This is a genomic window from Candidatus Stoquefichus sp. SB1 (assembly GCF_001244545.1).
Taxonomy (GTDB): domain Bacteria; phylum Bacillota_I; class Bacilli_A; order Erysipelotrichales; family Coprobacillaceae; genus Stoquefichus.
The window spans coordinates 173,015-225,075 of sequence record NZ_LN852692.1 but is presented as its reverse complement, the minus strand read 5'-3'; the positions used below and the strand labels follow the sequence as shown (position 1 = coordinate 225,075).

At 30.9% G+C, this 52,061-nt stretch carries 58 protein-coding genes, 1 pseudogene and 1 other annotated feature (1 of these 60 cut by a window edge); of the genes and pseudogenes, 4 read left to right on the top strand and 55 right to left on the bottom strand.

All coding sequences use genetic code 11. The features are described 5' to 3' along the window. The 15 genes and pseudogenes from BN1865_RS01130 to BN1865_RS01065 form a co-directional block, all read right to left on the bottom strand. Positions 1-262, bottom strand: a pseudogene (locus tag BN1865_RS01130) (UDP-glucose 6-dehydrogenase); the annotation flags it as partial. A gap of 413 nt (positions 263-675) precedes the next feature. Continuing rightward, a complete protein-coding gene (locus BN1865_RS19055; RefSeq protein WP_050635424.1) occupies positions 676-927 on the bottom strand; it encodes an IS1/IS1595 family N-terminal zinc-binding domain-containing protein in 252 nt (83 codons plus the stop codon). Positions 928-1,117: 190 nt separating this feature from the next. Further along, positions 1,118-1,927, bottom strand: coding sequence for a glycosyltransferase (locus BN1865_RS01120; protein ID WP_050635423.1), 810 nt, complete (start codon positions 1,925-1,927; stop codon positions 1,118-1,120). Next, positions 1,921-2,085 (bottom strand): hypothetical protein, encoded by a 165-nt coding sequence (locus BN1865_RS18255; protein WP_157844066.1) that lies wholly within the window; start codon positions 2,083-2,085, stop codon positions 1,921-1,923. Before BN1865_RS18255 ends, BN1865_RS01120 begins: the two co-directional genes overlap by 7 nt. A 30-nt stretch (positions 2,086-2,115) precedes the next feature. Next, complete coding sequence (wecB, locus tag BN1865_RS01115; protein WP_304438547.1) at positions 2,116-3,192, bottom strand: non-hydrolyzing UDP-N-acetylglucosamine 2-epimerase; 1,077 nt, start codon at positions 3,190-3,192, stop codon at positions 2,116-2,118. A gap of 140 nt (positions 3,193-3,332) precedes the next feature. After that, positions 3,333-4,550 carry a hypothetical protein gene (locus BN1865_RS01110; protein WP_050635421.1) on the bottom strand — a complete coding sequence of 406 codons (1,218 nt, stop codon included), beginning with the start codon at positions 4,548-4,550 and terminating at the stop codon, positions 3,333-3,335. Beyond that, positions 4,544-5,671, bottom strand: coding sequence for a glycosyltransferase (locus BN1865_RS01105; protein ID WP_050635420.1), 1,128 nt, complete (start codon positions 5,669-5,671; stop codon positions 4,544-4,546). Before BN1865_RS01105 ends, BN1865_RS01110 begins: the two co-directional genes overlap by 7 nt. A 33-nt stretch (positions 5,672-5,704) precedes the next feature. After that, positions 5,705-6,868: a glycosyltransferase family 4 protein gene (locus BN1865_RS01100; RefSeq protein WP_050635419.1), complete on the bottom strand. Its 1,164-nt coding sequence runs from the start codon at positions 6,866-6,868 to the stop codon at positions 5,705-5,707. A 5-nt stretch (positions 6,869-6,873) separates the two neighbouring features. Next, positions 6,874-8,016 carry an ATP-grasp domain-containing protein gene (locus BN1865_RS01095; RefSeq protein ID WP_050635418.1) on the bottom strand — a complete coding sequence of 381 codons (1,143 nt, stop codon included), beginning with the start codon at positions 8,014-8,016 and terminating at the stop codon, positions 6,874-6,876. Between the two features lies 1 nt (position 8,017). Beyond that, complete coding sequence (locus tag BN1865_RS01090; protein WP_050635417.1) at positions 8,018-8,641, bottom strand: sugar transferase; 624 nt, start codon at positions 8,639-8,641, stop codon at positions 8,018-8,020. Between the two features lie 13 nt (positions 8,642-8,654). Continuing rightward, positions 8,655-9,653 (bottom strand): NAD-dependent epimerase/dehydratase family protein, encoded by a 999-nt coding sequence (locus tag BN1865_RS01085; RefSeq protein ID WP_050635416.1) that lies wholly within the window; start codon positions 9,651-9,653, stop codon positions 8,655-8,657. Continuing rightward, positions 9,644-10,852, bottom strand: a complete 1,209-nt coding sequence (locus BN1865_RS01080) for a DegT/DnrJ/EryC1/StrS family aminotransferase (RefSeq protein WP_050635415.1) — start codon at positions 10,850-10,852, stop codon at positions 9,644-9,646. The genes BN1865_RS01085 and BN1865_RS01080 overlap by 10 nt, the downstream gene beginning before the upstream one ends. 150 nt (positions 10,853-11,002) lie before the next feature. After that, positions 11,003-11,515, bottom strand: a complete 513-nt coding sequence (locus tag BN1865_RS01075) for a hypothetical protein (RefSeq protein WP_050635414.1) — start codon at positions 11,513-11,515, stop codon at positions 11,003-11,005. 324 nt (positions 11,516-11,839) lie between these two features. Then, on the bottom strand, positions 11,840-12,910 hold the full coding sequence (locus tag BN1865_RS01070; RefSeq protein ID WP_050635413.1) for a tyrosine-type recombinase/integrase: 1,071 nt from the start codon (positions 12,908-12,910) through the stop codon (positions 11,840-11,842). Between the two features lie 87 nt (positions 12,911-12,997). Next, positions 12,998-13,906: an AEC family transporter gene (locus BN1865_RS01065; RefSeq protein WP_050635412.1), complete on the bottom strand. Its 909-nt coding sequence runs from the start codon at positions 13,904-13,906 to the stop codon at positions 12,998-13,000. Between the two features lie 130 nt (positions 13,907-14,036). Here BN1865_RS01065 and BN1865_RS01060 point away from each other — a divergent pair, with 130 nt between their 5' ends. Beyond that, positions 14,037-14,807 carry a Cof-type HAD-IIB family hydrolase gene (locus BN1865_RS01060; RefSeq protein ID WP_050635411.1) on the top strand — a complete coding sequence of 257 codons (771 nt, stop codon included), beginning with the start codon at positions 14,037-14,039 and terminating at the stop codon, positions 14,805-14,807. A 479-nt stretch (positions 14,808-15,286) separates the two neighbouring features. Here BN1865_RS01060 and BN1865_RS18895 read toward each other — a convergent pair whose 3' ends face one another. Then, positions 15,287-15,418: a hypothetical protein gene (locus BN1865_RS18895; RefSeq protein ID WP_255351744.1), complete on the bottom strand. Its 132-nt coding sequence runs from the start codon at positions 15,416-15,418 to the stop codon at positions 15,287-15,289. A 546-nt stretch (positions 15,419-15,964) separates the two neighbouring features. On the opposite strand from BN1865_RS18895, the gene BN1865_RS18530 reads away from it, so the two are divergent. Continuing rightward, complete coding sequence (locus BN1865_RS18530) at positions 15,965-17,050, top strand: reverse transcriptase/maturase family protein (RefSeq protein ID WP_198527216.1); 1,086 nt, start codon at positions 15,965-15,967, stop codon at positions 17,048-17,050. Beyond that, positions 16,992-17,705, top strand: coding sequence for a group II intron reverse transcriptase/maturase (locus tag BN1865_RS19050; RefSeq protein WP_445082200.1), 714 nt, complete (start codon positions 16,992-16,994; stop codon positions 17,703-17,705). Before BN1865_RS18530 ends, BN1865_RS19050 begins: the two co-directional genes overlap by 59 nt. Before the next feature lie 75 nt (positions 17,706-17,780). Here BN1865_RS19050 and BN1865_RS18890 read toward each other — a convergent pair whose 3' ends face one another. The 12 genes from BN1865_RS18890 to BN1865_RS01000 form a co-directional block, all read right to left on the bottom strand. Beyond that, a complete protein-coding gene (locus BN1865_RS18890) occupies positions 17,781-17,906 on the bottom strand; it encodes a hypothetical protein (protein WP_255351743.1) in 126 nt (41 codons plus the stop codon). Between the two features lie 39 nt (positions 17,907-17,945). Then, entirely contained in the window at positions 17,946-18,830 is an 885-nt protein-coding gene (locus BN1865_RS01050; protein WP_050635410.1) for a hypothetical protein, read from the bottom strand. A gap of 511 nt (positions 18,831-19,341) precedes the next feature. Next, positions 19,342-20,526, bottom strand: a complete 1,185-nt coding sequence (gene larC / locus BN1865_RS01045) for a nickel pincer cofactor biosynthesis protein LarC (RefSeq protein WP_050635409.1) — start codon at positions 20,524-20,526, stop codon at positions 19,342-19,344. Next, positions 20,526-21,272, bottom strand: a complete 747-nt coding sequence (gene larB / locus BN1865_RS01040; RefSeq protein ID WP_050635408.1) for a nickel pincer cofactor biosynthesis protein LarB — start codon at positions 21,270-21,272, stop codon at positions 20,526-20,528. Before larB ends, larC begins: the two co-directional genes overlap by 1 nt. Beyond that, the gene (gene larE, locus BN1865_RS01035; RefSeq protein WP_050635407.1) at positions 21,256-22,038 is read right to left on the bottom strand and encodes an ATP-dependent sacrificial sulfur transferase LarE; all 783 of its coding nucleotides are present in this window, start codon (positions 22,036-22,038) and stop codon (positions 21,256-21,258) included. The genes larB and larE overlap by 17 nt, the downstream gene beginning before the upstream one ends. Before the next feature lie 9 nt (positions 22,039-22,047). Further along, entirely contained in the window at positions 22,048-22,989 is a 942-nt protein-coding gene (locus BN1865_RS01030) for an ABC transporter substrate-binding protein (RefSeq protein WP_050635406.1), read from the bottom strand. A 15-nt stretch (positions 22,990-23,004) separates the two neighbouring features. Further along, a complete protein-coding gene (locus BN1865_RS01025; protein WP_050635405.1) occupies positions 23,005-23,772 on the bottom strand; it encodes an ABC transporter ATP-binding protein in 768 nt (255 codons plus the stop codon). 17 nt (positions 23,773-23,789) lie between these two features. Then, positions 23,790-24,815 carry a FecCD family ABC transporter permease gene (locus BN1865_RS01020; protein WP_050635404.1) on the bottom strand — a complete coding sequence of 342 codons (1,026 nt, stop codon included), beginning with the start codon at positions 24,813-24,815 and terminating at the stop codon, positions 23,790-23,792. A 92-nt stretch (positions 24,816-24,907) separates the two neighbouring features. Continuing rightward, positions 24,908-25,306, bottom strand: coding sequence for a DUF3842 family protein (locus BN1865_RS01015; protein ID WP_050635403.1), 399 nt, complete (start codon positions 25,304-25,306; stop codon positions 24,908-24,910). Positions 25,307-25,444: 138 nt separating this feature from the next. Continuing rightward, complete coding sequence (locus tag BN1865_RS01010) at positions 25,445-26,569, bottom strand: aldo/keto reductase (RefSeq protein WP_050635402.1); 1,125 nt, start codon at positions 26,567-26,569, stop codon at positions 25,445-25,447. 209 nt (positions 26,570-26,778) lie between these two features. Next, positions 26,779-28,434: a DAK2 domain-containing protein gene (locus BN1865_RS01005; RefSeq protein ID WP_050635401.1), complete on the bottom strand. Its 1,656-nt coding sequence runs from the start codon at positions 28,432-28,434 to the stop codon at positions 26,779-26,781. Between the two features lie 12 nt (positions 28,435-28,446). Then, positions 28,447-28,803 carry an Asp23/Gls24 family envelope stress response protein gene (locus tag BN1865_RS01000; RefSeq protein WP_028042319.1) on the bottom strand — a complete coding sequence of 119 codons (357 nt, stop codon included), beginning with the start codon at positions 28,801-28,803 and terminating at the stop codon, positions 28,447-28,449. Between the two features lie 303 nt (positions 28,804-29,106). On the opposite strand from BN1865_RS01000, the gene rpmB reads away from it, so the two are divergent. After that, the gene (gene rpmB, locus BN1865_RS00995) at positions 29,107-29,292 is read left to right on the top strand and encodes a 50S ribosomal protein L28 (protein ID WP_028042320.1); all 186 of its coding nucleotides are present in this window, start codon (positions 29,107-29,109) and stop codon (positions 29,290-29,292) included. Between the two features lie 97 nt (positions 29,293-29,389). On the opposite strand, the gene BN1865_RS00990 is transcribed toward rpmB, so the two are convergent. From BN1865_RS00990 to topA, 27 genes are all read right to left on the bottom strand, one after another. After that, positions 29,390-30,106: a hypothetical protein gene (locus BN1865_RS00990; protein WP_050635400.1), complete on the bottom strand. Its 717-nt coding sequence runs from the start codon at positions 30,104-30,106 to the stop codon at positions 29,390-29,392. 64 nt (positions 30,107-30,170) lie between these two features. After that, positions 30,171-31,244: a C45 family autoproteolytic acyltransferase/hydolase gene (locus BN1865_RS00985; RefSeq protein ID WP_050635399.1), complete on the bottom strand. Its 1,074-nt coding sequence runs from the start codon at positions 31,242-31,244 to the stop codon at positions 30,171-30,173. Positions 31,245-31,368: 124 nt separating this feature from the next. Then, positions 31,369-32,493, bottom strand: a complete 1,125-nt coding sequence (gene dnaJ, locus BN1865_RS00980) for a molecular chaperone DnaJ (protein ID WP_050635398.1) — start codon at positions 32,491-32,493, stop codon at positions 31,369-31,371. 49 nt (positions 32,494-32,542) lie between these two features. Continuing rightward, the gene (gene dnaK, locus BN1865_RS00975; RefSeq protein WP_050635397.1) at positions 32,543-34,363 is read right to left on the bottom strand and encodes a molecular chaperone DnaK; all 1,821 of its coding nucleotides are present in this window, start codon (positions 34,361-34,363) and stop codon (positions 32,543-32,545) included. A gap of 20 nt (positions 34,364-34,383) precedes the next feature. After that, positions 34,384-34,944: a nucleotide exchange factor GrpE gene (gene grpE / locus BN1865_RS00970; protein ID WP_050635435.1), complete on the bottom strand. Its 561-nt coding sequence runs from the start codon at positions 34,942-34,944 to the stop codon at positions 34,384-34,386. Further along, positions 34,937-35,977 (bottom strand): heat-inducible transcriptional repressor HrcA, encoded by a 1,041-nt coding sequence (hrcA, locus tag BN1865_RS00965; protein ID WP_050635396.1) that lies wholly within the window; start codon positions 35,975-35,977, stop codon positions 34,937-34,939. The genes grpE and hrcA overlap by 8 nt, the downstream gene beginning before the upstream one ends. A gap of 115 nt (positions 35,978-36,092) precedes the next feature. After that, the gene (locus tag BN1865_RS00960) at positions 36,093-36,497 is read right to left on the bottom strand and encodes a hypothetical protein (RefSeq protein ID WP_050635395.1); all 405 of its coding nucleotides are present in this window, start codon (positions 36,495-36,497) and stop codon (positions 36,093-36,095) included. 24 nt (positions 36,498-36,521) lie between these two features. Then, a complete protein-coding gene (locus BN1865_RS00955; protein WP_050635394.1) occupies positions 36,522-36,752 on the bottom strand; it encodes a hypothetical protein in 231 nt (76 codons plus the stop codon). 539 nt (positions 36,753-37,291) lie between these two features. Next, positions 37,292-37,540, bottom strand: coding sequence for a hypothetical protein (locus BN1865_RS00945; protein ID WP_050635392.1), 249 nt, complete (start codon positions 37,538-37,540; stop codon positions 37,292-37,294). 29 nt (positions 37,541-37,569) lie between these two features. Next, positions 37,570-37,746, bottom strand: coding sequence for a hypothetical protein (locus tag BN1865_RS18250; RefSeq protein ID WP_157844065.1), 177 nt, complete (start codon positions 37,744-37,746; stop codon positions 37,570-37,572). 390 nt (positions 37,747-38,136) lie between these two features. Then, positions 38,137-38,271 (bottom strand): hypothetical protein, encoded by a 135-nt coding sequence (locus tag BN1865_RS18885; protein ID WP_255351742.1) that lies wholly within the window; start codon positions 38,269-38,271, stop codon positions 38,137-38,139. 75 nt (positions 38,272-38,346) lie between these two features. Then, entirely contained in the window at positions 38,347-38,955 is a 609-nt protein-coding gene (locus BN1865_RS00940) for a hypothetical protein (protein ID WP_050635391.1), read from the bottom strand. A gap of 54 nt (positions 38,956-39,009) precedes the next feature. Then, positions 39,010-40,095, bottom strand: a complete 1,086-nt coding sequence (hemW, locus tag BN1865_RS00935; RefSeq protein ID WP_050635390.1) for a radical SAM family heme chaperone HemW — start codon at positions 40,093-40,095, stop codon at positions 39,010-39,012. Next, a complete protein-coding gene (locus BN1865_RS00930) occupies positions 40,095-41,300 on the bottom strand; it encodes an L-serine ammonia-lyase, iron-sulfur-dependent, subunit alpha (RefSeq protein ID WP_050635389.1) in 1,206 nt (401 codons plus the stop codon). The genes hemW and BN1865_RS00930 overlap by 1 nt, the downstream gene beginning before the upstream one ends. Beyond that, on the bottom strand, positions 41,288-42,265 hold the full coding sequence (gene holA / locus BN1865_RS00925; RefSeq protein WP_050635388.1) for a DNA polymerase III subunit delta: 978 nt from the start codon (positions 42,263-42,265) through the stop codon (positions 41,288-41,290). Before holA ends, BN1865_RS00930 begins: the two co-directional genes overlap by 13 nt. A 33-nt stretch (positions 42,266-42,298) precedes the next feature. Next, a complete protein-coding gene (locus tag BN1865_RS00920) occupies positions 42,299-44,287 on the bottom strand; it encodes a ComEC/Rec2 family competence protein (RefSeq protein WP_050635387.1) in 1,989 nt (662 codons plus the stop codon). Continuing rightward, positions 44,278-44,751, bottom strand: a complete 474-nt coding sequence (locus BN1865_RS00915; protein ID WP_050635386.1) for a ComEA family DNA-binding protein — start codon at positions 44,749-44,751, stop codon at positions 44,278-44,280. Before BN1865_RS00915 ends, BN1865_RS00920 begins: the two co-directional genes overlap by 10 nt. 32 nt (positions 44,752-44,783) lie before the next feature. After that, entirely contained in the window at positions 44,784-45,776 is a 993-nt protein-coding gene (ruvB, locus tag BN1865_RS00910) for a Holliday junction branch migration DNA helicase RuvB (RefSeq protein WP_050635385.1), read from the bottom strand. A 10-nt stretch (positions 45,777-45,786) separates the two neighbouring features. Continuing rightward, entirely contained in the window at positions 45,787-46,353 is a 567-nt protein-coding gene (gene ruvA, locus BN1865_RS00905; RefSeq protein ID WP_050635384.1) for a Holliday junction branch migration protein RuvA, read from the bottom strand. A gap of 85 nt (positions 46,354-46,438) precedes the next feature. Beyond that, positions 46,439-47,122 (bottom strand): DUF554 domain-containing protein, encoded by a 684-nt coding sequence (locus tag BN1865_RS00900; RefSeq protein ID WP_050635383.1) that lies wholly within the window; start codon positions 47,120-47,122, stop codon positions 46,439-46,441. Positions 47,123-47,138: 16 nt separating this feature from the next. After that, a complete protein-coding gene (gene obgE / locus BN1865_RS00895; protein WP_050635382.1) occupies positions 47,139-48,425 on the bottom strand; it encodes a GTPase ObgE in 1,287 nt (428 codons plus the stop codon). Positions 48,426-48,482: 57 nt separating this feature from the next. Continuing rightward, positions 48,483-48,770 carry a 50S ribosomal protein L27 gene (gene rpmA, locus BN1865_RS00890; RefSeq protein ID WP_082189869.1) on the bottom strand — a complete coding sequence of 96 codons (288 nt, stop codon included), beginning with the start codon at positions 48,768-48,770 and terminating at the stop codon, positions 48,483-48,485. 4 nt (positions 48,771-48,774) lie between these two features. Next, entirely contained in the window at positions 48,775-49,098 is a 324-nt protein-coding gene (locus BN1865_RS00885; protein ID WP_050635381.1) for a ribosomal-processing cysteine protease Prp, read from the bottom strand. After that, on the bottom strand, positions 49,098-49,460 hold the full coding sequence (rplU, locus tag BN1865_RS00880; RefSeq protein WP_050635380.1) for a 50S ribosomal protein L21: 363 nt from the start codon (positions 49,458-49,460) through the stop codon (positions 49,098-49,100). The genes BN1865_RS00885 and rplU overlap by 1 nt, the downstream gene beginning before the upstream one ends. Positions 49,461-49,479: 19 nt before the next feature. After that, positions 49,480-49,548: a sequence feature (ribosomal protein L21 leader region), on the bottom strand. Positions 49,549-49,635: 87 nt separating this feature from the next. Next, positions 49,636-50,541, bottom strand: a complete 906-nt coding sequence (gene xerC / locus BN1865_RS00875) for a tyrosine recombinase XerC (protein ID WP_050635379.1) — start codon at positions 50,539-50,541, stop codon at positions 49,636-49,638. Next, positions 50,534-51,826, bottom strand: coding sequence for a methylenetetrahydrofolate--tRNA-(uracil(54)-C(5))-methyltransferase (FADH(2)-oxidizing) TrmFO (gene trmFO / locus BN1865_RS00870; protein WP_050635433.1), 1,293 nt, complete (start codon positions 51,824-51,826; stop codon positions 50,534-50,536). Before trmFO ends, xerC begins: the two co-directional genes overlap by 8 nt. Before the next feature lie 43 nt (positions 51,827-51,869). Then, positions 51,870-52,061, bottom strand: the final stretch of a protein-coding gene (topA, locus tag BN1865_RS00865; protein ID WP_050635378.1) for a type I DNA topoisomerase. The gene runs 1,884 nt beyond the window's last position; the window shows 192 of its 2,076 coding nt (coding positions 1,885-2,076); its start codon lies off the right edge, out of view; it ends in the stop codon at positions 51,870-51,872.

Here is a 52,061-nt window from a genome sequence, read left to right as displayed (position 1 = left end):
ACTCATCATAGTTAGTAGGAGTACTGATGACGATAAACTTTGCATTTTTAAAAGCAACATCTTTATCAAGAGTTGCTTTTAGTGTTAAATCCTTATTTTTTAAATAATCTTCAATTTCCTTATCCTGGATAGGTGAGATATGATTATTGATCATATCCACCTTTTCCCTGATAATATCTAAAGCGACAACATCATGATGCTGTGCCAATAATGTAGCGATGCTTAATCCTACATATCCTGTTCCTGCAACTGCTATTTTCATTTTTACCTCCATTCCCAAACGTTTGATATTACGCGAACACAAATATTTTTTCAAAATAAAACCATTAAATTTTCAAACAGTATCAACCAAAATTATGAGATGAAATAAAAAACGTGGGTTCCTATACAAATAGAATTATATGCATTTTATAAATCATTATTACCTACGCAAAAACAAATAATTACGAATAAAAGTTTTGTAACTAATCGTTTTATTCAGCTTAGTAAATAAATTAGATTATACCCAAAATGTAATCTCTCTTATTTTAACGAAAGTAGGAATGATTTTTAATCAATTTGTTAAGACATGAATACTTACAACACCACTAAAGTGATTACATTTAATTATACCTTTATCTTCACTCATAATAATCAAATATTTCAGCCATATAAGAGAAGAAAATTTAGTATTATCTAATATAGACCCTTTACTGTTGAAAACAATTTATTGCAGTTAGTGCATTTCCGTCTTTGCAAGCCATTTTTATAATACCCATTCTTAATGATATGATACTCTTCACAATAAAGACATTTTACTATATAAGCAAATATTGATTCTAATGCATCAATATGAATTTGGGTATAATCACATAATAAATGTTGATCTCTAACAAATTTTACTAGTAATTCAAAGTCGTTTGAGTTAAGTATGCAAAGACCTTTCATAAAATTTCACCGTCCTATGCTGATTTTATAAATTGCTGCAATGACGTTTGGTATATATTATATTGTTCTTATATCTGAACCTTTATTTTGTTATACTGTACAAAAAAATCATCATAAGAATCTGTATTTAAATACTTTATACAAATATATCAAATTTATTAATTAAATTTCTGATATTTACTCTTCCTTGTCATATTTTCTTGAAAACAACGTTTTCAAGAAAATAATATATTTTTTTTTGATGTGCATATATATATCTTAATATTTTAAAACATTTGGAAAAAATTAAACTATATGTTATTGAATCTTTACTAACAAAAAAACCGTCTTTAACTTGAAATTTAGCATTTTCTACCATTGACTGAATATCTTGACTGATTCTTCCATTGCTTTTAATATATTCATAAATATTTTTATCCGAAAATTTAGAAAATGAAAAATTAAGTTTTGCAACATCGTTAAAAGTATTCAACCCAAGATAATGCAAAATTTTAACATTGCCTATATATTTTAATCCTAAATCACATTGACAATTATACTCGTTTGGAAGTACTTGAATTAATCCGCTATATATATTATTAAGATGATTGAGTGTACCTTGATCAAAAGTTAATCCCTTTTCATAATATAAAATATATTGTTTTTCCCAATCTTTAAAAAATTTCCGTGTGAGTAAATTATCTTTCACATATATAACACCACTATTAAAATAGTAATCTCCCACCCCCATTTTCAAATTATATTTATCAAGTGTATTTTTTAAGCCATTAATACTATAAAATTTTGATAGCACATCATTTCCTTCTAAAGCCATAGCAATACTACAAGACAACTCATCTAGACAGAGTAAATCACCACAGATGACTGTATCAACATCTATGAATAATAAATCACCATCTATTTCATTTCTAAATGATGTTTTTAAAATTCTAGATCTCTTTTTTTTATCAATATTTTTATCAAATTGTTTAACTATAATTTGGTCTATATATTTCAACATTTTTTTCTATTATCAATCTTAAATGATTCATTTGTATCATTATCGGTATATAAGATACTGGTAACCTCATTATATTTTTTTAATGAATAGGATGATAAATACAATTCTTCTAAAAAGTAATCTTTTTCATCACTTGTTAATACATATACGACCTTCATAAACTTAATACCATATTTGTTTCCTTCCCTTTATAATAAAATGTCAACTATTTTATTACTTGCATAACCATCACCATAAGGATTAGATGCACATGACATTTTTTCATATTCATTTTGATTCACCAATAACAGTTTAAACGCTCTATATATTTTTTCTTCATTTGTTCCAACTAATTTTATAGTACCAGCTTTAACACCTTCTGGTCTTTCTGTAGTATCTCTCATAACTAATACCGGTTTGCCTAATGACGGAGCTTCTTCTTGAATACCTCCACTATCAGTGAGTATCATATAACTTCTAGCTAGAAAATTGTGAAAATCTAAAACATCTAACGGTTCAATAATATGTACTCTATCACAATTACTCAGTTCTTCTTTAGCGATTTGTCTAACCACTGGATTCATATGAATTGGATAGATTACCTTAACATCATCATGTTCATCTATAATTCTTCTAATTGCCCTAAACATATGATGCATTGGTTCTCCAAAATTTTCTCTTCTATGCGCTGTTAACATAATAAGTTTAGACCCTATTGCCCATTCTAACTCTGGGTGATTATAATCATCCTTTATTGTAGTTCGCAGAGCATCAATAGCAGTATTTCCAGTCACAAATACACTCTCTTCATTTGCACCTTCATTCAATAAATTTTGTTTACTCATTTCAGTTGGAGCAAAATTATATTTTGCTATAATACTAACAACTCTTCTGTTAAATTCTTCCGGAAAAGGTGAATAGATATCATAAGTCCTCAGTCCTGCTTCCACATGTCCTACAGGAATCTGCAAATAAAAACAAGCTAATGCTGTAGCAAAGGTAGTTGATGTATCTCCATGTACTAACACTATATCAGGATTAACTTCTTTTAGAACTTCATTAATTTTATTTAATATATTTGTAGTAACATCAAATAAAGTTTGTTTATCTTTCATAATAGATAAATCATAATCCGGTTTAACGTTAAATGCATGTAATACCTGATCTAACATTTCTCTATGTTGTCCTGTTACACAAACAGTAGTTTCAATACTATCTCTAGTCTTTAATTCATTTACTAATGGACACATCTTTATTGCTTCTGGGCGTGTCCCAAATACTAACATTATTTTTTTCATTTTAACTCCTCAAAATTATTAATTTTATTTATCATCCACACATATATATGATTTGATAAAATATATAAATTAAATACTCATCAAATTTTAATAGATAGAAGTATTTAATAAATTATATGCCTTAACTATTAAATACTAGCAATTAATCCTATAATAAACACAAAACTCAATATGACAGCATAATCTACAAGATGCTTCCTTATAAATATATAATCATAATAAGAAAAAAAGGTCGTTGTAGAAATAACATAAATTACAGCTCTAAATCTCAATTCAAGTGAACCTCCATATTGCATAGAATATAGAATAATATATATAATAAAAATTCCTAAAAAACATTGTCCAATAAGATTTTTTTTATTTTTTTTCTTATATATTAATATTACAATCATATATGCCATAAAGAACCACCAAATTAATGATCCTAGAAACGAACATATATTTCCTATTGTTGTTGTATAAAGGAAATATTTTGAACCTAATATTGAACGCAATGGTCCAGGACCAAGAAGAATTTTAAATGGTGATAAAAAATTAGAAATATATCCATTTTTCAACGTGTTTTCAAGCATAATAGGTAACCATAGATTAATACTACTAAAATATTTACTTAAAAATAAAGTAGCAAATACAATTAAAATTAAAAATAATAATATCATTTTTAACGCCCTATCTTTTTTTATAGTTTCTCTTTTATAATTAAAATAAATAATTAGCAGTATTAATATATTAAGAAAACTCCAAGGTCTTATTTTAACAGATATGTATAATATTATGCCTATATACACTATATAAATTTTATTTTTATTTTCTATAAATCGAATAAAAAAAAGTACTAAAAGTACAGTTAAGAATAAGATTAGAGCATCTTTCATATTTCTAATAAGTGAATATATTATCAGTGGATTGTTTAATAAGAAAAAAAGATAGAATTTTATTGTAGATGCTCGTATATTAATTTTATCTAAAAGATATGCAAAAATAAAAATCGTATTATTCAACAATAATAAATTTGATAGGTTAAGAAGAATTGGAGATTGAAATAACGAAGTTTTCTGAATTAAATAACAAAATAATACATAAAAAGTTTGTCCACCTGTAATTTTATCAATTAACGAATAATTATTTATGTCAGCAAGTAATAGCTTTGTCTGTTCCCAATAATTGTATGCATCACTATAGTATACTTCTCTACCAAGAGTCGTTAATTCTATTCGGTAACATATTAAAATTAACAATTGAATAAATAGGGTAAAAATTAACAATTTATAATTAAACAATCTTTTTTTTAACAGCCTTTTACTTAGTAATATATACATGAGTATCTCGATAACAATGATTAACATTTATCTTTCTCCAAATCATCATAAAGATATACTAGCCTTTTGCTCATTTCTTCCCATGAAAAATTAATTTCATAATACTCTTTTATAGTTTCTGATTGTAATTTCCAATAATCAATTTCATTAACTATTTTGGCTAATGCATTTCGTAATGATTCCTTATTATCCTCAATAGTCAAACCTAAGTGGTTGGAATCAACAAGTTCACTCATCCCACTATTCTTTATCATTATTGTCGGCTTACCTAGAAAACCTGCTTCATAGAATTTGTTTGGAGCTGCATAAACATGATTTTTTACTCTTGGACTATATAAAGCTGGAATTATATCGCATTTTTGTTCTAAATAGATAGTCTTTTGATACGGAATCTTTCCATAAAAAACAATATTCTCATATTTATTTGAAGCGTCAGAAATAAAACTATCAAGTGGTCCAAACCCTCCTATATGCAATTCCATCGAACTATCTTTTTTTACTACCTCTACAAGTTCCCTAATCATTCTATTTTCCCCTAAAATTCCAACATAAACTATTTTTACTCTATTTGAAAATTGGAATTTATAATCTTTTACCTCAAATTTCATTGGAGAATTATGTATAATACAAATTTTATTAGTTTTAATATTTGATATCTGTTTTAATCTTTTTTCAGAACAAATTATTGAATAATCCGAATGATTAAAAAGGTAATTTTCAATAAACTCAATTACTTTTTTTATAAAATTTGGAACATTAAAAGAATGAGCATAATAATCATAAATATCATAAACAAAAAATTTTTTTGATTTGAATAAATAACTAATAAAACCAGTATCAAAATCACATGCATGTATTACTTCATAATCTTTGTGGCTTTTTAAATGCCTTACTATTTGATATTGAAATTTTATTAATGGAAAAAAATTCATTTTTATTCCTCCACCATATGTTGCTTTTATTCCAATACGATAAATATCACAAAAATTATCAAATAATTCTTTTTTTTCTTTCTTTTCCTGATAATTTGAATCTCTATCCCAACATAGTATTGTAACGTTATGTCCAGCATTAATTAATGTATTAACTTCTTTTTCTAATCGAGAATCTGGAGATACCGGATTACTTCTTATAAACAAAACTCTCAAATCTATCATCTCCTCTACAAATCAACAAATTGTTTATATCTCAGATACTTCTAAGTATATCTTTTTAATCAAGTTATTAACCCCCTTAACATCATACGCTTTTATTCGCTCTAGATTAATATTACTCATTTCTTTTCTTAGATTGGGATTATTAACTAATAAATTTATTCTGGCACCTATTTCTTTGTAATCTTTAGGTGATACCAAAAAACCACCTTCATTATGATTAATCAAATCCCTATTTCCTCTAACATCACTTACAATACAAGGCAATCCAACTGACATTGCTTCCATCAACGCTCTTGGTAAACCTTCCCTTTTAGATGTTGATAAATAACAATCTGAAACTTTCAATAATTTGAATACGTCTTCTCTGTATCCTAAAAAATGAATTTGCTTTTCTACATTTAATTTTTTAGCTAGCTTTTCTAATTTTTTTCTTTTCTTCCCATCACCACAAATTAGAAAATGAATATTTTTATTTTTAGTCTGATGAATAGCTTTAATACACATTTCATAGTTTTTATTTTTTTCTATTCTTCCAACTCCTATGCAAACAAATTCATCCATATTTATATTCATTGATTTTCGTGCATCTAATCTATTTAAATCAATATTAGAAATTTCTTCTATATTTATACCTACACCATTGACTTTATAAACTTTACCATTATTTCTTAATTTCATTTTTAATGCATTCTGATAATCTTCTTCATTCATTGTTATAATAACATCTGTCCAATGTGCTAGAAAAAACTCAATCCATTTTATAATTGTATTATAAAATAAAGGTGCTCCTTTATAAAAATGAAAGCCATGAGCTGTATATATAACTTTAGGTACCTTATATTTCTTGCCACATACTCTTCCTATAAAGCCACCAATAGGTGTGTTACAATGAATGACTTCTACCTCACCTTTTTTTAATATCTCACACAGATTTTTATAAGCAATATAATTATCCTTGAAAGCAAATATACTTCTAAATGTATGAGAGTCATAAAAAGTAATATCCATTTCAGGACATTTGAGTTTTTCTGGATATTTTCTATTAACACCCAATATAACATCATATCCCATTTCATTTGCTATTTTTAGACATGGTCTATTTACATTGGATAACTTTATATCCTCTAATGACTCATACTCATCTTGATTAGGTTTCGTACTATTAGAAATAAATACATATTTAGACAATGAAATCATCTCCTCTCATTTATTCTTTGAATTTCCGATATTACACTATCTAATTCGTCCAGATTCATAGTTTGAATAATATAATATCCTCTTCTGTCATTACTTGATTTTATATCACTTAATTGTATATCTTTATTAAAATAATAAGTCACTTTAGTTTTAAATTCTTCTGGAATTTCTAGCTCATCATTAATATATCTAATCGCCGAACTTTTCAAAAACAACTTTTTAATATCTACAGGAAAGTTTAAAGCGTTTTTTATAGTTAATTCAACCATATTAACCCCTGTTGATAATGGAACTAAATCAGTAGTAATATAATCTCCACCTAACCTTGCTCCAATCTCAACAATTTTTGGTCCTTGTTCTGTAACTTTAATCTCTACATGTGCTGGACCATTATCAATATTTAATGCTTGTATTCCCTTTATAGCAACTTTTCTAATTTGAGATTGTATATCATTTGGTAATGATGAAGGTTGGGTGTGACCCATTTCTACAAAGTATGGCGCTCCAGTTGTTATTTTATCTGTAATTTGAATAATATTTACTTCACCATTTATTACAAAGGCCTCTACACTAACTTCTGGGCCTTTCATAAATTCTTCTACCAGCACAATATTGTCAGTACTATATTGTTTTGAATAACTATATGCATCTTGTAGATTTTTATTTTCGTCATATAAATATATTCCTCTACTTCCAGAGTTATTTGATGGCTTAAAAATACATTCACCTTGGATACTATTGACTGCATGTTCTACATCTTCGTATGTTCTACATATAAAAAATTGAGGAATTGGCACGTTATTTTCAAACAATGCTTTCCTCATTAGACCTTTATCAGTTGCTTTTAAAGCTGTTTCATACGAAATCGTATTTAATCCTAATTTTTCACCAACCCTAGCTACTACTGTCATTGGTCGATCGCTACAAATAGTCATAATACCGTCAATTTTTTCGAATTTTGCTATTTCTAAAACTTTATCATAATCTAATGTACTTACTTCGTAAAATTTTGAGGCCTCATTTCTCCCAATAGCATTAGCGTCAAAATCAAGTACTATTGTTTCTATTCCCATACTATTTGCACATTGAATAGCTGGTAATTGCAATTCACTTGCACCTAATATCATTATCTTTTTCATATTATTTCTCCTCAAGTTCAACAATAGTCTCTTCTTTATTAGTATCTCGATAAATATTTTTTGAATGAAGCACACTCACAATAGTCATAAATATAATTTTTACATCAAAAAAGAAAGACATTTTATTAACATATATAATATCGTTTTGTAATTTTTCTTTAGTTGAAACGGAGTTTCGATTAATTGCTTGGTTATATCCAGTAATGCCAGGCCTAACACTGAGTATTACTCTTTCTTCATCAGTATATTCACTTAAGTAAAAAGCACTATCTGGTCTTGGGCCTATAAAAGCCATATCGCCTAGTAACACATTAAAAAACTGTGGCACTTCATCCAAACTTGTTCTTCTTAAAAATTTACCAACTTTAGTTACTCTCGGATCATTCTCAGCATTATAAGTTGATCCATCGTCATATCTTAAATCAGGAGCATTAACCTTCATAGATCTAAATTTGAACATTTTAAATATTTTCCCATGATATCCTATTCTTTCTCCAAAATAAAAAACTGGTCCTCCATCATCTAATTTTATTGCAATACCTACAATAATTATTAATAACAGTAGAATTGGTAAAATAATTAATGATATTAAAAAATCGATAAATCTTTTTATTCTATTGTACATTTGTTTCTCCCCACTAATATTTAAACAAATCAATATATTTGTTTGCCTGCAAATCCTTTTTATAATCTTCCATCATTACTCTAAAATCAGAGTATTTGGGATTATATCCAAAATCTCTATTTGCTTTTTCAATGGAAAAAAGAAATGATTTTGAATGATTGGCTATTTCTGGTTTTAGTATAATATTTGATTTTTTTTCAGTTTTAAATATTTCCGCCATTATATTTGCTTGCTCTAACAACGATAATCCTCTACCAGAAGTTATATTATATAGCCCATATGTTTTTTCACTCTTAAGTGCTAGGTAAAAAGCCTTAGCTACATCTTTGATATACACGACATCCCTAATCGTTGATGAATCCCCAAATATACAAATATCTTCTCCATTAATAGAATTATCCAAAAATATTTGGAAACCCGATTTCTGTTGTTGACCATTAACACTATAATAGCCATGTGGTCCAACTCCTAAAACCATCGGAAATCTAAATACTGCATTTCTCATTCCATATTGTTGATTATAATATTCAAGCACATCATTGGCAGCATTCTTAGAAAAAACATATACTGCATGGTCTCCATCATATTTGTAATTTCTTGGTTCTTCTTCTGTAAGTGCCCTATCTTTTGACCATGAATTTATCACATCGGCATATGATGTTGTAGAAATAACTCTTTTTATACCATTTTCTCTACAATATTCTAATAAATTTATAGTTCCTATAGTATTTACTAGAAAGTAATCAGCAGCATTTTCTTCACACTGACCCAAATTTACATTTGCAGGTAATAGCCCACCCAATAAAATAACACCTTCTATATTTTTTTTAGGTAAACTATTAAAATCATCTTTATTAGTTAAATCCAAATTGTAATATGGAACTCCTTTTGAAAGAAAATAATTTTTAAATTTATTATTTCTGCCCGTTACGGCTATTTTACAATTGTGAGATAGTAGTTCATCAACTACATATACTCCTATAAAACTTGTCCCACCTACTATTAAATACATCCAATTACCTCCTTTATACACTGAATCACATAATTGACATCCTCATCACTTAGATGTGTATGAAGTGGCAATGTGATTTCATTCTTATACATATCATAGGCATTTGGATAGTCCTTAATATCAAAGCCAAGATTCTTATATGCTGTTAATAATGGCAATGGCTTATAATGCACATTGCATGCTATGCCTTTCTCTGCCATCTTCTCTATAATATGATTTCTCTGTTCTAGATTTAATCCTGGAATTCTTGTGAGATACAGGTGTCCACTTGACTGATGATCATCGCTATAATGATTGAGCACCTCTATCCCCAATGGCTTAAGTGTCACATTATATTGAGATATAATCTCTTTTCTTCTTGCTAACATTTCTGGATATCTCTTAAATTGAGCCAAGCCTATTCCACCCATAATATCTGTCATATTACATTTATAGGATGGTGACATGATATCGTATTCCCATGCTCCTAGCTTTGTCTTATTAAGCGCATCCTTTGTTTGACCATGCAATGATAACAGCTGATACTGATGATATATCCAGTCATTATCAATTTCAGGTATATCTCTCCAGACAACCGCTCCTCCTTCTGCAGTTGTTAGATTCTTCACTGCGTGGAAACTAAAAGAAGTGAAGTCTGCGACCTCACCACACATCTTTCCTTTTCTTTCTGCTCCAAATGCATGAGCTGCATCTGCCATTACAATAATTCTTCCAAATGCTTTCTGAAGCTGATTTGATGGATGAAACAATTCTTTCCTTGCTTCAACAACTTCAAATATTCTATCATAATCACACATGATACCAGCCAAATCAACTGGAATGATAACCTTTGTTCTATCCGTTATCTTATCAGCCAGCTGATCATAATCCATTTCATAGGAATCCTTGCTGACATCAACCAATACAGGTGTTGCCCCAACATGACAGATAACACTGCAAGATGCAGTATAGGTATAGGCAGATGTAATGACTTCATCACCAGGACCAACACCTAGCATTCTTAAAGTCATTTCCATACAGGCAGTTGCACTATTGAGACATACTGCTTGAGATGTATGGCAGAACTGAGCAATTTCCTTTTCGAATTCCTTGACTTTAGGACCAGTTGTAATCCATCCTGATTTTAAAGTCCCTATAACTTCATTTATCTCATTATCACCCATATCAGGTGGTGAGAATGGGATAATTCTTTTTTTCATAATTCCCCTTCAACTCCTTTCAAACGCAAAAAATCAGTTTACTATATACTTGCTTAAAATAATTACATTCTCGTATCTTGGCTTTAGAATATATAGCATTAATAATTTTTCTATTTGTTATCCTTTTAATATTATATTTTGATAATATTCCTATACAGTTTTATTCTTGATTTCTAATCCCAAACAAATATCACTATCACTAAAAGAAAATTTATATTTAAAAAAAGCTAATCGTTTATGACGATCAACTTTTCTAATCATATCTTCGCATCCTTTTAATGGTCCTTCATTAACAACAATCTTTCCATTTACAATATCTCCTGTAGAATGATCAATAGTTGTAGAATTAAATTTATTTAAAAACAATAAATCATATTCTTGTAATTTTTTTAATTTTATCTTTTGATGATGATTCAATTCAAAGATTTCTTTACATTTTACTAATGTCTTTTTAAATAAATTTAAATTACAAATCTCTAAAAAAATAATACCCTTTAAAACATCAAATTCATATATTTTCCATTCTGTACCAAAACTCTTTAATTGCTTTCTTCTTAAAATAAAAGATCTTTTTACACAAGGTAGAAAAAGATCCGAATTCAAGATATCAAGTATTTTATTTTCATTTTCAAAATTGACTTCCAATACAAACCAGTCTATCATTCTTACCTCCAAAAGACAGTAAAATCCCAGTGTAACTATATAAAAAAACAGTTACACCTTTTTCATCTATGAACATTTTAACTCCATAACATGCGCTCGTCAGTGATTATTTCATCAAAAATATTGTACTGAAGTCTGTCGTAGAATATACTATTCTAAGAGAAAAACTCAGCATAATATCTTATATAATTGATGAATTTTATAGAAATATACAATTCTATTGACTTAATAATCCAAACAACTGGTTGCAAAATATATTATTTTACCTTATAATGATACAGAAGTCGTCGATAAAGTCTAAGAATAGTATATTCTTGGACTTTTTTATTTAAAATCAACTTTATTGATCATTTCATGTTTAATCTTGAGATGAGGATGAACATAACGATTTAATGTCATATTCACACTAGAATGCCCAAGGATTTCACTTAATGTCCGATCATCCATTCCTGATTCTATACATAATGAAGCAAAAGTATGTCTTAGACTATGATAATTAATATCTTCTATTTCTAAGATTCTTAATAATTTTTTAAAATGTCTTGATAATCTTCTCGGTTCAATATAATTTGAACTTGCAGATAATATATAATCTTCTTCCTGATAATGAATTTGTTGTAATAATTCAAACATCACATGTGGGATTGGTACAATCCGTTTTGATGTTTTTGATTTAGGTGTAGAAATAACAATTGATGTTTTTTGTTGACCATCTTCTACTTTGATTCTTTGCATCGTTCCATCAATACTCATATACTGATTTTCTAAATCAATATTTTTCCCTTGCAAAGCACATATTTCCCCAATTCTTAGGCCACAGCAAAGACTTAATCCAATACCTATATATAACGGATAAGGATGATTAAAAATATATTCAACCAATTTTCTACGATCTTTTTCTTGTAATATATTCAAATGTATTGATGTTTGTTTTTTCTTAGGAACAATAATTTTACCTATTGTTTCTTCTCTTAAGCCATGATAATAAGCATACTTAAAAGTATCTTTGATAATAAAGACAATCATCTTTAAAGTACTTTCTGAAAGTCCTTCATGATTTTGTCTGCCACTACTGGCCATTTTCTCTAAAAATTGATTGATCAATAAGGCATTCACTGTTTTTATATCTTCTTTTCCCATATAAGGAATAAGATATAAATGAACTGTTGCCTGATATTTATAAAAACTCTGTGGTTTTACACTTTCTCTAATCGAAATTAGCCACCTTTCTAAAACATCCTCAAATAAGACTTTCTTTATTTTCTTTTGTGAATGATGACAATTAACAATTTCTATTTCAGGATATCTTTCTGTATAAATAGAAGTATAAATTGGTTTACCTCTTTGATCATATCCTAAAATAATTCTCACTTCATAATTATTTGATACAGACATATGTCACCTCCCTTCTCCCCTATTTTTATTTTAATCTGAAATAAAAAAAAGAGCCATAAAAATTATGGTCTCTATAAAAACAATATATTATATAAATATCAATAACAAAATAACTATGCAAACAATCGATAAAACAATACTTAATGAATTTGCCGTTGCTGACATATCACCTTGATAACCAATTTTCTTGGTGAAAACAGCTGATACTGTTGACAATGGTGCACAATATGCCATAATCAATATTTGTTTAGCTAAGATAGGCAAAGGTAACAAAAGTGTTAATCCTGAAATGAAAATTGTCCCTATAATTCTTAGTCCTAGTATCTTAAAAACATTTTTAGCTTCTGAGGCAGAAACTTGAATTTCTAACATTAATCCAATCATCAACATGGCTAAAAAACTATTACCTGCTCCAATTGTTGAAGCAATTGTCAATATTGGTGAAGGAATTTGAAGTTTAAAAATAGCAAGTATAAAAATCAAAACATAAACATCAAATGGAATTGAAGAAAATAATTTTTTAAATAATTCTGATATATCAAAATGATTTTCTCCACTTGCAACATGATCTGCTGCAGCATATGTTATTCCTAATCCCATTAAAGCATTACCAATATCAAAAGAACATAAATAGACAACTCCTAATCCTGGAAAAAAACTTTGCACAAAAGGCAAGACAAAATTTCCAATATTATAACCAGAGGTATTAATCATGTATGCCCCTTTCATTTTTGCATTATCTTTCATACTTGCTAAATAACCAATCATAATCATCATGACATTAGAAAGAATACCAATAGCAATCAATATTAAAATTGTACTATCTAAAGCAATTCCATTAGCACTCGTTAAAAGGGCACATGGTAAAGTAATATTCATGATAATCGTTGCTAAAACATTGGCATCTTCTTTTTTTAATATTTTTGCTTTTTTTAAACTATATGCAATCACAATAATCAATATAAAGGTAAAAGACTTTATCAAAACATCAAACATTGTATCCCCACACTTTCCTTGTTATTATAACAAGCAAAATAAGAAAACATAAAAATCAATCAAATTATGAAAATAATTTTTTGAATGAATACAACTTAATGGTATAATCATAACATATGGAGGAAAGATTATGATAAAAGCAATTTTCTTTGATATTGATGGAACTTTAGTGAGTTTTCAAACTCATAAAATTCCTGAAAATACATTTGATACACTAAAACAATTACAAAAAAAGGGGATCAAATTATTTATTGCAACCGGGAGAGGAAAAGATGGTCTTGATGTTTTAAAAGATTTTCCTTTTGATGGATATATTACATTAAATGGACAATATTGTTACACAAAAGAAAAAATTATATATGAAAATACAATTCAATCACAAGATTTAAAAGCCTTATTAGATTATCTTGAACAAAAACCTTTTCCTTGTGGATTCACAGAAGAACATACCAAATATTTCAATTTACGTGATGAACGTGTCGATGAAATTCATCGTATTACTCATAATGATGATCATCCTGCTGGAGATTGTTCGCAAGTTGTTCATCAAAAAATATACCAATGCATGTGTTTTGTAAATGAAAATGAAGAAAAAGAAATTTTAAAGGTTATGCCACATTGTATTTCAGCAAGATGGCATCCACTTTTTTGTGATATTTCGCCACTTGGTGGGACAAAACAACATGGGATTGATGAATTTTTGAAATATTATCATATCAATTTAGAAGAGACAATGGCTTTTGGCGATGGTGGAAATGATATTCCTATGTTAAAACATGTTGCTATTAGTATTGCTATGGGGAATGCCAACGATGAAGTCAAGACTGTCGCTGATTATGTCACTGATGATGTCGAACACGATGGTATTACAAAAGCATTAAAACATTTTCAGCTTCTCTAAATAGATTTGAAACTTTTATATCAATTTATAAGGAATGAACGTCCGTATATCAATTTGCCGATGTTCATTTTTTTTATTTCAATAAAAATCAATTTTACTGATATGAAATCACTTTTCTTTTAATAAGTATTTACTCAAAAGTATATATCTATAATAACTATCTCTATACAGATGGAGTATATCTCAACCATTCTCAGTTTCTTTGATCTGATTACCATCTTAAATGATATTATCCTAAATAGCACATATCACTCTTCCTTAATATGCATTTGAGAACTATATAAAAAAACAAATACATCACTTAATCCAGTAATGATGATATTTTGATCATCTTCCAAATCAAGTAAAATTTGAACATTATTTAAAATCTCCTTAAGATGAAAATGCAATTAAGGTTAAGACTATTATTATAAATAAATTTAAATGAAAAAAGAGTAATGAAAAATTAATCATTACTCCTTCGCCTATGAGCCTTTCTTTTAATCCACCATATACTGTTTGACTAAACTTTCATAAGGTACATTATCATTCATTAAATCACTTATTCTTTCTAATTCATCTTCATTACATTGCTTTAGATAATCTGTTGCATCTTTATGATATTTTTTCATTATAAGATGACTAAGCATTTTAATCATACCTTCTGTGCGCACGCGTCTGCGCTTAATATATATTTCTTTTGAAATCATCGCTCCTACACTGCGATGTAAAGCAACCGACTTATCTCGCGGGGATAAGCCCAACAGAGACCATAGCATGTCGGTAAAGCCATGATTAGTTCCTATCGGAACAAGTGGCCTGGCGAGCTAGGCCATATATGGTAAAACTTCCAGAGTTAAAGTCAAGTCTTGTGGTTTTATGATCACATTCAAGTAGCCACTCTTGTCTCTAAACTATATATTCAGTATAAGAAGGACTGAATATAAGTAGGTAGTTTAGCACAGTTGACATCGTCAACCCAAAAGACCAATTGGATACCTAAGTATGGAGTTACTATATTAAGTGTTACCGTGATATACCCTAGTGCTCTGGTTTTTCTTTATTTAAGCCATCACGGGTAGAGAGTCTCAATAGTAGCCCAACGATTATCTGTAATGGATAATACATGGTGAAAGGAGACAGTTTCTAATTTCTATTTTTGAAAGGAGTTGACCCGAATGAGTCATCAAAAACTTTTAACGAAACTAGAAGGTTTTCGTTCCCGTAACAGCCTCAATCACTGTTACATCAACAAGGATGTCTATCGTCTTTTATACGACAGAGATTTCTACTACATTGCCTATAACAGTATCAAATCCAATGATGGTGCTGAAACTGCCGGCAGTGATGGAACCTCTCTTCATGGATTCTGTGAGGAATGGATTGATGAGCTCATTTCATCCTTTAAAGATGAAAGTTATCATCCCCAGCCTAACAGAATCACTTACATTCCCAAGAAGAATGGAAAGATGCGCAAGCTTAGCTTTCCCAATGGAAAAGACAAGCTAGTACAGGAATGTATTCGTATCATACTCGAATGTATCTATGAACCTACATTTTCTAATCTTTCCCATAGCTTTCGTCCCAATCGCAGTGTCCATAGTGCCTTAGCTCAAGTCTCTACCTGGAAGTCTGCCGTATGGTTTATTGAAGGAGATATCTCTGCATGTTTTGATGAAATTGATCATCGTATCCTTGAATCCATCCTAAGAGAAAGAATTAATGATGAACGTTTTATCCGTCTCATCAATAAGCTACTCAAAGCAGGTTACTTCGATATGGAACACAAGTTCCTTCCAACAAAGCGAGGCAACGCTCAAGGCTCATGCAGCAGTCCAATTCTTGCGAACATCTATCTTGATAAACTGGATAGATTTATGGAAGATATCATCAAGCGTGATACAATAGGAAAATATCGTAAGAAAAATCCAAAATATAATAAACTAAGATATCAGTTCAATAAAGCCATTAGTATTCATGATGTCAAGGAAATCAAACGACTAAGGAAAGAGCTGAAAACAACCTCTTCCGTTGATAACCTTGACCCTAACTTTCGTAGGATTCGCTACGTTCGCTATGCAGACGATTTTCTGGTTGGAGTCATTTCTTCAAAAGCCTATGCCAAGCAGCTCAAACAGGAAATAAAACACTTTCTTGAAAATGAACTTCATCTGAGACTCAGCGAAGAAAAGACACTCATCACACATGCGAAGAACGAAAAGGCACACTTTCTTGGGTATCTTATCAATAGGAGGTTTCCCTGACATTGATATTCTCATCGATAACAAGAAGCTGATACGAAAGTTATATGACAAGGGAATGTGTAATGCATTTGGATATCCCACTTCCATTAAACGATTATTATATAAACCTATAGAAGATATTATTGTCTATGGCAATCAGGTTCTAAGAGGTTTAATTAACAATAACCAGGGATGCAGAAACTACTATGACATGCATAGAATTCAGTACATCATTCAGTATTCTATCGCCTATACTATTGCACGCAAGTATGATATTTCACTAAAGAAAGTCTTCAGGAAATATCATTCACAACTGATTTATTCGTATACAAATGATAAAGGTCAAGGCAAAACAATCAGGTTAGCTCTATACCATTCATTTAAAAGAGATAAAATATTCTTTCCTCAGTGGCTTAATAAAATCAAGCAATCTGTGGAATACAAATATAAAGATACGAATCCTCTCAAAAGAAACTGTTATATATGTGGCAATCCACATCAGCATATCATGTTTCATAGAAAGAAGATAAGTTTACTACGTATGCCTTATTCTCATATCATTAAAGAAATGATAAGAATAAACCGTAGACAAATATGTTTGTGTCAGGAATGTTTTACAAAGGTCAGTCAAAACCTTTTAGAATATAATCAAATCACAAAACGAAAACTCACTTAGAAATGGAGAGCCGTATGCATTGAAAGGTGCCCGTACGGTTCGGGAAGGGGCGAGGTCTTCTAGACTTCGCCTATTTCATTTCATTCCTTCTTGTCTTGTTTCATTAAGTTCCATCGCATGAAAGAATTCCTTTTCTCTTTCCTCCAGCAACTCTCTAATTAATGCTCCATCTGATTTAAACATTTCATAGCTTATTTCCATATGCCCAATCATCCTTTCTTTTAAACTTTAGCATATCGCTTAATTATCTTGCTTAAACTGTTCAACTAAACTTTCATAGGATGCATTACTACTAATTAAAGATAAAATTTTTATCAATTCTTTCTCCTGACATTGACTTAACCACTTGTTAGCATCTTTGTGGTATTTTATCATAATCAAATTATTTATTGTTTGAATTATCCCTTCTTTTTTCCCTTCTTGTCTTGTTTCATTAAGTTCCATCGCATGAAAGAATTCCTTTTCTCTTTCTTCCAGCAACTCTCTAATTAACGCACCATCTGCCTTAAACATTTCATAGCTTCTTTCCATATATTGAATCATTTCCTCCTTTTCTTCATATTTAATGTTTTCTACTGTATTGTTTGCCATAAGATAGATGACTGCTTCAAACTCACTTAGTTTCCTTTGTCTCGCTATTTTGTTTATCGCTTTGAGATTCACATAGTAGATATGTATCACACAGTCTCTCATCTGCTTTCCATCTTCATATCTCAGGGTTCCATGATTGATGAGATGAACATTATCTTCATTGATGAAGATAATCAGATAGAACTCCTTGAGCTTGCCATAATCCTTTTCTCCATCTGCCAGCTGTATCACAATGCTCTTGCATGCATAATACTGAAACCTTTTGCTGAGAAAGGAATTCAATATTGTATTCTGCATCTCCATATCTACCTGATAGCCATCCTTTGTGATTAAGGTATCCATGATGATTCTCTTGTCAGTCTTGGACAGAGTTGTCAGTTCTGTATTGCTGATTCTTGCATCAGTCATATCCAGATGAGTGATATTCTCTATCAGGAACTTTCTGAATCTAAAGGCATCCTGATGCCCACTGCCACAGTAGTATTTAAAAAACAGGTCTTCCTTATAATCAAGTGCTAATTTAACTGCTTCCATTATTTACCCTCCTATTATATATATACGCAAAAAAAGGAGGAATTTCTTTTTTTAATGGAAACATTTTACAATTTTATTATATAATTGCATATAGCAATTGTCAAACATCATGTCAAGCTCTATTCAATATTATACATCTATAATAATCCACGACTATCAATAAAGTTTGTTCTATTGAACAGAGAATGAGTAAACCCATAATCATCAAAATAATGCATTATATTATTCTTACTCATAATCATATATGTTTCAATATCTAGGATTTTATTAGCCTTGTTAAAGAATATCAATTCAAGAAGTTCATATAAGTACGATTTAGAACATGCATTGTTTCGTGAACTGAAGCAAAGTTTTGAAAATCCATTATGAAATCATTCTATATAAAATAATTTACAGTTGTGACAATGAAGTTAATGTGCAGGAATGGTAGTTTAATATTGAGGGTAAAATAACGATATTAAAGTTAAAAACGAAGCACTAAAGTCGCTTCGTTTTCAATCAATAATATGTATTATTTTTGAGTTATTTCTTTTATAACTTCTCTAATAGAAAGATTTGTTTGCAGTGCAATTTTTTTAATATCTTCAAATTCAGGATACTCATATATTTGTCCATTGTGCTCACAACATTTAAAATGAACTGTTCCAAGTGAGGTTTTCATTTCTTTGATTTGTCTTTTTAAAACAAATCTTTTTTCATATCGGTAACGTATTCCAATGGTTGTTGTTTCTTGAAAGATAATATTTTTTAATTTATCTAATGTATTATGTTGACAAGATACAGTTAAGCGATAAGCTGGGCGATTTTTTTTCATAAAAATAGGTGTAAAGAAAACATCAAGAGCCCCTGCATCAAATAACTTTTCCATCGTATAAGATAATATTTCACCAGTACAATCATCAATATTTGTCTCCATGACAATGATATCATCATTCTTTTCTTTTATTTCACCCATTGTAACTTTTAAAACATTAGGAATTTTTAAATTCTTTGTCCCACATCCCCAACCAACATGTTGAATATTCATAGCTGGCATTGGTCCATATTCACTGGCTAATTCAGCAATAATTGCTGCACCTGTAGGTGTCACTAACTCAGTATCAATATCAATTTGACGTGAAATAACATCACTAGCAGCAAAAATTTCAGTTGTTGCAGGTACTGGTACAGCAATTGTTCCATGTGCACATTCAATAAAACCATATCCATCATTAACAACACTACTGTAAATCACATCTGGTTTGATTTCTTGAATAAGAATAGCAGTTCCAATAATATCAACAATCGAATCAATTGCTCCTACTTCATGAAAATGAACATTCTCTAATGATTCATGATGAACCTTGCTTTCAGCCAAGGCAACTCTTAAAAATATTTTCTTCGCCAGTTCTTTTGTTGATTCATCAAGCAAACTATTATCAATGATTTGATTGACATCAAATAAATTGCGATGTTCATGGTGATGGTGATGCTCATGATGTCCAACATGTTCATGATGATGTTCTAAAACAACATCAACGTGTGTTCCAGTTATTCCATTTTTAACTTGTGTTGTTACATCAATATGGTAACCATCCACATTTAATTTTTGAAGTTCATTATTCAATATTTCTTTATTATCAACTAATTCTAATAATGCTCCTAAAGTCATATTTCCACTAATTCCACTACTACAATCAAAATACAATGCTTTCATTATCTCTTTCCTCCTAAACAATTAATAGAATGAGCCATATATCCAGCTCCAAATCCGTTATCAATATTAACAACACTTACACCACTAGCACAACTATTCAACATTGATAATAATGCTGATAATCCCTGAAAATTCGCTCCATATCCAACTGATGTCGGAACAGCAATAACTGGTTTATCAGTCAAACCACCAACAACAGAGGCAAGTGCTCCTTCCATTCCAGCGCAGACAACCACCACATTGGCATCTAAAATACTATCTAAACGTTGAAACAAACGATGGATCCCTGCCACTCCAACATCACTGATAAGTGTGACTTCATTTCCTAAAAATTGTGCAGTTACATACGCTTCTTTAGCAACTGGTAAATCTGAAGTTCCAGCACAAACAACAACAATTTTACCTTTATTTTCAATATGCGGATTTTGATTATATGTAAAAGTATGTGCCATGGAATCATATTCAAAATCAGGATAAAGCACTCGCAAATATTCATACTGCTGCTTACTTATACGTGTTGCCAATATCATATCAACATCATGATCCAACATATTTTGAATAATGCCTGCAATCTGTTCCTGACTCTTCCCCGCTCCATAAATCACTTCCCCTACACCTGTACGCTTTTGTCTATCAAAATCAATATCTGCATAATCCATTGGATGATCAATTAAATTGACAGCGTCCTCAATTGTTATTTGATTGTTTTGAACTGCTTCTAATATTTCCTTAACTTTCACGATCATATCCTCCACTCTTTATACCTTCTAAATCTAGCGTTACATATCGAAAACCCAATGCTTTTATTTTCTCAACAACATCTAGATGTTCTAACATTATCTGAAAATGACATGGTTCCATTTCTATACGTGCCAACTCTTCTTGAACACGAACTCTCACATGATGAATTCCTATTTCATGCAAAATTTTCTCAGCCTGATCAACGAGATTTAATTTTTCCACAGTCAATCTTGTATGATAATCAAATCGAGAAGCTAGACAGGCATTCGCAGGCTTATTATAAGTTGGAATCTGCCATTTTTGAGAATACTCTCTAATTTCCTGTTTACTCATGTGGCACATAGCCAAAGGTGATAAAATACCTAACTCCTGACATGCTTGAATACCAGGGCGATAAACCTTTTGATCATCACTATTTTGACCATCTAAAATATATTGATAATCATATTTTCTAGCCACTTCTATAACTTGAGACATAATCATTTTTTTACAGTAATAACATCTTTTTTTATCATTTTCTCTAAACGCTTTAAGACTAAAAACATCTACCTCTATTTCCTGATATATTACATCTTTTAATAACTGATGGGCATCTTCATAATCATCTTTTGGCATCATTGCTCCATGACATATAATAGCCAAAACATTCTCTTTACCTAGCACCTTAATAGCAGTTGCCAATAAAAAATTCGAATCACAGCCACCACTATATGCAATTGCAACTCTTTTATAACTTTTTAAAATATTTTCTAAATTTTCATATTTATCCATAATAATCTCCTAAAACAAATCAGGATAGAATCCCTTGGCAAGTGTTTCAACTGCATACGCCATACGATCACCTGGCAATACACTTTCTAAAGCAATAGAAACAATACGATTATTTTTAACACAATCTAATTGAGACAAGGCAGGATCATTTTTCATTTCAGTTATTTTTTCCTTTAATGATGGACTATCATAATCATGCACAACAATCACATCAGGTTGTCTTGATAAAACCTCTTCACTGCTAACTGTTACCCATTGTGCATCTTGAAGATCATTAAAAATATTCTGACCACCTGATTGTTGAATTAACAAACTTTCAAAATTTGTTCCACTACATGTAAAGACACCATTACCCCCACTATCATAAACCAATACCTTTAATGGCTTTTGCTTAGACACAATATCTTGAATATGTTGAATACGTTGTTTTTGTTCTTTAATAAATGCTTCTGATCTTTCTTCAATCTGAAAGATTTTTCCAAGATCACTTATTTCCTGATAAATTTCTTCTAACGAAGAGGCACTATTGACATATGCCTTGATACCAAATTGAGACAATTCATCAAGGCTCAGTGCTTCATCACCAAATTCCCAATCAATACCATATATAAAATCCGCTCCACTTGTCATCACTGCCTCACGTGTTGCTGATGAATAATTGAGTTCTAATATTTTATCATAAGCTGCTTTATATTCAGCAAGTGGACCACGACTATGATTATCTAATGAATTACCAATAATGTAATCTTCTAATCCTAATGCACAAAACAATTCGCTGCAATTTGGGCCTAATGTTAATACTTTTTGTGGTACTTGAGTGATTTCTAATGTTCTACCATAATTATTAAATACCAATTTTTCATTGTTGTTTTGGTTAGATTGATCTGTCTGTCCACACCCTACAAGTATGATGAATAAAAATAGACTCAACCCTAATTTTACAATTTTCATAATAATCTCCTTTTTCTATATCTGTGGCAAAAATGTAATATGTGGTTTTTGTGTTAATGGATGGATACAAACATCTGAAAAAACATGAAATACATCATAAATCATTTGGGATGTCAATATCTCCTCAGGCTTACCACTATCATAAACTTTTCCATCTTTTAATACATAAATATAATCACAATACTGACTTGCAATATTTAAATCATGAACTGCTGATAATACTGTGAGACCTAAACTTTTTATTAAATGAAAGATTTGTAATTGATAATAGATATCTAAATGATTCGTTGGTTCATCTAAAATCAAAATCTCAGCATTTTGACATATTGCTCTTGCTAATAAGACACGTTGTTTTTCTCCACCAGAAAGTTCTGTATAATTTTTCTTTGCTAAATGACTTAACCCAACTTGTTTTAAAGCTTTTGATACAGCTTCTTGATCTTCCTGATTATCAAGTTCAAATAATCTTTTATAAGGTGTTCTTCCCATTTTAACAATCTCTTCAACTTTAAAATCAAATGCAATCTCATGTTCTTGACCAACAACAGACATCAATTGTGATGACTTTTTATAATTCATTTGATTTAAAAATTCATCATTTAAGAGAATAACACCTTGATCTGGTTTTAAGACACGATAAATATTTTTCAACAAAGTTGATTTTCCACTTCCATTAGGACCGATAATCCCAACAAAACTTTGGGCATCAACATGAAGATTCAAATGTTCTAAAGTTTGTTCTTGATTATATTGAAAACTTAAATCTTTAACTTCTAATTTCATAATACTATCTCCTACTGTCATTGTTTCTTACGTAATAATAAAATAAAGATGGGTCCACCAATGATTGCTGTTAAGATGCCAATGGGTAACTCTTCAGGAGCAAATAGCATACGCGCAATAACATCTGTCCAAATCACAAGAATTGCTCCTAAAATAGCACTTAATGGTAATACTTTTCGATGATCACTTCCTACCAGCAGTCTTGCAAAATGTGGACACATTAGACCAACAAAGCCAATTGTTCCACTGACTGCAATTGTCACACCAGCCAACAGTGAAGAAATAAGAATGAGTAACTTTTGCATACGTTCTACATGAACTCCTAATGTTCCAGCTGTGTTTTCTCCTAGCAATAAAACATTCAAAGTTCGATAATGAATCATTAAGATAAACATACAAACAATGATAGTAATAAGTGGTAATGTCAAATACTCCCATTTTGCTCCTGCTAAACTTCCAGACATCCAAAATTCAGCATTATGTAATCCTAGTGCATTAGGCGCACTCAATGTAATCATTTTGGTAATTCCATCCATAATCATTGAAATTGCAACTCCTGACAATAAAAGTTGAGTCATGTTTATTTTTCCTCTTATTCTAGATAACATATAAACAAGAACAATCGTAACAACAGCACCAATAAAAGCACTTAATGACAAGCGATAAGTACCTAAAAAAGCAAATACCCCAAATAACATATCCAAAGTTGCAAATGTAGATGCCCCTGAAGAGACTCCCAAAATAAAAGGATCAGCCAACTGATTTCTAACCAATGCCTGCATACTCACTCCACATATAGCAAGTGATGCCCCCACAATCGCCCCTAATAATACTCTTGGTAAACGTAATAAGATAATTGTGTTTTGTTCAATTAAAGTCCAGTCATGTGGAAACAAATTATCTCCAAATATCTGATTACCAATAATATGAAAGGTTTTACCCAATGATATTTTAACTGGTCCAAGACCAATAGCTATCATTATTGATAAAAACAAAATCAAGATTAATCCAATAAAGATAACTTTTAAAGATATTTTTTTCATCTTCTCCCCCTCTTACACCATAAAAAAATCGTATACATTAATAACGAAAACAGTTTCTTTCTGTTTTATCGTTACTTCATGTATACGATATCTTATATATTTAATAAGGCCACAAGTTCTTCAATATATTGTGGAATTGTCTTAGAAACAACACCGACAACATGAGCACTGCATTTACTAATCGGAATAAAATACTTTTGTGCTTCACTCTCACTAACTGCCTGAGCAATAGCTGGTGTAATTTCTCCATACATAGAATTTGCAAAAGCAATTCCTATAGGACCAATCACAATATCAGCATGAATAACATTATATATCACAGCATTTTCTCCTGTAGCAATAATATCTGCTCCGCCTTTTTTGAGATTCGTTGTCGCAATACTATTGGTTCCAACACCAATAATTGATATGTTAGGATATTTTTCTTTTAAAGCCGTAATAACACTGCGACCAATGCCACCACCTTGACCATCAACAACAACAATTTCCATTGACTCCTCCACTTTTACGTTATCTATAAACTTCATGTTTATAATGCCTCATGCAAATAACGTTTTTCTTGTATGTGACTACTATATCACCTAGAGTGTACTCTAAGTCAATACAAATTGAATATTTTTTTATCTCTCTTATGATTCAAAATGGTTAGCCACATCTTTTAAATATTCAATAATTGGCAAATGTTGTGGACAAACACTTTCACATTGACCACAGCCAATACAATCGCTAGCTTTTCCAAAAGTCTTTGTTAAATTTGCATAATATTCACCCTGAGGTGTCCATCCTTTTTCTGCCACTTCCTGTAAATCTGCATTATACAATGAGAAATATTTAGGAATAGCAATTTTCATTGGACAGCCATCAACACAATAAGCACAACCAGTACATGGAACTGTAATAGTAGAATTAATAATATCAACAGCCTTATTAATCAATTGATACTCTTCTTCTTTTAATGGTTGAAAATCACTCATATAATGAGTATTATCAAGCAATTGTTCCATAGAACTCATACCACTTAAAACCATCATGACATTATCTAAACTAGCAGCAAAACGAATAGCCCATGATGGAATAGACATATCTGGTGCATACGCATTATACATTTTTTCTACTTCTTCAGGTACTTTTGCTAATGTTCCACCTTTCACTGGCTCCATAACAATCACGGGTTTCTCATGCTTTTTAGCCACTTCATAGCACTGATGTGACTGCACTCCAACACTTTCCCAATCCAAATAATTAATTTGCAGTTGAACAAATTCCATTTCTGGATACGCTGTTAAAATTTCATCTAAATATTCAGCATCATCATGAAACGAAAATCCCATCTTTTTCACAAGTCCTTGTGCTTTTTTCTCTTTTAACCATTCATAACAATCTAATTTTTGAAAAATTTCATGAGAATGATGATTGATATCATGTAATAAATAATAATCAAAATATTCAACTCCTGTTTTTTGAAGTTGTTCATTAAAAATACGATCACGATCTTCCTTTGTTTCAATAAAACCCGAATGAAGTTTGGTAGCTAATGTATAAGCATCTCTTGGATATCTTTTTACCAATGCTTCTTTGGCTGCATTCTCACTAGCAAAACCACAATACATCCAAGCTGTATCAAAATAAGTAAAACCTCTCTCAATAAATGTATCAACCATTTGTTTGGTTTGTTCAATATCAATTTTTGATGGATCATCAGCATCTAAAGATGGTAATCTCATTAATCCAAATCCTAATTTTTTATTACTCATATATACTATTTCCTCCCCAATGTCATTATTATACAGCTTAGAGTTAACTTCAAGTCAAGAAAAAATTTCATTCAATCCTCAAGTTATTATTCATATCATAGACACTATTATTAAATCTAAATTCATTAATCAAACTTTAAATGTAAAATCTTTTTTTGATTAATAATCTAAAATAGAAAAAAGTACCCGAAGGTACTTTCACATTTTTGTTATTCAACACCGACAATAAATGAATATACTGGTTGTTTTCCATTGACACATTCTAATTCAGCATCAAAATTTTCTTCAACATATTCTTCTATCACAGAGATTTCTTCATCTGTAACATCTTCACCATAAATTAACGTAATGATTTCAGAATCATCATCAACTAATCCTTTTAATGTTTCTTTTAAAGCATCTAGTTTATTAGGGACACATGCAGTAATACTCTTACCACATAATGCCATATATTGATTAGCTTTAATATCAACACCATCAATGTTTGTATCTTTAATTGCAAATGTCACTTCACCCGTTTTGACATTCGCAATTGCTTCACTCATTTCTTCAATATTTTCATCTAAAGACACTTCTGGATTATACATAATACATGCAGATAATCCTTGTGGAATTGTTTTAGATGGAATCACTTTAACATCAACTTCATCTTCTAAAATAACAGCAGCTTGTTGAGCAGTCATTACAATATTAGAATTATTAGGTAAAATAATAACATGTTTAGCATTGACATCACGGATTGCCTGAACAATATCCTCCGTTGAAGGATTCATTGTTTGACCACCACTCACAACATAATCACAATGTAATTCTAAGAACATATCTTTAATACCTTCTCCAGCTGCAACACTGATAATCGCAACTTCTTTTGCTTCTCTTTCAGGTACAACAGGTGTAGCCTGTGTAGCCGGTGCTGCATTAGCTTCCAAAATTGTATTATGTTGTTCTTGCATGTTTTCAATCTTTAATTTGATAAACTCACCATAACGTTGAGCAACATTTAAAGCATTTCCTGGTTTTAATGTATGCACATGAACTTTAACAATATCTTCATCCTGTACAACAACTATACTATTTCCAGGTAATCTTTCTAATTCATTTCTTAAACTTTCTTCCTTAAATGCTTTGATCTTACCTGGATCTAATCTAAAGATAAATTCTGTACAATAACCATATCCTTCTTCACCATCAGATTCAATATCAACCAATACATCTTTTGTTGTATCACCTTTAATTTCTACACGTTCGATTTCTTCACCAGCTAATGCTGCCATAAATCCAGTAAAAACTAAAAGCAATCCAGCACCACCACTATCAACAACTCCAACTTCTTTTAAAACTGGTAAAAGTTCAGGTGTTCTTTCTAATGATAGTTCTGCCTCTTTTACAAAATAAGAGAAAACATCTTCAATTTCCATATCATTTTGGGCATATTTAACAACTGCATCACTTGCTTCTCTAATAACAGTTAAAATAGTCCCTTCAACTGGACGCATAACAGCTTTATATGCTACTTTTGCACCATTTTTAAAAGCATTTGCTAACTCTACAGCATTGACTTCTTTTTTTCCTTCAAAGGCCATAGAAACACCTCTAAAAATCTGTGATAAAATAACTCCAGAGTTTCCTCTCGCTCCCATCAACAAACCTTTAGACAATTTCTTTGCAACCTCATAAATATCAGCTGAATCGATTTTTTCAATTTCATTTGCTCCAGCACTGAATGTCAATGACATATTTGTTCCTGTATCACCATCAGGTACAGGGAAAACATTTAATGCATCAATTTCAGGATGATTATTATGAAGTACAATTGCCCCCGTCACAACCATCTTTTTAAACAGAATACCATCTATGCTCTTCATGTTCAACCTCCATTAATCTGTTACACGAATGCTTTGTACAAAGACATTCACTGCTTCAATATCGACATCTAAAGTTGTTTCCAAAACATATTTCACTTTCTTTTGGACCTCATATACAACTTCAGAAATTTTAACACCATATCCTACAATAATATATACATTGAGAATAATTCCTGTTTCTCCATCTTCAACAACAATTCCTTTAGAATAATTATCCTTTCCTAACAAATCATAAAAACCATCCTTCATAATTTTCTGACTTGCCATACCGACAACACCATAACATTCTGTGGCAGCACCACCAGTAATACTAGCGACAACATCTAATGAAAGATTAATATCACCTAAATCAGTTGTTTTTTTGATCATACCTATTCCTCCGATCTGATTAAACTTATATATAGTTATTTACATTATATCTCATTTTTAAATTATTGACAAACATTTCACACATAATGCATACGAATTATACCCTAGTTAAAATCACTTGTAAATGAAAATCACAAAAAAATATTGAAATATTCACATAAATCCGCTATGATGAATATGTTTAATAAAAAGCAAAGCAAAAACTTTATTAATAAAAAAACGAAAAAAGGTTTGCATTTTTTAATTATTAATGATATTATACTAAAGTATGTGAAACACAAGGTGTAAAGGATGGTGAAAATAATGGCTAGAAAATGTGAAGTTAGTGGTAAAGGACCAATGTCTGGTAATACTCGTTCTCACGCATTAAACTCTTCAAGAAGAAAATGGAATGTCAACTTACAAAAAGCTACTATTTTAGTCAATGGTAAACCAAAGAAAGTAAAAATTTCAGCGAGAGAATTAAGAAGTCTTAGAAAAAGCGCTTAATTATAAAGATTGCATCCTTACGGATGCTTTTTTTATTTATTCTCATACGCATAGTTTATTCTATGATTTCTCTAATCCTTACATTCCATTTTTTTACTTAATCCTCCCACCTTCTTGGTCTTTCAAGACGGGGAGGAATTTTTGTTTGACGATTTCCTATCATACCATTTAACTGAATCTGTGTTAAAAATAAACTTCGGCTCAAATCAGCATTTTCAACCTTAGCATCTCTTAAATCAGTTCCTAAAAACACATAATCACAGCAATCTTTCCCCCGAAGATCTTCACCTATCATGATTTTCATACTCATATCATGAGTATATTGCTGACATATCTTTTTTAATTGTTGACTTACTTTTTGGTGATATTTTTCTAAATCAACTTTTATATTATTAAAAATATTTTCTCTGATTTTTAAATTTTCCAAAATTAATTCTTTTAATTGAGAATTATGATGAAGATAGTAAGCCTCAATTAAATAATTTAGCATCTGTTGAAGTTGCATAATCGTCTGAAAAACTTCAAAGATCTCCATTATGTTTTCACAGTGACGCCATGATGGTAACCTTTGTGAAACAATTTGTCCTGCACCAAAACAATCATAAATCATACAGCCTTTCATCTTGCGCTCTTTAAGTGAATCGTAAATATGACACTGATTATTCTCTAATAAATAATGGCATGGTTTTCCTGCCATTTTATTTTCTGGAAAACCATCTATTTTAGAAAAATACAAGGCGACACAACATAAACCATGACACTGATGACATCTGATTTTCAAACTCTCTTGTAATTGTTCAATATTTAATTCCATAATCAAACTCCTTTATCTCATTATACCTAAAGCAAAAGAAAAAGTACAATATAAACAATTGTACTTATTTCAATGAAAATTCATGCGCTGGCTGATCATATTTTCTTCCCATAACAATTTTTGCTGTTAAATCAGTATTATTATAAAGAACTGACCATTGCGTTGCACTCTCTTCACCACGATCATTTTTATGCCAATCAGATGATGCCGCCTGTAAAATATCCATACCTGCCTGTTCATCAGTAATAACACCTTGGTTCTTATCTAATATATTTTTCATAATATCATATCTATCTTGACCCATTCCAAAATCATAATCACCTGGTGTTAATAAAAAGTTTGTCGCCATCTGATAAGATTGCTTAGCATCAACTACACTTATTTCATTATCAATATATTCAACAACAACGCTTTTCCCATTAGCATCAGCAATCTGGAAATGATAAGAACTTTTAGCTGAAGAATGCATATCATATTGTTTTAATAAAGCAACTGCTTCATCAACAGTCGCTGCCTTATCTAAGACAAGTCTTACTGCAGTCGTTGTTGTGATATCAACTTTATCAGTCTGTTGATTAGTGGCCTCATCTGGTATCAATAATACACCAATTGATAAACCTTTTTCATTCAACCCATCTAAAGGGGCATATGGTGCAGCCAATGTTGTGATTTGTTTCATTAATGAATCTGGTTGTCTTTCCTTATTAAATCCTAAAAAGCCCAAATTAACAATTGACATAGATGCATAACCATTATCTGGTTGTGTTTTTACAAATAAGGCTGGTGAATATGTTAAATCAAAATTTCTACCGAAAACTTTATCTCCATCTTGAGTCTGTGCATTAAATGTTGAACATCCCAAATTTGGTATTGAAAATTCAACTGGCAATCCTTTCAACAATTTTTTAACAACAAAGTCAACCAATTCTCCATCATTACTTGCACCTGTCTTTAAAAAATCATCAAATCCATAATCACCATCATATTCCATTGTATACAAAGTATACTCATCAATCTTTTTTAATGACATTAAAGATGATATTTCATGTCTAAACATACCATAAATGATACCTGCAACAACAATCACAATAACTAATAATGCAATCAAAACTCTTTTGACTATTTTCTTCCAATTCATACTTTTCCTCCATTACGCAACGGATTGTATTATAACAGAGAACTTAACTTTGTCAATATACTTCAATAAATTTAATTAAATTTTTATAAGTATATATTATAAGAGATAGAAATCATATTGACTTCTATCTCTTAAAACCTTTTTTAAACTGATCAAAAATCGAATCTTTTTTACCAGCTTTTTTTAATTTATTAAATAAATCTTTTTCTTCTCGTGATAATTTCGTAGGAATCTTCACATCAATCTTAACATATTGATCACCATAATTATCACTACGTAAATCTTTAACACCTTTACCTTTCAAACGTAAAGTTGTTCCTGGTTGTGTTCCTTCTGGTACTTTTAATGAAACATCTCCATTAACTGTTGGAACATCAACTTCACATCCTAAAGTTGCATCAACTGCAGAAATTGGAATTGTGATATAAATATTTTTCCCATCACGTTGGAAGTGATGATGTGGTTTCACATAAATTTCTACATACAAATCACCATTTGGTCCACCATTAGCACCACGATGTCCTTTTCCCTGAACACGTAATTGTTGATGAGTATTAATTCCAGCTGGTATATTTAATTCAACTGTAATATTTTTATTGGTATATCCATTACCATGACAATGAGGACATTTTTCCTTAACAACTTTTCCTGTTCCATGACAATCTGGACATGTTGTCTGATTGACAAATGTTCCAAATGGTGAACGTTGTTGTGTACGAATTGTTCCTGTTCCACCACATTTTGGACATGTCTGATAATCATTTGGTGTCTTCGCACCTGTTCCTTGACAATGTGTACATTGTTCATCAAAATTAATTTTAATTTCTGTCTTTTTACCTTTAATTGCATCCATGAAATCGATTTCCAGTTGGACATAACGATCTTCACCACGCATTGGACCAGTTTTTCTTTGACGTTGAGACCCACCACCAAAGAATGATCCAAAGATATCACCTAAGTCAACATCCTCAAAGCCACCAAATCCTCCAGAGAAGCCTCCAGCACCACCAAAACCACCAGTCTGATCAAATGCAGCATGACCATAACGATCATATGCAGCCTTTTTATTGTCATCAGACAATACATCATAAGCTTCTTGGACTTCTTTAAATTTTTCTTCAGCTCCAGGATCTTTATTGACATCAGGGTGATATTTTTTAGCCATCTTACGATATGCTCGTTTTATTTCATCAGCACTTGCACTCTTAGAGACACCAAGCACCTCATAATAATCTCTTTTTTCAGCCATATTCTCACCTCTTGACTAGATAAAACCAAGGCAAAGCCTTGGCTTTATTTTAATTTTTTTCTGTAAAGTCTGCATCAACAACATCGTCATCATTAGAAGCAGTATTTCCTGCTGCATCACCTGTTGGATTAGCTCCTTGAGATTGTTGATATTGATATGATGCCATTTGTTGAGCAACTTGTTCTAATTCAGACATTTTTGCTTCAAGTGTAGCCATATCGTTATCATCTAAAGCCTTCTTTAATTCATCTTTTAAAGCAGTTGCTTGAGCTTTTTGATTTTCATCAATCTTATCACCTTGTTCTGCTAATGCTTTATCAATTTCATTAATCATTTGTTCAGCTTTATTTCTTGTTTCAATATCTTTACGTTTTTGTTCATCATCAGCTTTATGTGCTTCTGCTTCTTTTACCATTCTATCAATTTCTTCATCACTTAAACCAGTAGAGTTTTGAATTGTGATAGATTGTTCTTTTTGTGTTTTCATATCTTTTGCTTTAACATTAACAATACCATTAACATCAATGCTGAATGTAACTTCAATTTGTGGAACACCTCTTGGAGCTGGTTCAATACCATCTAACTTAAATAAACCTAATTGTTTATTATCTTTAGCCATAGATCTTTCACCTTGTAATACGTTGATATCAACGGCTGGCTGATTATCTGCAGCTGTAGAGAAAATTTGTGATTTTGTAGTTGGAATTGTTGTATTTCTTTCAATTAATACAGTCATAACTCCACCCATAGTTTCAATACCTAATGACAATGGTGTAACATCTAATAAAACGATATCTTTTACATCACCAGAAATAACTCCACCTTGGATAGCAGCACCCATAGAAACAACTTCATCAGGGTTCACTGATTTATTAGGTTCTTTTCCTAACAATCTTTTTACTGAATCTTGAACAGCTGGAATACGTGTAGATCCACCAACTAATAAAACTTGATCAATTTCACTTGCATTCATACCTGCATCACTTAATGCTTGTTTAACAGGTCCTTCAGTACGTAATACTAAATCTTTTGTTAATTCATCAAATTTAGCTCTTGTTAAAGTTAATTCCAAGTGTAATGGTCCAGCAGCACCAGCAGAGATAAATGGTAATGAGATTTGTGTCTGCATCATACCAGATAAATCTTTTTTCGCTTTTTCAGCAGCTTCTTTTACACGTTGCATAGCCATTTTATCAGCACTTAAATCAACACCTTGGTCTTTTTTGAATTCAGCTACAATCCAGTTCATGATTTTTTCATCAAAGTCATCTCCACCCAAATGATTATCACCAGCAGTTGCTAAAACTTCAAACATACCATCAGCTAAATCAAGAATAGATACGTCAAATGTACCTCCACCTAAATCATAAACCAATACTTTTTGTTCTTTATCTAATTTATCAACACCAAATGCTAATGCTGCAGCAGTTGGTTCATTAATAATACGTTCAACTTCTAATCCAGCAATTTTACCAGCATCTTTTGTTGCTTGACGTTGTGCATCATTGAAATATGCAGGAACTGTAATAACTGCTTTTGTAACAGTTTCACCTAAATAAGCTTCTGCAGTTGCTTTTAAGTTTTGTAAGATCATTGCAGAAATTTCTTGAGGTGTGTATTCTTTACCATTTACATTTTCTTTATAGCTTGTTCCCATATGTCTTTTAACAGACATAACAGTATCTTTGTTTGTAACAGCTTGACGTTTTGCAGCTTCACCAACAACGATTTCTCCATTTTTGAAAGCAACAACTGATGCAGTTGTTCTTAAACCTTCAGGATTAGCAATAACTTTTGCTTCTCCATTTTCCATAACACTAACACATGAGTTTGTAGTACCTAAATCAATACCAATAATTTTATTTCCCATAAAATTCATCCTCCTTATATTTATTCATTGACTTTTACTAAAGATGCACGAATAACGCGATCTTTCAATTTGTAACCTTTTTGAAGTTCTTCAACCACAATGTTATGACCATAATTTTCATCATTTGCAGTCATAACTGCTTGATGGAAATTAGGATCGAATTCCTGACCTTGAGCTTCAATCACTTCTACACCATTCTTTTCTAGGATAGCCATTAATTGATCAAAAATCATTTGATATCCCTTTAAGAATGTTTGAATCTCCTCACTTGGATTTTCTACATTTAAAGAACGTTCGAAATTATCAACAACTGGGAGTAATTCCTCGATAAAAGACTGCATCATAAATTTCAATGAATTCTGATGTTCTTTTTCAAGTCTTCTTTTCAAGTTTTCCATGTCAGCAAAGACCTTATAATAATCTGTCTTCCATGTATTCACTTCTTCTTCTAGTTTAGCCAACTGACTATCTACTGATTCATCTTTTTTGTCTGCTTCTGCTGTCTCTTCTAATGTTTCATCAACAGTTTCTTCCTCAACATCCTTTTTCTTCTTTTCTGCCATTCTTTCACCTCTATTCATCATTTTCATCATCCTCTTCACTTAGCAGCACTTGCTCTAAGCTTTCTGAAATATACTCAACTAAAGAAACCACCTTTTCATAAGGCATACGCGTCGGCCCAATGACAGAAATTGATCCTTTAGACTCATTGCCTGTTTTAAATGATGCAGATATAACAGATACATCGCTCAAATCTTCTATTGGCGACTCACTGCCAATTCTCACACTGACACCTTCTTCTAAAGCAATTGGCTCTAAACTTTTCCATGACTGCGAATTTTCAAAAGCTGTAACCAAACGTCTCAACTTATTGACATCGTTATACTCAGGCTGATATAACAAATTTTCTTTACCCGAAAAATAAACATTACTATTCGCAAATTTCATGAAAGCTTCTAAAAATGCATTAAATAGAATCTCATGTTCTTTAATTCTTGCACTTAAGATTGGCTTTACATCTCGCTCTAAACGAAATGCCACCTGATTGATGGGCGTTCCATCCAATAATTCGTTCATGACATTCACACAACTTCTTAAATCTTCCAAATAAGCATTGTTTTTAACATTAAAGTTACGATTTTCAACATGTCCCTTATCAGTTACGATAATTGCTGTTACACTATGTGCAGTCAACGGAACAAGTGTAATATTCTGTAAATGTTCATAACCCGAATCCGGTCCTAAGGCAACTGTTGTTAAATGCGTTAATTCACTTAACATTTGACAACTTTCTTGAATAATTTCATTCAACGAACGATGCCGGTCACCTAAAATCGTTGCAACTTGATTTTTCACTTCATCATCAACATTTGGTTGCATAAGTGTATTCACATAGAAACGATAACCTTCTGTTGAAGGAATTCGACCTGAAGATGTGTGTGTCTTCTCTAAATATCCATGTTCTTCAAGGAAAGACATTTCATTACGTATCGTTGCACTTGAATAAGGCAGCTGATACTTTGCCATCAATGCCTTCGACCCAACTGGCTCGGCTGTTTCAACAAACTCTTCAACAATACATTTTAAGATAAGTAATTGTCTAGCTGTTAGCATACTCCAACCTCCTTTTAGCACTCTTTTTCCTTTTGTGCTAATTACATTATACTCATCATTTTAGCACTGTCAACCCTTTTGTGCTAAAAAATAAAAATAACTGAATCCAATTCAGTTATGATTTTGAAATACAAATATAGACAACACTTAGTAAAACATAAACAATTAAAAATAACACATTTCTGATATATGTTTTTATTATTTCTTGATGTTGCTTTTGGTTATAAGGCAAACTATCTTTTGACATATGTTTTAGATTCACATACATTGTCTTTCCAAACAAAACCCAAGCAATAAGAATATTGACAATAATTGAACTCACTAATTCAAACCAATCATAAGGTTGCTTTTTTGTTGTAACAATAAAAACATTCCATAATAGCACACTTATAGTCATTGTCACAAAGTTAATCATTTCTATTTTTTTACATTTCAATTGCTCTGCTCTTAAATCACTATAGATAATATATCCCAAAATCAGATAAATAATTATCATACAAACCGAAAACAAAATATTCATTGTTATCCCCCTCCAATAAAACAACTATAAAAAAGGAAAAATAATATCTATATATTCAATAATTCTTTGGCGATGTTTTTTAGATAACCCAAAAATAAGAATTGTTATACCAACAACATACATCCAACTTAACATTTCTATCACTTCTAATATATGACTTGGATAAACTCTCGAAAAATTGAATATGCCCAATCCAATTGCAACAAAAAATAATATTTTATCACTTAAAATGAACAACTTCTCACCTTTTTTCATAGTGCATACCTCCTAAACAAATCTATTTGATATTTCCTTGAATCAATGTAGATTTCTAAATAGATTCTATAATTCCTTAATTGATTAGATAAATACAAATATTTAATATTACTACTATCAAAAATATTTATTTTAAATAGTTTTAATAACTAAGATTCCTTATTATCTGGCACTTTATTTAAAATATAGAACAATACAGTTTCTATCAAAAGAGATGTAATGTTAAATACATTTAAATAAATACCATATACAGATCCAGGAGTATCATTTAAAAATGATACAATATTGACCATGAGTACAAAACAAATAATTGTTAGAAAGAAAATTAAAAGTTTTTTACTTTTCATTTAAAATTGAATCCTCCCATTAAAATCCTTTTATCATATCTATCTAGTGCATATGCAATTGCTCCACCATATTAAAATTTAATAATATCGTTATAAAACTAGCAACTGAAGAAGCCATGCCAGTATAAATTCCAACTTTAGTTATTGCACTAGTAATATATTGTTTCATTGTTTTCTTTCCGAAAAAGTTCACTAAAGTTTTGTACCCCATCCACCGACTAAATCTACAGGTAACAGCAGCTTTACTACATCAATAACACGCCCTGTTGTGTTTCTACTCCAATTTATACCATAACTACTCTCTAAATACATCATCTTTTCTTCTTCAATTTTTATATAATTTCTTGGCAAATTTATTATTAATTCCAAAACATTTGCATCGTTTTCTTTACCAAAATTTATATAAAATAGAGTTGGTGTATACTCTACTTTATACCACATTAATTCTTAAAACTCAATAACTCTAATAATCAGTCTAGACATATTTCTTTCTCATAGACAATTCTTGCAATGACTAGCATTGATTTTATCGCATTAATCTTTGTACCATCTGTAAAATGAAGCTGTTTATTGTCCAAAGAAACAAGATATTTATATAATACAAGATTCCCTTGTTCTGTTTCTTGTGTCAGTGTCCCTGAATCCATAGAAACAAGCGTCTCACTTAAGATTCCATACTTTTGGATATTGACTCCATTAATAGCAACTTTGATATTGATGTTTGTATATAGGCTTCTACAATCATTTGATCATCTTTGTTGGTACTGATTTCAGCGACTGTCTGACCTTTTTGAATCGTACCCCTTCTTTAACTGTAAAAAGATAATGAACTTATCCATCTTATGACTGATAGGCTTTTAACTATCTCTTAAATTCTACTAAATTAATTGTAAGGTTGTACGTGTATTTCCTGTTTCACTAATTAATTAAATTTTTGTTTGTTCTACCTGTGGAGAAGATTTGTGGATTTTAAGATATTACCTAAATATCAAAAAAGAATTATAATCTCATATCATAGACTATAATTCTTAAAGAGGTTATTTATTATTGATTTTTAATTCATTGTCTTTCTTTTTTTCATCGTCATGCTTTTTAATAACTTTTATTTTAAAGTAACAAACACCTATAATAATCATTGCCAAAACATTCAAAATGAGTGAAACTAAATTCATAATATCCATTTTAGAAATCATCATGTATTATCCTTTCTCATAAATCATTTCTTTAAATGAAAAATAATAACTTACCTAAAAATGATCAACTAAAGATAAATAGAGATCATGATATTGATAGCGTACTTCAAGCGAACCACCTTTTCCTATATTTTCAATTTCAAATTCTAATAAATCCTTACCCTCAATGAACATATTCATATCAGATTGTTTTAAAAAAAGAGCGCGAAAAGTAATATAGTTTTCTTCATATTCAAAAAAACAAAAAGCCTTCTTCTTCATTGTTTCATGAGTATCTAATAAATAATTTAAAGTCTCTACAAAGCAATCAATATTTTCACACTTAATTTCCTGAATCCCTATAATCATCACTGGAAGAAAATGACTATGTGAGATTTTAAAATATATTTTTTGATGGGATGAATCTTTTGGATAATCGACTTTTACAAAATAAATAAGCAAACCTTGATAAAAAATTAATAATATAAGCATTCCTAAATCTAAGACTTCATTTTCCATAAAATAACGAACTGTTATCCATATCAATATCATTTCTATTATTACAAAATAATATTTTATCAATTGAAAACATATATTTCTCACACCAAAATAGATAATAAAAAAACAGCTGACAATCAATGCTCCATTTAAAAATCCACTTAAATCATTCAGTATTTCTCCCATCATTAACCACCTTTTATTAATTTTGATACTTTGAAAAATATTTTTTAATTCTGATCAATCTAAAAAATCAACAAGAATTGTATTAAGATAATTCATTCCTAAAGATGTTGTTGTTAAGTAACCATCTTTTATTTCTAACATATTATAATGAAGATATTTTTGAATAGGTGTTTCAAATCGAATTAAAAAATCAATATCAAACAACTCATTCATCTCAGCAATGCAAATACCTTCAGTTAATCTTAGTCCCATCATGATTTTTTCGAATAATTCATCATCTTGTGAGAGTTTAATATCTTCAGATAAATAGTAATGGTTAAGATACTGAGTTAAACTTTTCGTATTTTCTAAACGATGATGTTTCTTTAGAGAATGGGCAGATAAACCTATACCATCATAATCCTGATAATGCCAATAAACCAAATTATGTAAAGATGGTTTTCCTTTATAATAATTACTCACTTCGTAATGAGTAAAGCCAATCTTTTTTAGGTTATCATTAATATACTGATACCAATAAGCATCCTGCTCATCATCCAAGGGCTGATAATTTTGATGATTAAGTAATGTGTGTTCTTCCAATATTAATGAATAAATAGAAACATGTGAAACATCTAAACATCTTATTTGCTCAATATCTTGTTGAAGATCATGAAGTGTCTGATGAGGCAAACCATAAATCAAATCAACATTTATATCTTTAATCCCTTTTTGTTTAGCAAGCGTTATCAATTGAATTGCCTGAGAAGCAGCATGATATCTTCCAATATGTTTTAAAAGATCATCATGAAATGTTTGAACCCCAATACTTAATCGATTCACATGATATTGTATAAACAAATCCAGTTTTTCTTCATCCATAGATTCAGGATTCACTTCAATTGTGAATTCCTTTATGGAATGACTAAGTGGCAGCAAAATATCAAATAACTTTTGAAGTTGTATTAAATTTAATGAACTAGGAGTTCCGCCACCAATATAAATCGTATCATAATCACCATTTAATCCTTTATCAGATATTTCATAAGATAAAGCATCTAAATATTGATCAACCCACTCTTCTTTATAAAAAACTTTACAAAAATCACAATATGTACAAATATGATCACAAAAAGGAATATGGACATAGAGTGATTTCATTATAAACCAAATTCCTTTGCTAAACCGCCTAATGAAGTTTCTTTATAAGCACTTGATAAATCTTTTCCTGTCTCTTTCATTACTTTCACAATCGTATCAAATGACACCTTATTTTTTCGTAGATATCCTAATTGCTTTGCCATCATAGCAGCATCTAAAGCACGCAAAGACCCATAACCATTTCTTTCAATGCATGGAATTTGTACATAACCACCAACTGGATCACATGTTAATCCTAAATTATGTTCAAGTCCCATTTCAGCAGCATATTCAATTAGAGAATTATTTAATTCATAAATCCAAGCCATGGTTGCAGCTGCCATTGCACAAGCTGTTCCTACTTCCGCCTGACAACCCCCATCAGCACCAGAAATCGTTGCATTTGTTTTCACGACATTACCAAACAAACCACCAACAGCCAATGCTTTAATTAAATCCTTTTTCTCAATATGTAATTGTTTATAACAATAATATAAAATAGCTGGCATAATACCACTAGCTCCACATGTTGGAGCTGTTACAATTTGACCCCCATCAGCATTTTCTTCAGCAACTGCATATGCATAACTAGAAATAAATAATCTTTCTCGATCTGCTTCACGACGTGTATTTTGTGCTTGTTGAAACATTGATTTTGCTACTCTTTTTAATTTTAACTGGCCATGGATAATGCCTTCTTTTTTAAGTCCATTTTCTACACTTTGAAACATCGCTTCTAAAATCGTTGAAAGATAATGATCAAAATCTTCACCTTCATTAACCAAAACATATTCATATAATGAAATACCATGGGTATCTACATAATTTAAAATTTCATCCATATTTTTTTGTTGATAAACCTGTCTTGGCTTTTCTTCCATATCACCTTTAAAAAGAATAGATCCACCACCAATTGAATACACTTCAATTGCTTTTATTTCCTGATCATCCTGATTATAAACATGAATAATCATACCATTAGGATGATAAGCTAAAGCATCACTTTTAAATGAAAAAGTAACAGGTTTAGGAGCAAACGTTTTTTCAATAATAAAATCAGTTAAATGTCCCTTCCCAGTTAAAGCTAAAGAGCCGTGTAAATCAACATGAAAACGCAAAGCATCTGGATATAACTCTAAAATTCTTTGGGCTGCTCTTTGGGGCCCCATTGTATGGGAAGAAGAAGGTCCCACACCTATCTTATATAATTCTCTTAATGATTCCATTCACTATTTCCTCCTAAACGCATTAAAAATAATTCTAATCCTCGATATCTATCAATCTTACCAGTCTTAATCTGAACATCAAGTTCAGATAATTCATCAATTTTCTTTAAAAGTTCCTGGATATCATAATCTTTTCCATCTTGTCTAACATATTTAAGTCGATATGGATTTAAAGATAAAATTTGACCAATTTCTCGATCATTATATCCTTTACGATCTAATAATTTCACTTGATATAATAAACGCATAGAATTGGCAATTAAAACAATCAATTTAATCGGTTCTTCATTATTCATTATTAAATCCTTATAAATTTGAATACTTTTGGCTAATTCTTTATTGAGTATTGCCTTTGTTAATTCAAAAACATTTTCTTCCACTTGCTTAACAACCATAACATCAATAACTTCTTTTGTAATATGATTGGTATATAGACAGAGTTTATTAACTTCCTGTGATATTTCTAATAGATCACTGGGCATACGTGATAAAAAAAGTTCTAAAGCATCTTCTTCTATCTCACAATGTCTACTCTTAATTGCTTGTGCAGTGACTTTATATAATTGATGATAATCCATCTTTTCAACATCAATAAATTGTGTACTTTTACGAATCGTTTTGACAACTTTCTTACGCTCATCAAAGTTTTTCTGATCATGATAAATAACAAAGACAGTTGTTGGATTTTCTTGTGATAAGTATTTTAGAAACATTTTGATATCCTCTTCACTAACATCTTTTTGTTTTTGAGTTGTTAAAAAAAGAGGATTTTTAACAACTATCATCTTATATTCAGTTAAAAAAGGTGGTGTTAAAGCATCCTCAATAATAGCAGACATAGGTGTCTCATTACACCAATAGGTCATCATATTCATTTCTTCTTCATGAATATGATATTTCTTTTTCAATGCTGTTAACTTTTGTTCCATTAAAAGTTTCTCTTCACCATAAATCACATAATTCATTTTGACCACCTCACTTTATTCATTATACATGAATCATTTCAAAATGTAACGTGATTTTCCATAAAATCGTATGTGAAACATGCCATCTTGATCAGTTCTTAAAATCGTTATTTTCTTTCTCTGTAATCTTTCAATAACTTCATCAGAAGGATGATGATAAAGGTTATTCTTTTTCACGCCAATCATAGCAATGCTGGGAGTAATATCATTTAAAAACTGTGATGAAGTTGCACTGCGACTACCATGATGTGAAACTTTTAAAATATCTACATCTAAGTTTTGCAGTTGAGATGATAAATCACTTTCTACTTGTGTAGAAGCATCTCCAGTCAGCAAAAGTGAACAAGCAGGTAATTGAACATACATGACTAAAGACTGATCATTTTTTTCAGTATAAATACGATCACTTTTTAACATTTGAATCGTCGCACAGCCAATTTGACGTTTTTGTTCATAACTCTCAACAATATGTTTAATTGGAAAATGCTCATGTAAAGATGTAAGTGCTCCACAATGATCATAATCATTATGTGAAATATAAACATAATCTAACTGGTCAATACCAATCGCTCGAAAATAGGGAATCAATGTTTGAGTCGCTAAATCATAATCCTTAATACCTCCTGTATCAATTAAAATATTCCCTTGATTCATAGGTAAACGAATAAGTGTACAATCGCCCTGTCCAACATCTATCATGGTGATTTCACCATATATTTTATAGCGACTATATACAAAAAAAGAAATAAACAAAGCCAACATAATCGCAATATATTTTTGAATAGGTTGTTTTAGCTCTAAAGAATACAGAATAAGAAAATAGATAATATAATATACTACAATAAACAAGAAATTAGGTTTAGCTATGTTCAAAAACGGTGTAAGTGCATCTAAAAAAGATAAAAGACTTTGAAATAAAGAAATCCATACAGATAAAATCGGAATACTCCATAAGCCAAGGACTGATAACCAGCATAATCCATAAAAGATTTCAATATAAGGTGTAAGAAATGAACTGACAAGATAACTGATTAATGGAATCTGATAGTTTAAATTTAAAATAATGGGGAGTGTTGAGGTATAAATAAGTAATGATGAATTTTTTCTTTGTTTTGTCAAAATAACAATAAAATATATAAAATAGGAAAAAACAAAAGAAATATTATAGATAATATAAGGATTATAAAATAAAGAAACAATGACTAAAAAAGATAAAACATCTAATTCATGAAACCATTTTTTAAAAAGATCATATAAAACAAGAACAAAAAAAGCCCGATACAAAGAAATTTGCATAGGCAAGGAAAAAATATAGATTGCTAAACAAAAATAGCTAAAAAGACGTGATAAGAATTGCTGAAAAAAAAGACCAAAAATTCTTTTGAATCCTAATACTAAAATATGAATATGCATTCCTGATAAAGCAAATAAATGAACCAGTGATAATTGAGCAAGCTGCTGATAATCATTTTCTATTGATTCACTTCTTTCTCCAAGTAAAAATAAACGTTGATAATCTTGAATCTGTGTTTGATTTGAAAAACGTTGTTGTAACCAATGATAAAAACTAGGATTGTGCTCTTGTGTCAGCAGTTTTTGACATGTTGCTTTATAAAAGACACGTTGACCATATAAATAAAGTTTTTCATTAAATGCATAATCATTTGTATTTTCATTCATATCTAAAGGTTTCACATTGACGCTAATTAAATCATTGTACTCTAATTGCTCATCATGATAGAGTTTCACTGTTCCTATATCAGTTTTTAAATAACAATAATTCTCACTCACCTTCATAACTTTTCCTGATAATTGACTTGGAAGTTCACTGATATGAATAGGTAATAAAAAAAGCAGGCCACTTAAAATCAAAAGCAAACTTAAATACTTCCAACCAAACCTCCATAACCCCCATAATCCAATCATCATAAAAACAAAATAAAATATAGGATGACAAAACCGACCAAGAACCACTAACAAACAACCAATAGCATAATAAAAAAGATGATATCTTATAAACATAATGAATCTCTCAATCGTAAATATGTCTTTTCACCTATTCCACTAATATTCATAATATCCTCCAATCTTAAAAAAGGCTGATTTTGACGATAATCAATAATTTTTTGAGCTGTTTTTTCACCTATTCCTTTGAGTGTCATTAATTCTTCTTGACTGGCATGATTTAAAGAAATACATGTTTCCTGCTGCAATGGTAAATACAAACGGGATTCATCAATAACTTCTTGTTCTAAAGATAAAGCATTGAGATTCGCATTATCTTTAACTCCAACCTCCAAGACAATATCACGGACATATTTATGACCTGTGAACTCATATTTCCCATTTTTTAAAAAAGCACCTTCTAAAGTGACGTATGATAAAGGTTCTGTTTCTATAGTTTCCTGTGTAGTACGTGGAAAATCATAAATAACTGAACATAACAACAAAATAAAAATACCTATGACTTGATATTTTCTTTTCATAATAGCCTCCTTTTCAAATAAAAAAAAGAATCCTAAGATTCTTTGATAATATGAAAATGCTGATAAGCCATTTCAGTCACAACACGACCTCTAGGCGTTCTTTTAATTAAACCTGTCTGTAATAAATAAGGTTCATAAACATCTTCTAATGTCATTGGTTCTTCACCAATACTAGCTGCAATAGCCTCTAATCCAACAGGTCCACCTTGAAAACGTTGAATAATTCCAAGGAGATATTTATGATCAACATCATCTAACCCTAATTCATCTACTTTTAATCTTTGCAAAGCTTCTACTGTTCTTTCTTTTGTGATTGTTTCATCACCATTGTATTGGGCAAAATCTCTCACTCGTCTAAATAAACGATTGGCAATTCGGGGCGTTCCTCGAGAACGTTTTGCTAATTCACTTTTTGCTGATTCTTCCATTGGAATATGATAAACCTGACTTGTTCGATGAATAATTTTGGTTAATTCTTCCTGATTATAATATTCTAATTTTGATACAATTCCAAAACGATCACGCAAAGGCGCTGATAAATCACCAGCACGCGTTGTTGCACCAACTAGGGTAAAAGGTGGCAAATCAATCCTAATTGACCTCGTTGAAGCTTCTTTACCAATGACCACATCAACACAAAAATCTTCCATTGCTGGATACAAAATTTCTTCAACAACTTTATTTAAACGATGAATCTCATCAATAAACAGGACATCACCTGGATCTAATGATGTTAATATAGCAACCAGATCCCCTGTCTTTTCAATACTTGGTCCTGTCGTCATTTTAAGATGCGTACCCATTTCATTAGCAATAATCATTGACATTGTTGTTTTCCCTAAACCTGGCGGACCATATAATAGCACATGATCCAATGATTCATCTCTTAATTTTGCTGCCCCAACAAATACTTTTAAATTATCTTTTAAATGTGATTGCCCAACATATTCATCAAATGATTGAGGACGTAATTGGCTTTCATCATCATCAATATGCTCTTCAACATCTAAAATATCACGTTCCATATGATACCTCCTATAACTTCACTAATAAACTTAAAGCTTTTTTAACATAACCATTTGTATCCAACTGTTCATTTGATAAACTATTCATGACTTTATCAACATCCTGACGTTTATATCCTAAAGCTATTAAGACTTCTATCGCTTCATCAAATTCAACTGATGTTAAAACCATCTCAGTCATCACAGCATTGAATTTTCCCTGTAAATCTAAAATAATCTGTTGCGCTGCCTTCGGACCAATGCCAGGAATTTTTTTCAAATAAGTAATATTTTTAGATTCAATGGCTTGAATAATTGCATTCACATCACCTGTAGCTAAAATTCCAATAGCTGTTTTACAGCCAATTCCTTTTACTAAAATCAATTTCAAAAACAATTCTTTTTCTTCTTTGGTTAAAAAACCATATAATACAATACCATCTTCTTTGACTTGCTGATAAACATAAACCAATGTTTCTTTGCCCTTTGTAAACTGATAGGGATTTGAAACATAAATCAAATAACCAATCCCCTGATTATCAATAACAATATGATCTCTTGCCATATCTACAATAACACCTTTTATATAACTATACATATCTTTACTCCTATTTCATAACATTGTCACTATTATAACATAGAAATGTACATAAATTAAAAAATGAGAATAAATTTCTCATTTTTTACATAAATAAACAAAGAATAATAGGTAGAAACATAGCTGGAATATAATTCATTAATTTGATTTTCGTTACCCCTAACAAATTAAGTCCAGTTGCTATAATAACCAAAGAACCAACACAAGTCATTTCATTAATGACTGCAGTTGTTAAAAGTGGTGCAGCTAAAGATGCCAGCAAAGTCAATCCACCCTGATAAATCAAAACTACACCCGCAGCCAATATCACACCAATTCCAAGCGTTGAGGCAAAAATCATAGATGAACAAAAATCCAATGTTGCCTTTGTATAAAGCATCGTATTATCATTAAGCAATCCAGCATTTAAACAGCCAACAATTGTCATTGAACCAACACAGAACAATAAACTTGATGTAATCAATCCTTCAGAAATAGAATGTTTTTGATCTTGTTTTTTCACAAACTTCTCTTCTAAACGATTCACTGTATTTGTAACTCTTTTATCAATATCAATGCCTTCACCAATAACGACACCAATGACCATCGAAACAATCATAATTAAAGTATTTTCACCTTTAAAAGCTCCTTGAACACCAATAAAAATTGTACACAAGCCAAGTGCTTTCATCATTTGATTAGCAATTCTTTCAGGAATTCCCTGATTTAAAAACAATCCAATAAGACTTCCCAAAAGAACAGTTCCAGTATTGACTATCGTTCCTAACATATTATCCCCCTATTCATTATTCGTAGAATTCAAACTCAAAATCAAGAATTGAAACTGTATCGCCAGGTTGAACTCCAGCTACACGTAAAGCATCATCCAATCCAATATTACGCATTTTTTGAGCAAAACGTTTGACCCCATCATCACTACCAAGCGATGACATTTGAACAATTCTTTCTACTTTTGCACCTGTTACATGCCAATTTCCATTACCTTCGTTTTGAATTTCGAAACCAATTTCATCATCACCCTCATAAGTATAAAGAACACTATTTTCCATTTCTTCCTCTTCACTTGTAAATGATGGTGTTTTATCTAATAAATCAGCAATGGCATATAATGGCATATCAACACCTTCTTGAATTAAAGCAATAACTGGAAAAACCGGAATATCATTACCAATTTTTTCTTTAAAGACTTTTAAATTTTCATCAGCATTTGGTTCATCCATCTTATTAGCAATAATAATCTGTGGTCTTTCTAGTAAACGGTATTTATATTCACCTAATTCCTTATTAATAGCTAAATAGTCTTCATAAGGATCACGACCTTCACTGCCACCCATATCAATGACATGAACAATCACTCGACATCTTTCAATATGTCTTAAAAATTGGTGACCTAAACCTTTTCCCTGACTTGCACCTTCAATTAATCCAGGTAAATCAGCCATAACAAATGAACGTCCATCCTTTGCCTGAACCACACCTAAATTAGGAACAATTGTCGTAAAATGATAATCTGCAATTTCTGGTTTGGCACGTGTTACAACTGAAAGAAATGTTGACTTTCCTACTGATGGAAAACCGACTAACCCAACATCAGCTAATAATTTCAACTCACAAACCAAATTATGTTTTTCACCTGGTTCCCCACGTTCACAAATTGTAGGAGCTGGATTACGACTAGTCGCAAAACGGGCATTTCCACGTCCACCACGTCCCCCTTTAGCAATCACTGCACGTTGTTTATCGTGAGTTAAATCTGCTAAAATCTTACCAGTATCTTGATCATAAATCACTGTCCCAACAGGAACTTGTAAAATCATATCATTGGCATCAGCCCCATGCATTTTCTTAGCCATTCCCTGACCACCATTTTTAGATATATATTCACGACGATATCTAAAATCTAACAAAGTTGATAAAGATGTTGTTGCTTCAAAAATAACACTTCCACCTTTACCACCATCGCCACCAGCTGGACCACCTTTAGGAACATAAGCTTCACGTCTAAACGCAACAACTCCATCGCCACCTTTTCCAGCTTCTACATATATATTGACTTTATCTATAAACTTCATTCTTTCACCTTCTTTCCTATTTTTTCAAAAAAAGAACCCCATTTAAGGGGTTCCCCATTAAGCTACTGGGTAAACAGAAACTTTCTTTCTTGTTCTTCCGTCTCTTTCGAATTTAACAACACCATCTACTTTTGCAAATAATGTGTCATCTCCACCTTTACCAACATTTACACCAGGATGAATTTTCGTTCCTCTTTGTCTGTAAATGATTGAACCTGCTGTACAGAATTGTCCATCAGATAATTTAGCCCCTAATCTTTTTGAGTGAGAATCACGACCATTCTTTGTTGACCCAACTCCCTTTTTAGAAGCGAATAATTGTAAATCCAATAATTTAAACATCATGGTTTCATACCTCCATCTTTGTAATCTTTATATATTTTGATTGAGTGTCTTCAATCGTCTCAAGAATTGTCACAAATGTCTCTAGTATCACCTGGACAACGCTATCACTTTGATTTACCTCAATATGTGCAAATCCCTTTTGAATATCAATACTTCCCATCTGCTGATCAAGAAAATGATTCTTGACTAATGCATTAGCAACACCTACACAAGATATTGTCACTCCTGCACAAACTAAATCTTTACCTCTCTCATCACTATTGGCATGACCGGAAATCTTGATATCTAAGATTTGTTGATGATTTTCTTTAATAACAACCTGAATCATTATTCTGCAGCTGCTTCAACTGTTTCTTCTTTTTTAGCAGCAGCTTTTCTAGCTGTTTTTTTGATATCTTCAATAACTAATTTTGTATAAGGCTGTCTATGACCTTGTTTCTTATGATAATGTTTCTTAGGGTTATATTTGTAGATAACAACTTTCTTTTCTTTCCCTTGTTTTTCTACTTTTGCTGTGACAGTTGCACCCTTGATATATGGGTTACCAATTTTATTTGTTTTATCACCAATGAATAAAACTTTATCCAAAACAACTGTTTCTCCTTCAGCAACATCTAATTTTTCTACAAAAATAGTATCTCCAACTTCTACTTTTAATTGTTTTCCACCAGTTTCAATAATTGCGTACATGATGTACCTCCTTCTTTTGTAATGTTCTCAGACTCGCCAACCAAGGCAGCATTGCTTTAATACCTCTTATGCGCGGTTGTAGCTAGAGGTCTACAACATTAGTATATTAGCATTTTCAACTGAATACGTCAATATTTTTTTCAAATTTATTCAAACAGATAAAACCTTTCGCTTTTTATTTGTTCCTTGGATGAGCATGATCATAAACTTCTTTTAAATGCTGATTTGTAATATGTGTATAAACTTGGGTTGTTGAAAGATTGGTATGTCCTAATAATTCTTGCACAACTCTAATATCAATACCTTGTTGTAAAAGATGCGTTGCAAAAGAATGACGAAAGGTATGAGGATGAATTTTTTTAGTGGCATCAAAATGCTGCATGACTCGATTGACAATATCCTCAACACCACGGTTTGTCATCTTTCCACCCAATTTATTGACAAACACATATGAGTGCTCTTGGTGTTTTTTAGCCATCAATTCCTTACGATCTTCAGACATATAATCTTTTAACCACTGAGCAGCATAATCATGAAAAGGCACATAGCGATCTTTATTGCCTTTTCCATGAATAAGGAGAAGCTGTCTAGAAAAATCAATTTGCGGAATTGTTAATTCAACAACTTCACTACATCTTAAACCTGATGCATACATTAATTCTAGCATCGCTTTATTACGTCGTCCCAATGATGTATTGATTTCAATACTATCTAATAATGCAATCATTTCATCAATATAAAGGAAATCAGGATTTCTTTGTGGCTCTTTTAAAGAATCAACAAGCAAAAATGGATTATCTACAATTAGTTCCTGATTTAAAAGATAACGATAAAACCCTCGAAGACTACTCATTTTATGATTAATTGTTTTGGCTGATAGATTTTCTTGATGAAGTTTCGTCAAGTAACCTCTTAAAAAAGCATACTCAACATCACCAAAACTATTGATATTTTGTTCGATTAAATAAACTGTAAATTGTTCAATATCTCTTTGATACCCGTCAATTGTTAAAGGGGAATAATTTTTTTGATATTTCAAATAATCAAGATAATCATGAATATCTTTTTGGAATTTATTCATTGTTGATAAATTCCTTCATCACTTCAATCGCACGTGTTGCATAAGCCTGTTTTCTTTCCTTTTTCTTAATACGAGTAGGAAAATCTGGTAAAATACCAAAATTGGCTTTCATTGGCTGAAAATCTGTTTCACTGCCATGGGTAATATAATAAGCCAAAGCCCCCATAACGGTTTCACGTGGAAAAACCAACAGATCTTTTTGCAAAAGATAACGTGCCATATTCATCCCAGCAACCATTCCACTTTGAGCCGATTCTACATATCCTTCAACTCCAGTCATTTGTCCGGCAAAGAACAAATCTTCACGTCCTACAAACTGATATGTAGGTTTTAAATAACGTGGTGAACAAATAAAACTATTACGATGCATGACTCCATAACGAACAATATGTGCATTTTCCAATCCAGGAATCATATGGATAATACGTTCTTGTTCTCCCCATTTTAAATGTGTCTGAAAGCCTACGATATTATAAAGTGTTCCAACTGCATTATCTTGACGTAATTGAACAACTGCATGTGAACGTTTTCCACCATCTTTTTCTAATCCAACTGGTTTCATTGGCCCAAACAATAATGTTTGTTTACCACGCCTTGCGATTTCCTCAAAAGGCATACATCCTTCAAAAAACTTTTCTTCATGTTCTTTAGGCTTGACAACCTCAGCATTGATTAAAGCTTCATAAAAACGATCAAACTGTTCTTCATCCATAGGACAATTGATATATTCAGCATTGCCTTTATCATATCTTGATTTAAAATAAGCAATATCAAAATTAATACTCTCTTTTGTAATAATAGGAGCAGCTGCATCATAAAAATAAAAATAATCTTCCTGCAACAAATCTTTAATAGCTTGTGATAATGGTTCACTTGTCAGTGGTCCTGACGCAATAATTGTTGGTCCTTGAGGAATATCAGTCACTTCCTGATGCACCACTTCAACTAATGGATGAGAAGAAATAAATTCCGTAACGGCTTTTGAAAACCCAATACGATCAACTGCTAATGATCCTCCAGAAGGAACTTGATGTAATCTTGCAAATTTCATAATGACACTCTCATTCATTTGCATTTCTTCTTTTAAAACCCCAACAGCATTATTTAATCCATCAGCTCTTAATGAATTGGAACAAACCAGTTCAGCAAAATAATCTGTCTTGTGTGCATCCGTTGTTTTAACTGGTCTCATTTCATATAAACGCACTGGAATCCCTTGACGAACCAATTGATAGGTTGCTTCTACTCCTGCCAACCCTGCACCTATAACATTTACTTTTTCCATTTCTTTTATCTCCTCCATTAAGAAAGCCCCATCAGGGGCTTTTCTACTTAATAATTGTTTTACACTTTGGATATGCAGAACAAGCTTTAAATTCACCAAAACGCCCTTTTTTAATGACTATTGGACTACCACAATTTGGACAAACTTCATCAGTCATCACTGGTTCAGCTTTTTTCTTTTCATTCTTGATATATTTACATTCTGGATAATTTGAACATGCCTCAAATTTACCATA

What these genes read in the sequence shown, in the direction of transcription:
- BN1865_RS19055 (WP_050635424.1), bottom strand. Translation starts at nt 927, where the DNA reads ATGAAAGGTCTTTGCATACTTAACTCAAACGACTTTGAATTACTAGTA.
- BN1865_RS01120 (WP_050635423.1), bottom strand. Translation starts at nt 1,927, where the DNA reads ATGTTGAAATATATAGACCAAATTATAGTTAAACAATTTGATAAAAAT.
- BN1865_RS18255 (WP_157844066.1), bottom strand. Translation starts at nt 2,085, where the DNA reads ATGAAGGTCGTATATGTATTAACAAGTGATGAAAAAGATTACTTTTTA.
- wecB (WP_304438547.1), bottom strand. Translation starts at nt 3,192, where the DNA reads ATGTTAGTATTTGGGACACGCCCAGAAGCAATAAAGATGTGTCCATTA.
- BN1865_RS01110 (WP_050635421.1), bottom strand. Translation starts at nt 4,550, where the DNA reads ATGTTAATCATTGTTATCGAGATACTCATGTATATATTACTAAGTAAA.
- BN1865_RS01095 (WP_050635418.1), bottom strand. Translation starts at nt 8,016, where the DNA reads ATGAAAAAGATAATGATATTAGGTGCAAGTGAATTGCAATTACCAGCT.
- BN1865_RS01090 (WP_050635417.1), bottom strand. Translation starts at nt 8,641, where the DNA reads ATGTACAATAGAATAAAAAGATTTATCGATTTTTTAATATCATTAATT.
- BN1865_RS01085 (WP_050635416.1), bottom strand. Translation starts at nt 9,653, where the DNA reads ATGTATTTAATAGTAGGTGGGACAAGTTTTATAGGAGTATATGTAGTT.
- BN1865_RS01080 (WP_050635415.1), bottom strand. Translation starts at nt 10,852, where the DNA reads ATGAAAAAAAGAATTATCCCATTCTCACCACCTGATATGGGTGATAAT.
- BN1865_RS01075 (WP_050635414.1), bottom strand. Translation starts at nt 11,515, where the DNA reads ATGATAGACTGGTTTGTATTGGAAGTCAATTTTGAAAATGAAAATAAA.
- BN1865_RS01070 (WP_050635413.1), bottom strand. Translation starts at nt 12,910, where the DNA reads ATGTCTGTATCAAATAATTATGAAGTGAGAATTATTTTAGGATATGAT.
- BN1865_RS01065 (WP_050635412.1), bottom strand. Translation starts at nt 13,906, where the DNA reads ATGTTTGATGTTTTGATAAAGTCTTTTACCTTTATATTGATTATTGTG.
- BN1865_RS01060 (WP_050635411.1), top strand. Translation starts at nt 14,037, where the DNA reads ATGATAAAAGCAATTTTCTTTGATATTGATGGAACTTTAGTGAGTTTT.
- BN1865_RS18895 (WP_255351744.1), bottom strand. Translation starts at nt 15,418, where the DNA reads ATGAAAAAATATCATAAAGATGCAACAGATTATCTAAAGCAATGTAAT.
- BN1865_RS18530 (WP_198527216.1), top strand. Translation starts at nt 15,965, where the DNA reads ATGAGTCATCAAAAACTTTTAACGAAACTAGAAGGTTTTCGTTCCCGT.
- BN1865_RS19050 (WP_445082200.1), top strand. Translation starts at nt 16,992, where the DNA reads ATGCGAAGAACGAAAAGGCACACTTTCTTGGGTATCTTATCAATAGGA.
- BN1865_RS18890 (WP_255351743.1), bottom strand. Translation starts at nt 17,906, where the DNA reads ATGGAAATAAGCTATGAAATGTTTAAATCAGATGGAGCATTAATTAGA.
- BN1865_RS01050 (WP_050635410.1), bottom strand. Translation starts at nt 18,830, where the DNA reads ATGGAAGCAGTTAAATTAGCACTTGATTATAAGGAAGACCTGTTTTTT.
- larC (WP_050635409.1), bottom strand. Translation starts at nt 20,526, where the DNA reads ATGAAAGCATTGTATTTTGATTGTAGTAGTGGAATTAGTGGAAATATG.
- larB (WP_050635408.1), bottom strand. Translation starts at nt 21,272, where the DNA reads ATGATCGTGAAAGTTAAGGAAATATTAGAAGCAGTTCAAAACAATCAA.
- larE (WP_050635407.1), bottom strand. Translation starts at nt 22,038, where the DNA reads ATGGATAAATATGAAAATTTAGAAAATATTTTAAAAAGTTATAAAAGA.
- BN1865_RS01030 (WP_050635406.1), bottom strand. Translation starts at nt 22,989, where the DNA reads ATGAAAATTGTAAAATTAGGGTTGAGTCTATTTTTATTCATCATACTT.
- BN1865_RS01025 (WP_050635405.1), bottom strand. Translation starts at nt 23,772, where the DNA reads ATGAAATTAGAAGTTAAAGATTTAAGTTTTCAATATAATCAAGAACAA.
- BN1865_RS01020 (WP_050635404.1), bottom strand. Translation starts at nt 24,815, where the DNA reads ATGAAAAAAATATCTTTAAAAGTTATCTTTATTGGATTAATCTTGATT.
- BN1865_RS01015 (WP_050635403.1), bottom strand. Translation starts at nt 25,306, where the DNA reads ATGGAAATTGTTGTTGTTGATGGTCAAGGTGGTGGCATTGGTCGCAGT.
- BN1865_RS01010 (WP_050635402.1), bottom strand. Translation starts at nt 26,569, where the DNA reads ATGAGTAATAAAAAATTAGGATTTGGATTAATGAGATTACCATCTTTA.
- BN1865_RS01005 (WP_050635401.1), bottom strand. Translation starts at nt 28,434, where the DNA reads ATGAAGAGCATAGATGGTATTCTGTTTAAAAAGATGGTTGTGACGGGG.
- BN1865_RS01000 (WP_028042319.1), bottom strand. Translation starts at nt 28,803, where the DNA reads ATGATCAAAAAAACAACTGATTTAGGTGATATTAATCTTTCATTAGAT.
- rpmB (WP_028042320.1), top strand. Translation starts at nt 29,107, where the DNA reads ATGGCTAGAAAATGTGAAGTTAGTGGTAAAGGACCAATGTCTGGTAAT.
- BN1865_RS00990 (WP_050635400.1), bottom strand. Translation starts at nt 30,106, where the DNA reads ATGGAATTAAATATTGAACAATTACAAGAGAGTTTGAAAATCAGATGT.
- BN1865_RS00985 (WP_050635399.1), bottom strand. Translation starts at nt 31,244, where the DNA reads ATGAATTGGAAGAAAATAGTCAAAAGAGTTTTGATTGCATTATTAGTT.
- dnaJ (WP_050635398.1), bottom strand. Translation starts at nt 32,493, where the DNA reads ATGGCTGAAAAAAGAGATTATTATGAGGTGCTTGGTGTCTCTAAGAGT.
- dnaK (WP_050635397.1), bottom strand. Translation starts at nt 34,363, where the DNA reads ATGGGAAATAAAATTATTGGTATTGATTTAGGTACTACAAACTCATGT.
- grpE (WP_050635435.1), bottom strand. Translation starts at nt 34,944, where the DNA reads ATGAATAGAGGTGAAAGAATGGCAGAAAAGAAGAAAAAGGATGTTGAG.
- hrcA (WP_050635396.1), bottom strand. Translation starts at nt 35,977, where the DNA reads ATGCTAACAGCTAGACAATTACTTATCTTAAAATGTATTGTTGAAGAG.
- BN1865_RS00960 (WP_050635395.1), bottom strand. Translation starts at nt 36,497, where the DNA reads ATGAATATTTTGTTTTCGGTTTGTATGATAATTATTTATCTGATTTTG.
- BN1865_RS00955 (WP_050635394.1), bottom strand. Translation starts at nt 36,752, where the DNA reads ATGAAAAAAGGTGAGAAGTTGTTCATTTTAAGTGATAAAATATTATTT.
- BN1865_RS00945 (WP_050635392.1), bottom strand. Translation starts at nt 37,540, where the DNA reads ATGTGGTATAAAGTAGAGTATACACCAACTCTATTTTATATAAATTTT.
- BN1865_RS18250 (WP_157844065.1), bottom strand. Translation starts at nt 37,746, where the DNA reads ATGGATTCAGGGACACTGACACAAGAAACAGAACAAGGGAATCTTGTA.
- BN1865_RS18885 (WP_255351742.1), bottom strand. Translation starts at nt 38,271, where the DNA reads ATGAATTTAGTTTCACTCATTTTGAATGTTTTGGCAATGATTATTATA.
- BN1865_RS00940 (WP_050635391.1), bottom strand. Translation starts at nt 38,955, where the DNA reads ATGGGAGAAATACTGAATGATTTAAGTGGATTTTTAAATGGAGCATTG.
- hemW (WP_050635390.1), bottom strand. Translation starts at nt 40,095, where the DNA reads ATGAAATCACTCTATGTCCATATTCCTTTTTGTGATCATATTTGTACA.
- BN1865_RS00930 (WP_050635389.1), bottom strand. Translation starts at nt 41,300, where the DNA reads ATGGAATCATTAAGAGAATTATATAAGATAGGTGTGGGACCTTCTTCT.
- holA (WP_050635388.1), bottom strand. Translation starts at nt 42,265, where the DNA reads ATGAATTATGTGATTTATGGTGAAGAGAAACTTTTAATGGAACAAAAG.
- BN1865_RS00920 (WP_050635387.1), bottom strand. Translation starts at nt 44,287, where the DNA reads ATGTTTATAAGATATCATCTTTTTTATTATGCTATTGGTTGTTTGTTA.
- BN1865_RS00915 (WP_050635386.1), bottom strand. Translation starts at nt 44,751, where the DNA reads ATGAAAAGAAAATATCAAGTCATAGGTATTTTTATTTTGTTGTTATGT.
- ruvB (WP_050635385.1), bottom strand. Translation starts at nt 45,776, where the DNA reads ATGGAACGTGATATTTTAGATGTTGAAGAGCATATTGATGATGATGAA.
- ruvA (WP_050635384.1), bottom strand. Translation starts at nt 46,353, where the DNA reads ATGTATAGTTATATAAAAGGTGTTATTGTAGATATGGCAAGAGATCAT.
- BN1865_RS00900 (WP_050635383.1), bottom strand. Translation starts at nt 47,122, where the DNA reads ATGTTAGGAACGATAGTCAATACTGGAACTGTTCTTTTGGGAAGTCTT.
- obgE (WP_050635382.1), bottom strand. Translation starts at nt 48,425, where the DNA reads ATGAAGTTTATAGATAAAGTCAATATATATGTAGAAGCTGGAAAAGGT.
- rpmA (WP_082189869.1), bottom strand. Translation starts at nt 48,770, where the DNA reads ATGATGTTTAAATTATTGGATTTACAATTATTCGCTTCTAAAAAGGGA.
- BN1865_RS00885 (WP_050635381.1), bottom strand. Translation starts at nt 49,098, where the DNA reads ATGATTCAGGTTGTTATTAAAGAAAATCATCAACAAATCTTAGATATC.
- rplU (WP_050635380.1), bottom strand. Translation starts at nt 49,460, where the DNA reads ATGTACGCAATTATTGAAACTGGTGGAAAACAATTAAAAGTAGAAGTT.
- xerC (WP_050635379.1), bottom strand. Translation starts at nt 50,541, where the DNA reads ATGAATAAATTCCAAAAAGATATTCATGATTATCTTGATTATTTGAAA.
- trmFO (WP_050635433.1), bottom strand. Translation starts at nt 51,826, where the DNA reads ATGGAAAAAGTAAATGTTATAGGTGCAGGGTTGGCAGGAGTAGAAGCA.